We start from the raw sequence: 42,829 nt of genomic DNA, 5'->3' as shown, positions 1-42,829 counted from the left end.
CGCCAAGAGGTTCTCGACGCGTTCACTGCGTGCAACCGGTTGTCTCAGCGCGGGCCGCGTCGACGACCCTGTACGAGCCATTCTCCTCTTGCGGAAGTTGAACCAGCTCGAGAAGCCAGTCTCTTGCGAACTCTCCTTGTTCTGCTGCCGTTACAAGTTCGCCGGACGTGCGATCGTAGTCGCCTGTTGCCGGGCCGATCGTGAAACACTCGCGTAGCACCGCTGATCCACCTTGGAAGTCCCGGACGAACACCCTGCTTACCGCAGAGTCGCCCGAGCGCTCAACTACCCCGCTGGCTTGCATCTCCTCGACGGTGACAGCCACGTCGTCAAACGCTTGGAAGGCATGTGTGCGACGCAGTGCCTCCTCGTCGAGTTCGCCAGTGCTGTAGGCGGTGAACTCGTTGTTGTAGGCATCGGCGTAGGCGTCGAGGATGAGTTGTTCGAGGTCGTCGGGGATGTCGTTGTCCGGATCGGGGGTGAGCTCGGGCAGCGGCGCGTAGAGGGGCTCGTCGTCGCCGATGGGCGGCGGTGACGGATCGGCTTCCTCCTCCGCCTCCGACGGGTCCGCTTCGGGCGGTTCGCTCGGCGTCCGCTCCTCGATCGGCTCCGGCGTGGCCACCGACGCCTCGATGGTGTCGTCGCCACCACCGCTGCAGCCGACCATCATCACCGCGAGCGCGACGAGCGTCGCCGTTGTCGATCCTCGACCCACCACGGGCAACCCCCGTCCGCCGCCGTGCGATTTCGCGTCCTCTCAGGACATCGTGTACGGACCCTAATCAGACCGGGCTAGTCATGCCAGTGGTGATCCACAGGCGCCAAGAGCCGTGCGCGCAGCATCACAGGGCCGGCAGGCCGTCGATGGAGGTGCGGTTGTGACGGGCGCGGTAGCGGTCGAGCTGCTCGTCCGTCCTGCCGTCGACCCACCGCCGAAGCGTGTCGCGCTCCTCGACCAGCTCCATCCGCGGTATGGAGTAGCCGCAGGAGGTCGACACGCGATCGGCCTCCACCTCGACGATCGAGCGACTGCCCCGGATCCGAGGCAGCACCGCATCGAGGTCGGCCCATCCGGGCTCGCCTTCGAGGTGCACGCGGCCGACCCCGTGCACGCGCACGAGCGTCGCCTTCCGGTCGAAGCCGCACCAGAGCAGGACGATGCGGCCGTCGTCGCGCAGGTGGGCGATCGACTCCGCCGTCGAGCCCGTCAGGTCCCGGTACGCCAGCCGATGTGGCCCGAGGACGCGCAGGGTGTCGTACCCCTTCGGCGAGACGTTGAGGTGACCGCCGAAGGTCGGCGCCGTGCCGACGAAGAAGACCGGATGGGCCTCCAACCACGTCCGCAGCTCGTCGTCGATCCCCGCGTCCAGCATCTTGCTCATGTGCCGGCCTTCCTCGGGTCAGTCCCCTTTGCTCGACCCGCCGCCACCGGTGCGCAGCGCGGAGACGAACGCCTCCTGCGGGATCTCGACCGACCCGACGTGCTTCATGCGCTTCTTGCCCTCTTTCTGCTTCTCGAGCAACTTGCGCTTGCGGGAGACGTCGCCGCCGTAGCACTTGGCCAGCACGTCCTTGCGCTTGGCCTTGATCGTCTCGCGCGCGATCACCTTGGACCCGATGGCGGCCTGGATCGGCACGTCGAACATCTGCCTCGGGATCAGCTCTTTGAGCTTCTCGACCATCGACTTGCCGAACGGGTACGCCTCGTCGCGGTGCACGATGGAACTGAACGCGTCGACCGGTTCGCCGTTGAGGAGCACGTCGACGCGTACCAGGTTGGACACCTGGTACCCCGAGGGCTCGTAGTCCAGCGACGCGTACCCGCGGGTGATGGACTTCAGCTGGTCGAAGAAGTCGGTGATGATCGACGCGAGCGGCAGCTGGTAGCGCAGTTCGACCCGTTCCTCGGTGAGGTAGTCCATCGCCTCCATGTTGCCGCGACGCCCCTCGCACAGCTGCATGACCGGACCGACGTAGCTTGACGGCGTCAGCAACATGACGCGCACGGTCGGCTCGGCGATCGTGTCGATCATGTTCGGTTCGGGCAGGTCCTGGGGGTTGGACACCTCGACCACGACCGGCTCGCCGGTCTCGGGGTCGATCTTCTGGTCCAGCGTCACCCGGTAGCGCACCGACGGCGCGGTGGTCACCAACGGGATGTTGAACTCGCGGTCCAGCCGCTCGATCACGATCTCGAGGTGGAGCAGACCGAGGAAGCCGCAGCGGAACCCGAATCCCAGCGCAAGTGAGGTCTCCGGCTCGTACGAGAACGAGGCGTCGTTGAGGCGCAACTTGTCGAGTGCCTCGCGCAGCACCGGGAAGTCGTCGGAGTCCATCGGGTACAGCCCGGAGAACACCATCGGCAACGGTTCGCGGTAGCCGGGCAGCGGCTCGACCTCGCGTGAGGTCTTGCCCGCCTTGGTGATGGTGTCTCCGACCTTTGCCTCCGCGACGTTCTTGATGGCCGCGGACAGCACGCCGACCTCGCCGACCCCCAGCGCGTCGATGGGCGTCTCCTCGGGGGAGTTGACCGCGAGGTCGTCGATCTCGCCCTCGAAACCGGTCGCGAGCAGACGGATCTTGTCGCCAGGACGCAGTTCCCCGTCGACGACGCGGAAGTAGGCCAGCGTGCCGCGGTAGGCGTCGTAGAACGAGTCGAAGATCAACGCCCGGGTGGGCCCGTCCGGGTTGCCCTGTGGCGGCGGCACCCGGTCGACGATCGCGTCCATGACCTCGCGCACACCCTCGCCGGTCTTGGCGGAGATGCGCAGCACGTCCTCGGGCTCGCCTCCGATGATCGCGGCGATCTCGCGGGCGATCTCCTCGGGTCTGGCCGCCGGCAGGTCGATCTTGTTCATCACCGGGATGATCTCGAGGTCGGCGTCGAGCGCGAGGTACAGGTTCGCGATCGTCTGCGCCTCCATCCCCTGCGCCGCGTCGACCAGCAGCACGGCACCCTCACAGGCGTTGAGCGCCCGCGACACCTCGTAGGAGAAGTCCACGTGCCCGGGGGTGTCGATGAGGTTGAGCAGGTACTCCTCGCCGACGTCCCCGAGCGGCTTGTAGGGCAGGCGCGCCGCCTGGGCCTTGATCGTGATGCCGCGTTCCCGCTCGATGTCCATCTTGTCGAGGTACTGCGCCCGCATCTTGCGCGGGTCGACCAGCTCCGTCAGCTGCAGCATCCGGTCGGCCAGCGTCGACTTGCCGTGGTCCACGTGGGCCACGATGCAGAAATTGCGGATGCGGTCGGTCTGATAGGTCACAGGCGTCGGGCCTCGGAACAAGCGGTGGCGACAGCCGGGCGGCGCACGGCGCGGGGTACGCCGGCGGCGCACCGAAGGAACCGCGAGCTTACCGGTGCCACTTCGGCCGCCTTCTGACGGGCGTTCGGGGGTGAGTCCGACCGGACACGGGCCACGGCACCCGTTCGGTCAGCCCAGCGAAGGGTGGTGCGCACGGGCCCGCGACCCGTCGCACCATGGGATGCACATCCACCTCCGAACTCCATTCAGGAAGGGTCCGCCACCATGGGATTGCTCAAGAAGGCGTTGCTGCTCAAGGCCGGTCGCACCGCGTACAACCAGTACAACCGTCGCCGCGGTGGATCCGCGCGCCCCGCAACCGGCGCGGGCTCACGGACCGGAGGGACCGGCGGCGGTGGCGGGCTCGCCCGGCTCGCCGAGAGCTTCCTCGGCGGCGGGCGCCGTCGCCGCCGCTGAGCCACGCGCTGCCGCTCACCGACGAGCCGCCGCGACCGACGACGCCGCCCCTGACCGACGAACCGCCGCGGACCGGCGACGCCGCCCCTGTCCGGCGACGCCGCCCCTGACCGACGAGGCTGCCGCTGACGGACGGGGCGGCTTCCCAGTTGCGGCGGCGGGGGGCGCGCGGCGCATGGCAAGCTGCGGCGCCACCGCCCGGAAGGAGCCGCGTGCGCGGCCTGGTCTTTCATGGCCCCGGCGACATCCGCTTCGACGATGCGCTCCCCGACCCGGTCGTCGAGGCCCCCGACGACGTCGTCATCGAGGTGACCACCGCAGGACTGTGCGGCTCCGACCTGCATCCCTACGAGGGGCGGGAAGCTGCGCGACCGGGCGTCGTCCCCGGACACGAGGCCGTCGGCGTGGTCACGGCCACTGGACCGCAGGTCCGGGACTTCCACGTCGGGGACCGGGTCCTGGTGCCGTTCACGACCTCGTGTGGGGCCTGCTCGGCGTGTCGCCGTGGTCTGAGCGCCCGCTGCGAGCACGGAGCCCTGTTCGGGTGGGGCGACCCCGAGGACCCGGACCGCCCCGCTCTCCACGGAGGGCAGGCTGCACGGCTCCGGGTGCCACTGGCCGATGGCACGCTCGTCGCGGTTCCGGCGGCCCGCTCGGACCTCGACGCGGTGCTGCTCGCCGACAACCTCCCGACCGGCTGGGTCGCGGTCGAACGCCTGGGCGACATCCACGGACAGACGGTGGTCGTCCAGGGCCTCGGCTCGGTCGGCCTGTGCGCCGTCTGGTCGGCGTGGCAGCTCGGCGCCGCGGCGGTGCTCGGCATCGATCCGGTCGAGCACCGCCGACGACGTGCCGAACGACTCGGCGCGACGACGTGTGCTCCCGACGACGCCGCGTCGGCGACACGCGAGCTGACCCGCGAGGGCGTCGCCGGGGTCGTGGACGCCGCCGGGACGGCAGCCGCACAACGGACCGCGGCGGACCTGGTGCGTCCGGGCGGGACGGTGTCACTCATCGCGGTGCCGACCCAGGAGCACTTCGCCGTGTCGCCGGTCGCCGCCTACGACCGCAACCTGACGATCGTCGCGGGGCGCGCACCGGTGCGGTCGCTGCTCGGACGGCTGCTCGACCAACTCGACGGCGTGGCGCTGCCCACCGAGGTGGTCGTGACCCATGCCGAGGCTGACCTCGCCGACGGCCCCGCGGTCTACGCCACCTTCGCCGCACGCGAGGCGGACATGGTCAAGGCCGTTTTCAGGCCGTGATCACTCCAGGCCGCGGCTGAACGACTCGGCGACGATCTCGCTGCAGGTGGGACACATCGGGTACTTCGACGGGTCGCCGTCGGGGATCCACTTCTTGCCGCACAGCGCCGTGACCGGCTTGCCGGTGCGTCGCGAACGCTCGAGCTCGCGCTGACGGACGTAGTGGGTGAAACGGTCGTGGTCGCCGGGTTCGCCCGTCTGCGGGGACTCGCGAACCTCCGGTTCGACGACCGGTGTCTGACGTGTCGGAAGATGTGTCGGTGCCATGGCCGCAACAATACCCAGGATCAGTAGCTGCCGGCGACGTAGTCCTCGAGCTGACGCGTCTGATCACGCAGCTCCTCGAACCGCCACTTCACGATGTCGCCGATGGAGACGATCCCGACGAGACGGTTGTCCTCGCACACGGGCAGGTGACGGATGCGGCGCTCGGTCATGTCCTGCATCAACTCATCGGTCGTCGAACGCGGGGTACAGGTGTGCACGGGCGAACTCATGACGTCCTCCACGCGCAGCCGCAGAACGTCCCCCCCGACGTCCGCCATCTGCCGCACGACGTCGCGCTCGGAGACGATGCCGACGACCTCACCGGCGTCGTCGACGACCACCAGCGCGCCGATGTCGCGCTCGCCGAGCATCCTCACGACGTCGGACACCGAGGTCGCCGGCGAGGCCGTCGCCACCTCGCGGCCCTTGCGGTCCAGGATCGTGGCGATCGAGACACCCATGTCGCTCCTCCCAGCAGCGCGCTCCCGCGCCGAGTCTCGCACGGCGGCGAGCGCGAGGGAAGGCCCGCTGGCCGATCGGCGGTGTGGCGCCGGCATCGACCGTCCCCGTGCCTGTGACGCTGGCGGTGACCACACCCCGAGGAGCTGGTCGTGAGCGACGCGGACGGTAACGCCGAGTTGGAGATCACCGAGCACGAGGACGGCTGGGCCGTGACCCGCGACGGCGAGGTGCTCAGCACCCACGGCAGCCGTGCCGGCGCCGAGGCGGACCGCTTCCGGCTGGCCGAAGCCGACGCGTCCGACGCCGAGGAGGCCGACGCCGTGCTGACCGACGAGCAGGGCGCGCACCCCGACAACGCCGGCTCCTGAAGTTTTTCTGTACGCGGCAGGGGCGTGCGGGAACCGGACGCTGACGCGCGACGTCACACCGGGCAACCCGACCGAACCAAGGAACCACCGTGAGAACGTTGTTTCGCCGTGTCGCCCCAACCGCCGGCCTGCTGCTGGTGCTGACCGCGTGCGGCACCGACGCCGCCACCGAGGCCGAGGACGTCACCGCCGGGGGCGGTGCCGCCGCTGGCGCCTGCCTCGAGGGCACGGAGGACTGTGTCGACGCCGACCTCGGCGGCGGCGACCTCGAGGACCCGATGGTCGACGAGACCTTCGACCTCGACGCTGCCCGCCGTGACGCCGAGTCGCTGCTCGGCGCCACCGAGGAGGACCTCGAGATCTGGGGCGACGTGCGCATCGAGCGCAAGGGCGACGAGGAGTTCATGCTCACCATGGACCTCATGCCCGGCCGCAAGAACGTCCAGCTCGACGAGGACGCCGACGGGGTCTACCGCGTGACGCACGTCAGCCTCGAGCTCCCGGACGGCGAGACCGAGGAGTTCTCGGCCGACTGACCGCAGCCGCTCCAGGTCGGTAGGTGGCCACCGCGAACGTGCGGTGGCCACCTTCGACGTGCCACCATCCCGCCCGCTCGACGCCCGAGTCCGGCAGCGACAGGAGTGAACGATGACGTGGGATCCCCGAGGCAAGGTGGCGGTGGTGACCGGCGCCTCCAGCGGCATCGGTGACGCGACCGTGCGGCGCCTGGCCGGCGTGGGCATGGTCGTGTACGCGGCGGCCCGCCGCACCGACCGCCTCGAGGCATTGGCCGCCGAGCTCCCCGGCGTCGTGCCGCACACCGCCGACGTGACCGACCAGGACGCCGTCGACGCCTTGGCGGCACGCGTGCGTGACGAACGCGGGGTCTGCCACGCCCTCGTCAACAACGCCGGAATCGGGGGCGGGGTGTTCAACGGTCGTGACGACCTCGACGACGCCTTGCGGACCCTCGACGTCAACCTCGGCGGGGTCGTGCGCTGCATGGCCGCCTTCGCCGACCTGCTGGAGGCCGGCGCGCCCTCCCGGGTCGTCAACGTCGCCTCGGTGGCGGGCAAGCTCGGGATCGGACCTGCGGCCTATGCCGCCAGCAAGTTCGGCGTCGTCGGCTTCAGCGAGGCGCTCGCCCTTTCCTGGCGGTCGCGCGGGATCACGGTCTGCCAATTGAACCCCGGCTACATCGAGACCGAGGGGTTCACCCAGGCGCAGATCAAGCGCACCCCGCTCGGGCGCCTCGTCGGCCAGCCGGACATCGTCGCCGATGCGGTCGCCGACGTCCTCGCCAGCGGCCGGACCGAGCGCACCGTGCCGACCTTCTACCGGGCGTTCGTCACCCTGCGTCACCTGGCGCCGCCGGTGTACACCGCGATCGCACGGCGTATGGCGCGGTCGGGCGGTACGCGCGACTGACGTCGGTCGGTGGCGCGGCGCGATCGGCGAAGAACCCTGGCCGTCCGCCCGTCGAAAGTCGCTGCAGTCCGGCCGGCGAACGAGGACGATGGGGGTCGAGATCAGCGAAGGAGACCCCATGCAACTGCACGACCTTTCCGACAAGCTCGCAACCGGGCTCGACGAGATCCGTGACCGCACGGCCGACGCCGTCAGCGGCGACGGTGGCTCGGTGTTCCGTGAACTGAGCAAGCTGAGCAAGCAGCTGTCCGGGGTCGAGAAGCACCTCAGCAGCCGCATCGACGACGTCAGCGACGAGCAGACCGACCTGATCGACGACCTGATCGGCGCCAGCAACCGGACCACGTGGCCGCGACGCCTCTTCTGGCTGCTCGTGGGCGCCGCCGCCGGTTACGGCGTCGCCTACCTCACCGACCCCGACCGCGGCCAGGACCGCCGCCGTCAGCTCGGTCAGGAGCTCGGCTCGAAGGCCGAGGAGGTCAAGAGCCAGGTCGTCAGCCAGACCGAGCAGCTGCGCGAGAAGGCGGCCGAACGCGCCACCGAGATGCGCGACGACGTCTCGGCCCAGGCCACCCAGGCCATCGACACCGCCGCCCAGAAGGCGGACGAGCTGCGGGGCCAGGCGGGCCAGGTCGCGGCGCAGACCCAGGGCGCCGTCATCGAGTCGGCCAAGGACGCGATGCCCGACCGTCCGACCGAGGACCCGAAGCTGCTCGAGGACCGGATCAAGAGCCAGATCTTCGGCTACCGCGACGACGTCCAGGACGTCATCATCAAGGTGGACGGTCCCGGCCAGGTCGCCCTCAAGGGCACCGTCCCCACGCCGCAGAACGAGCGTGAACTGCTCGCGGCGGTCGCCCAGGTCGACGGCGTCGTCGACGTCCGCTCGGAGTTGACCGTCCGCAGCATCTGACCGAAGCAGCACCACTCGGCCGCCCGCATCCCGCGGGCGGCCGATCGCTGTCGTCCCACCGTTGCCGGAACCTGGTTACCGTGCCACGCCTCTCCCGCCTCGAGGCACCATGACCCGCCGCCCCGCTCTCGGCCGGGTCGAGTTCACCGCGATGCTCGCCATGTCGATGGCGCTCGCGGCGCTCGGCCTCGACCTCATGCTGCCCGCCTTCGGCGCCATCCGGGCCGACCTCGGTCTCGCGAGCGACTCCACGGCCGTCGCCGGCCTCGTGACCGCCTACATGCTCGGGCTCGCGGCCGGTCAGCTCTTCTACGGACCGCTCGCCGACCGTTACGGCCGCCGTCCGACGCTGTTCGTCGGCTTCGGCGTGTACGCCGTCGGCGCGCTGCTGTGCACCGTCGCGCCGAGCCTGGACCTGTTGCTGCTCGGCCGGTTCGTGTGGGGGCTGGGTGCCGCCGGCCCGCGTGTCGTGACGCTCGCGGTCGTGCGCGACATGTTCGAGGGCGAGCAGATGGCCCGCGCCATGTCGTTCATCATGGCCGTGTTCATCATCGTTCCGGTGGTGGCACCGACGCTGGGCGCCGCCGTCGTCACCGTCACGACCTGGCGGGTCCTGTTTGTGCTGTGCCTGGTCGCCGCCGCCGCCATGGGCGTGTGGGCCCGGCGGCTGCCGGAGACGCTGCCCGTGGAGTCGCGGCTCGAACTGCGTCTCGGTCGGGTCGCCCGCGCGGCCCGCCTCGTGGTCACCCACCGCCAGACCCTCGGCTACACGCTGGCGCTGACGTCGCTGTACGGCGTGTTCACGTCCTACATCGCCAGTTCCGAGATCATCTTCGGTGAGACGTTCGGTCGCCCCGAGGCCTTCCCGGTCATCTTCGGAGGGATCGCCGCATCCATGGGTCTGGCCATGCTGGGCAACACCCGACTGGTCCGTCGCTTCGGAACCCGCCGCACGGCGCATGCGGTGCTGCTGGGCTACGTCGTCGTGGCCGGCGTGCTCCTCGCCGTCGCCCTCGCGACCGCCGGCCGACCGCCGCTCGCGGTGTTCCTGCCCCTGCTCGCCAGCATCCTGGTGGGTCACGGGTTGCTGATCCCCAACTTCAACACGATCGCGATGGCGCCGATGGCCGCGCGCGCGGGGACGGCGGCCTCGGTGATCGGTGCCATCCAGCTCGCCGTCGGCGCGACGTTGGGGGCCGTGCTCGATCGGCTCTTCGACGGCACGATCCTGCCGATCTCGTTCGGGTTCCTCGGCTACGGCATCGTTGCCCTCCTCATCGTGCTGGCGACCGAGCGCGGCACCCTGTTCCGGCCCCTGGTCGATCCGGTCACGAGGCCAACGCCCGGACGTCCGCAACAGGCCTGAGCCGCTGCGGCGGTCGCGCATGGTTGGCTGCCGCATCTTCGTGCGATGGGACGACCCAGGTGTGCGGGCGGGTGCGCTTCGACCGACGTGACCTGGTCACGACCGGTCTGCTCGTCGTGCTCCTCTCCGCGGCCTATCTCGCCACGGCGAATCGGGGACCGGCGTTCGTCAACGACACCCGCGCCGCCACCGTCGCCGCGTGGTCGGTGGGAACGCGCGGCACCGCGGCGTTGCCGGAGACGTGGCCAGCGAGCCGCAACTACTGGGGAATCGAGGGACGCCACGGCCACGTCTACGTCAACCGCTTCCCCGGCGTCGCCTACTGGGCGGCACCGGCCTATGCCGTCGCCGACGCCGTGTCCGCGAAGCCGCCGCCCGCCCACCCCTTCCTGGTCGATCCGCGACCCGCTGCGGTGACGGCGTCAGTGACGGCCGCACTGGCCGCCGGTCTGCTCCACCTCCTCCTCCGCACCGAGGCGGGCAGGTCCACGTCGATCGCCGGTGCGCTCGTCTTCGCGCTCGGCACGTCGTTGTGGTCGACCGCCGCCGACAGCATGTGGCCCCACGGTCCGACGTGTCTCGCGCTGACCGCCCTGCTGCTCGGCTGGCGACGCGGCTGGGCGCCACTGGCCGCCGCCGGTGCCGTGGTCGCCGTTCTGGTCAGACCACACCTCGTCGTCGCCGTCGTCGTCGTGGCCGCGTACGCATGGTGGCGCGAGGATCGACGCGACGCGGTCTGGATCGCGGCCGCAGCAGCAGTCGGACTCGCGCTGATGACCGCCTACACGGCCTGGGCGTTCGGAACGGTGCTGCCGGTCGCCGGCTACGACACCACCGCGCACCTGCGGGGCCTGATCCGTCACTCACCGTGGCAGACGGTCCGCGACCTCGGCCTGGCGTTCGTGTCGCCACACCGCGGCATCTTCGTGTTCTCCCCCGTCGTGGTGCCCGCGCTCGTGGCGGTCACGGTCGCGTGGCGGCGGCTGCCACGCTGGACGCTGGCCGCGGCGACCGCCGGACTGGCCTATCTCGTCGTCCAGGTCCGGGCGGTCGGCTACCAGGGCGGCACGGACTTCTTCGCCTACCGGATCTCGCTCGAGCCGCTGCTGCTGAGCGTGCCCGCGATGGCGCTGGCCGTGCAGGACGCGGTGGAACGCCGTCGCTGGCTGGTCGGCGTCGTCGCCGTCACGGCCGTGGCGTCCGTCGCCGTGCATGCGTACGGCGCCGTCGACGGCGGTGTGTCGCCCGACACCGTCGCGCGCTGGCAACAGATCGATGCCACGGTGCGACGCGACTTCGACGACCGCCGGCTCGGCGACGTGGACCTCCGCATGCCGGCGGGATGACCCGGGTCACCGCCCCAGTGGGTACCCCGGTGAGGTGGTCGCGAAACAGATGGCATCGACCCCGTGGACGCCGGAGAGCTCGGCCAGCCGGTCCGGGTCCGGCGTGAACAGCCCGACGGTGACGCGGTTGATGTTCGGCCGCAGCCCCGTCGAGAGCAGTTGGCCAGATGCCGGCTCCTGGCCGCCCGTGGCGCGCAGTTCCGCCTCGAGACGTCCCAGCAGCCCGAGCAGCTCGGTCCAGGTGTGGTGCACCTGCGCGACGGCGAACCCGGGGTGGAAGCGCTCGTGCAGCACGGTCGCCCACGCATCGGTGTCCCCGGCGAAGCCGACGACGAAGGTGTCGAGGTGGGCGTCGTACCACAGGCCCGCATACCCGTCCGCCGCCTCGCCGGTGCCCCACTCCTCGAGGTCCAGCATCCAGGCCGTCGGATCACCCGGCTCCTGGCGCAGGTGGTGCTCCACGCCGTCGACGCCGTCGATGTCGTCGACGGGGGCAGCGGTCGTCGGTGGGCCCGCGATGCCGGCCGGCGCCTCCACCGGCGGCGGAGGCACGTCCTCGCACCACGGGGCGATGTCGGGGTCGTCCGCGGTGTCCGGGCGCTCGTAGGCGTCGGCCTCCGGGACCCACCCGGGCGGCTCGCGCGTCTCGTGGGCGGGAGCGTGCTCGAGGACGACGCAGACGCGCTCGGGCCCGAACCGTTCGGCGAGGTCGGCGACGTGCTCGTCCGTGGGCTCGTAGAGGCCGATGGCCACCCGGTTGCGCGGCAGGTCGAGGTCTGCCCACCGCACCGTGCCCGGCTCCGGACGCAGCCCCGCCTCGCCGCCCAGGTCGTCGAACGGCTCGGCGGACGAGTTGCCGGTCCGTCGGCTGCGGTCCACCTCCGCGGCGACGTCGTGGTGGACCTGCTCGAGCTCCTGCAACGTGTTCGTGGCACGGGCGACGGCCAGACCGGACGCGAACCGGTGCCGGATGATGTCGGCGTTGGCGGCCACGTCCGCGGTGAAAGCGACGACGTGGACCCGGTGTTCGGCGTCCAGCCAGGTCCCCGCGTACTGCTCGGGCACCTCCTCGCTGCCCCAACGTCGCAGTTCCGTCTCGCTCCCGGGCGCATCGACGGCATCGCCGGAGGTGGCGATGTCGGCGTGCCAGCGCGCGTTGCTGCCGGTCGGCTCGACCCCTTCGGCGAGGCTGACCTCCAGCGGCGCGACCCGGTGGCACTCGAGCGGGGAGTCGGCGACCCCGACCTGGCCGAACGCGTCCACGTCGGCGCGGGTGTCATGGCTGCGTGACTCGATGGTGGGCGACACCGGCCCGCCGCAGGCCACGGTCACCGCCGCAAGCCCGACGACGCCCGACCGTACGAGGTGCCGCATCGCTCCCCCTCCCCCGGCCGGAGAGCCTAACGGGTCGCGGATCAGGGCAGGGCCATGCCCTTGCGGAACGGCACCAGAATGCGCTCCTCGACGAAGCCGTTGTTGGTGTAGACCTTGCGCGCGGCCGCGTTGCCGACGCGCACCGTGAGGTCGGTGACCTCGCAGCCGAGGATGTCGCGCAGTTCGTGACAGGCGGCCGCGACCAACGCCGAGCCCAGGCCGCGGCCCTGGACCTCGGGAGCGACACCGAGGAAGTCGAGGTAGCCGGCTCCGTCCTCTTGGCGCTCGACCGCCGCGTAGCCGACCGCACGACCTTCCTGGATCACCACGAGCAGGCGGCGATCCCCGCCCGCCACCAGCTTGTGGCCGGGCGTGTGGGTGTTGGCGAACAGCGCGTCGTGCAGGGCCGCGACGTCGTTCCGCTGCTGCTCGGTCAGCTCCTCACCGGCCACCGTCGCGACCGTTCGGGGCGGCAGTCCCCCGGTGAGCGAGCGGCCGAGCACCGCGGACGCCTCCTCGGCGTGGAAGCCGTTGCGCGCGGCGAAGTCGGACAACCACGCATGCCGTTCGTCGCCACAGGTCTCCTCCTGTGTGACCTCGTCCGGCAATCGTTCGCGTCCGTGGGCCAGGAGGGCGTCGGACACCGCGGTCGCATCCGCGTCCGGCGCGACGAACGGGCCGTGCCACCAGCATCGTGGCGGGTCGGTGTCCCACTCCGCGGCGAGTGCCCCGACGATGCGGGAGCCATCGCGGGCGACCGACAGTCCGGCCGTGCCCAGCGGTTCGAGCCCCTGCAACTGCAAGCGGATCGGTTCCGCGTCCAGTCCGAGGTAGCCGATGTGATGGGTCGGGTCGGCCTGCTGCGCCGCCATGAACTCGGCAACGGCCGCGACGTCGTCGGGATCGGATTCGAGGTGCAGCACGGCAGGCGTCCTTCGCGCGGGAGAGCCTGCGGACACTAGCTCGTGACCGCGTCCCTACGCTGACCGGGGAGCCGACGAGGAGACCGACGTGCGCGTGGTGGTGACGGCCGACACCCACCTGCGGCGGGACTGGCCGAACCGGCGGCTGCCGCGTGCGGCGGAGTCCTGGTTCTCGCGGGCCGACGTCATCCTGCACGCGGGCGACATCACCCAGGCGGAGCACCTCGAACAGTTGGCCCGGTTCGCCCCCGTCCACGCCGTGCTCGGCAACAACGACCGGGAACTCGTCGGACAGCTGCCAGAGACCCTGGAGCTCACGCTCGGTGGTGTCGACGTCGCCATGATCCACGACAGCGGTCCGTCGCGTGGCCGGGCACGGCGTCTCCACGAACGGTTCCCGCAGGCCCACCTCGTCGTCTTCGGTCACAGTCACATCCCCGTCGACGAGGTCGGCGTGGACGGCCAGCGGCTGTTCAACCCGGGCTCACCGACCGAACGGCGACGTATGCCGCACCGCACCGTCGGCGTGCTCGAACTCGACGATGGCGCCATCCGCCACGCCAGCATCGAGGTGGTGGACGAGTGAGCCGGGCGCGGCCGGTTCGACGACGCCGGCCCGACCCGACAGACTGCGCACATGACCCCCAGACGAACCGTCGCCGTCGTGCAGGCCGAGCTGGAAGCCGTACGCCGCCACCTGCACGAGGCGCCGCCGCACCACGGCAGCGGGACGCGCGCCGCGCTCGAGGAGCGTCAGCGACGGCTGGAGCGCGAGCTCGCCTCGTTGCGAACCGCGCAAGGGCGTCGGGCCTAGCGGGTCAGCCGCCGTGCGCCGTCGGCAGGCACAGCAGAAAGGTGCTGCCCTCGCCGGGTTCGCTCTCGACGGTCAGGGTGCCGCCGTGGGCCTCGGCCAGCACCCGGCTGATGTAGAGACCGAGGCCGGCGCCCGGGGCCGACGAACCGCGTTCGAACTTGTCGAAGATGCGGTCGACCTCGTCGGCCGCGATGCCGGGGCCGTGGTCGACGACGCGGATCTCGATGGTGCCGTCCTCGCGGTCGCGCAGCACGATGGAGGGCGCTTCGCCCGCGTACTTGAAGGCGTTGGTGACGAGGTTCGCCAGGATCTGCTCGACGCGCGTGGGGTCGGCCGCCACCGGCGACAGCTCGGCCGGGCCGGTCACGGCGATCGTCCCGTCGTCGGCGAACAGCTCGACGACGCGCTTGACCACCGCCCGCACGTCCAGCGGGGCCACCTCGAGCACCAGGCCGCGGTCGGCCTCGAGCCGTGCCAGATCGAGGAACTGGCTCACGAACCGTTGCAGCCGCTCGATGGCGTGCTCCATCAGCGGCAGGGTGGCGGCGACGTCCTCGTCGGATCGCGAGGTCCGCAGCACGGTGACGGCGCCCAGCAGCACCGCCATGGGCGTCTGCATGTCGTGGCTGAGGTAGGCCAGGAACTCCTGCTTGGCGTCCATCGCAGCAACCCGTCGGAGGGCCTCCTCCCGCTCGCGCTGGCGGTACTCGAGGTCGTCGAGCAGCACGTTGACGGCGTTGCCGATGACGCCGAGCGGGTCGTCCAGCGCACTCGGGTCGACGTCGACCCGTACGTCGGTGTCACCGAGGCAGGCCAGGGAGATGACGTCGAGCAGTTCTTCGAGGTCGGGGATCTTCATCAGCCGTTCCGCTGGTCGGCCAGGTACCGACGCGCCTCGTCCTCGCGCTCGAAGACCTGTCCGCGAACCCCCGTGCCCTTGATGAACATCAGCACGATCAGCTGGATCCGGTGGTTGGCGTTGAACCATGCCAGCGTCGAGACGTCGCGATGCGCCCGGAAGTGCTCGCCCCACGTCGCGCGCCAGGAGGCGTCGACGTCGACCATCTCGGAGCAGTCCACGAGCAGGCTGTAGGGCGCCGGTGGCTCGCCCACCCACGCGCGCAGCTGACCGACCAGCGCCTCGGCCTCGGCCCGGCCACCCTCACCGCGTTCGGTGAAGCGCAGCGCCGCGGCGCGTGTCTCCGCCTCCCATTCGAGGGCGACCGGTCCCACCTCGACCACCTGAACGGCCACGTGCCTCCCGGTCTCCGGCGCACGCACGCGGTGGCCGCTCGGCGCGCGAGCGTAGCTCGTCCGCCCCGGGGTGAGCCGCCGGCCCGCGGCGCCCGAAGTTCCCGAATCGGACCAAATGCGCGATCTGCGTTCGAGCACTTCGTCCGAGGAGTGGTCCGGCCGACCTCTCCTTCATCATCCCGCGCGCCCGGCCCCCGCCGGTGCGCCCAACCCGCCGCCGACCTTCGGGGAAGCATGCGTCGCACACGCCGCCGACACGTCCTGTTCCTGCTCACCGCCGTCACGGGAGCGACCCTCGCACCGGTCGCGCCGTCGTTCGCCACCGAGGTGGCACCGCCCGAAACCGTGATCGAGACGTTGGCGGACCTGCCCGAGCGCGCGGTGGCGGGTGGCGAGGCGGGCACGCCGGTCGTGGAGACCGAGACGCCCTTCTCCATGATCGGCTTCACGCTGCCGGCCGGCGCCGACGAGGTGACGGTGCGGACGCGGGGTCTCGACGGCGGCTGGAGCGACTGGGAGGTGCTCGACCGCGAGGTCATCGGCCTCGACGGGCCCGATCCCGACACCGACGAGGCCAGGGAGGCGGCCACGGACGCATCCGAGCCACTGTGGGTCGGCGACGCCGACGCCTTCCAGGTCCGTGTCGACGGCGAGATCAGTGACCTCGCCGCCACGCTGATCGACACCGAGGGCCTGTCCGAGGGCACCGTCGCGAAGGTCGTCCGCCACCTGCGTCCGCGCGCCGTACCGGTGGTCGCCGAGGCGTCCAACCGCCCGGCCATCATCTCGCGGGCCCAGTGGGGCGCGAACGAGTCCCTGCGTCGCGGGAGTGCCAGCTACGCCACGCCGCGCTTCGCCGTCATCCACCACACGGCCGGTTCGAACAGCTACACCAAGGCCCAGTCCGCCTCGGTCGTGCGCGGGATCTACAGCTACCACACCCAGACCCAGCGGTGGAGCGACATCGGCTACAACATCCTCGTCGACCGCTACGGCCAGATCTTCGAGGGACGCGCCGGCGGTCTCGAGCGCGGCGTCGTCGGGGCCCACGCGGCCAACTTCAACAGTGGCTCCTTCGGCGTGTCCGTGATGGGCAACTTCGAGGTCGCCGACATCCCGGCGGTCGCGGTCGAGTCCGTCGCCAGGGTCGTGGCGTGGAAGTACGACGTGCACGGCATCGACGCCCGCGCCAGCCGCACCATCTCCCACGGCGGTCGGACGCTCAACGTCCTGACCGCCCACCGCAACGTGGGCTCGACCGCCTGCCCGGGCCGGTACTTCTACGCCAAGATGGGTGCCCTGCGCAGCCGCGTGGCGGCCCTGGCGACCGGCGCCACGCCGGCAGCTCCCGCGCCGGCGCCGACCACGCCACCGACGCGGTTCGCCGACGTCCCGCTGACCCACGGGCACTACGCCCCGATCGAGCAGATCGCCACGCGGCAGATCACGAGCGGCTGTGGGTCACGCTTGTACTGCCCGGCGGAGACGGTGACCCGGGCGCAGATGGCCAGCTTCATCTACCGGGCGTTCGACCTGCCCGCCGCCGACGGACACCGCTTCCGCGACCTCGACGGCAAGGCACACCAGGAGGCGATCGCCGCGGTCGCGAAGGCCGGTATCGCCAACGGCTGCTCCCGCGACCGCTTCTGTCCCGATCGTCCGGTGAGCCGGGGCGAGATGGCATCGTTCCTGCAGCGGGCACTCGACCTGCCGCTGCGCCAGTCGCCGTTCGTCGACACCGGGCACAGCGTCCACGACCGCGCCATCGGCGCCATCGCCGCGGCCGGCATCGCGAACGGGGTCAGTGACCGCCGCTTCGAGCCGGCCACCGAGGTGCATCGCGCCGGGATGGCGCTGTTCCTGTCGCGGGCCCTCGAGGAGTGAGGCGATCTCGGTGACCGAACGGGCGGGCTGGGGTGCGGTGCCGACCCGTCCGGGACGCGACGCTCGTGGTCAACCGATCCCGAGGTACCCCACGTGACCCAGCAGGCGACCTTCCGACCTTCCGCAGCCGTCGACGGCCCTCCCGGCTACCGCGAACGGGCGGGCCAGCTCGTCACGGTCGTCGAGGAGATCAAGGCGGACCAGGACCCGGACGCCGACGCCGACGACGTCGCGACGCTCTTCCGCGTGCGGTTCGAGGACGGGATCGAGACCGAGGCGTTCGAGGACGAACTCGAGCTCGACCTGACGGCCTTCGACGAGGCCGAGGCACCCTCGAACTGACGTCAGCGCCCGAGCGGCCCCTGGCTGAGTCCGGCCAGCTCGGCCGGGTCGACCGGCTTCGCGAAGCGGTAGCCCTGGCCGACGCTGCAGCCCATACGGACCAGCTGTTCCCACTGCTCCTCGGTCTCGATGCCCTCGGCGACGACCGTGAGCCCCAGGGTGCGGGCCAGTTCGACGACGGCGCGCGGGACGGCCTGGCTGCGTTCGTCGACCGTCAGGCCCGCGATGAACGACCGGTCGATCTTGAGCAGGTCGACGGCGAACTCGCTCAGGTAGGCGAGCGACGAGTAGCCGGTTCCGAAGTCGTCGATGGCGATGCGCACCCCGAGGCGCTTGAGCTCGCGGACCACGTCCCAGCTGCGCGGACTCATCAGCGCCTGCTCGGTGACCTCGATCACCAGCTGGTTCGGAGGTAGGCCGGTGCCGACCAGGGCCGCCTCGACCTCACCGACCAGCCGTGGTGCGAGCTGCAGGGGCGAGACGTTGATGGACACCGACAGCGCGCGCCCGCCGAGCTTGCGGTTGTGGGCGAGCCACTCGGTCGACTGCCGCAGGACCCACAACCCGATCGGGACGATCGCGCCGGTCTCCTCGGCCAGCGGGACGAACGCGTCCGGCGGGATCAGGCCGGCGTCGGGGTGTCGCCAACGCAGGAGTGCCTCCACGCCCACCATCTCGGCGCTGCCGAGGTCGACGAGGGGCTGGTACTGCAGGAACAGCTCGCCGCGTTCGAGTGCCCCGCCGAGCGCGCTCCGCAACTCCAGGCGCCGCAGCGCATCGCGGTGCAGATGCGGCTCGTAGGTCGCCACGCAGGCCTTCCCCAGCCCCTTCGCCCGGTACATCGCGAGGTCGGCGTTTCGGAGCACCGCCCCCGTCGTGCCGGCATCGGCGAGGTAGGCCACCCCGATGCTGGCGGACGCCGAGACCTGGCGTCCGCGGAGCTGATGCGGGCGCTCCAATGCCGCGCGGAGCCGCTCGGCCACCTCGAGGGCCTCGGACGGTCTCGTGAGATCCTCGAGCAGCACGGCGAACTCGTCGCCGCCGAGTCGCCCGGCAAGATCGCCGGGGCGGACGCAGCCCTGGATACGGCCCGCGACCGAACAGATCAGGTCGTCGCCCGCGGCGTGGCCGAGACTGTCGTTGACCGTCTTGAAGTCGTCGAGGTCGATGAAGAGCACCGCTCCCGACCCGGCGGTGTCACCGCCACGCATGCGCGCGTCGACCCGGTCGCAGAACAACTCGCGGTTGGCCAGCAACGTCAGCGGGTCGTGGTAGGCGAGGCGTTCGAGCCGCGACTCGAGCTGCTTCTCCCGCGTGGCCTCCACGAGCACGCCCCGCAGCACCTGTTCGCCGTACGCGTTGGTCTCGATCCGCGACTCGTCCCGGACCCAGATCTCGCGGCCGTCGACGCGGCGCATGCGGTAGTGCAGCGTCGACACCTCACCGGCGACGCTGCGGGCGGCGTCGAAACGGTCGGGTCCGAAGGCGACGTCACGGTCTTCGGGCGAGATCTGCTGCCGCCACAGTTCGGGGCAGGCCAGCCACTTCTCGGGGCTGATGCCGAGCAGGTGCTCGATCTGCGGGCTGACGTAGGTCGCCGGGCGACGCGGGTCCAGGCCGGTCTCGTAGACGACGGCGGGGACCTGCTCGACGAGGGTCCGGAAGGTGTGCTCGGCGTGTTCGAGCTGTGCCTGCAGCTCACGTTGCTCGGTCACGTTCTCGACCATGCCGATCGCGAGGTCCGGCTGGCCGTCGGGGTCGCGGAGCAGCGAAACGGTCAAGCGCCCCCAGATCGTGCGCCCGTCGCGGTGGAAGAACCGCTTGTCCATCTCGAACCGGTCGAGGTGGCCGCCCGCCATGCGCTCGAACAGCTCGAGATTGCGTTGGACGTCCTCGGGGTGGGTGAACTGCTCGAAGTGGACGGAGGCGAACTCCTCGGCGCTGTAACCGAGCATCTCGCGGAGCGCGTTGTTGGTCAGGATCGTGCGACCCTCGAAGTCCACCAGGCCGATGCCAACGGGCGCGAGCTGGAAGATCGTGCGCAGCTGCGCGTCGATGGCCCGGCTGCGCGCTTCGGCGACCGTGGGGGGCGACGCGGCCGGGTAGCTCGGAGGCTGTGCGGCCGCGACCCCCAGTTGGGGTGGTGGGGACATCTCGTCGTCGCTCCCGACCGACCTTGACGGCGAGCCGACGGCGCCGGCCCCGGGCACCCGTCGGCGGCAGCGCGGCCGACTTCAGCGGTGACGGCGCCGGACGTCGCCGAATTCGGCCACGAACCGCTCCTCGCTGCCCTCGTCGCCGATCAGGACGAGGTCGCCGTGCGCGGGCAGCGGCGCCTCGGGGTCCGGGTTCGGATCGAGATGGTCGCCCTGCGCGATCGCCACGACGTGACACCCACTCCGCGCGCCGATCTCGCACTGCGACAGCGACTGCCCCCGCACCTTCCTCGGCATGGGCACCCGGAACATCTCGAGTCCCTCGGCGACGACCAGCCGCCGGTTGCGTCCCATGGCGTTCCACAGTGCGGTGGCACCGATGCTGGCGTACGACAGCACCGCATCGGCGCCCGCGCGGTGGAGGGTCGAGACGTTGCGGTCGCGGGTGGCGCGCGCGATCAACTGCACGTCGGGACGGAGCCGTCGCAGATAGAGCGTCAGGTAGACGTTGACGTCGTCTTCGTGCGTGGTGACCAGGACGGCGGCGGCATCGGTGACGCCCGCCTCCTCCAGCACCTCGAGCGCGGCGGCGTCACCTTCGACGCTGGTGAACTCGGGACGGATGCGCTCGGGACGCTTCTCCACGATGGTCGCATCCACGCCCGTCTCGGCCAGTGCGCGCGCCGCCGCCCGCCCGACCCTCCCGCCGCCGAGGATCAGCACCGGACGACGTTGGACCGGCGTCGCCTGCTGGGACTGGTCCACGCCGAACGCGCGGTCGTAGGCCGCCAGCTGCTCCTCCGAGCCGGCCAGGATCAGCACGGTCCGTTCGGTCAGGCGACTGTCCGCGGCTGCGGCGGCGAACCGTCCGTCCTCCCAGATCCCGACCACGTTGACGTGCACCCGCTGACGCAGTTCGGCCTCGCGCACGGTGCGGCCGACCAGTTCGGTCCCCCGCACGCTCGCCTCGGCGATCCGCAGGTTGCCGAACTCGCCGATCACGTGTGCCCGCGCGTCGGTACCCACGACGCGCCGCGCCATGGCCCGGCCCAGCACCTCCGCCAGCTCCACCACCTCGTGGCAGCCGGCGAGTTCGAGCACGTCCACGGAGGCGGCCCGGCTCGCCAGGGCCGCGATGGGGACGTCCTCGTCGATCTCGCGCACGGTGAAGGCGACGTTGGTGTTGGCCTCGTCACCCATGGTCAGCGCGACCAGCGCCGCCCGATCGACCCGGGCGTGCCGGTAGGTCTCGGGTTCGTCGCGCGCACCGACCATCACCCGGTACCCGCGGTCGAACAGGCGCAACGCCTCGTCCGCCTCCTCGACGAGCAGCAGGTAGGGGACGCCCGCCGCCTTCGCGCGTTCGATCAGCGCGTCGCTGATCGGGTCGACACCGGAGAGGACGACGTGGCCGTCGATCCCGTCGGGGGCGCGGCGCGGCGCGCGCGCCGAGTCGCGTTCCCGCATCCAGGGGGTGAACACGAACTGGATGAACAGAAACGGCAGCAGCACCAGGATGAACACCGAGCCGGTCAGCAGCACGACGACCGAGAACAATCGTCCGAGGTCGGACTCGAAGACGATGTCGCCGAAACCGAGGGTCGACATGGTCACGAACGTCCAGTACAGCGAGGTCACCCAGCTGAACCGTCGTCCCTCGAGCGCCATGAGCTCGTGGAACAGCACCGCGTACACGCCGACCATGACGAAGAACCCGAGCACGAGCAGGACGGCGAACCGGACGTTCCAGCGGCGCAACGGCGCCGCCATGGTCGCGAACAGCAGCCCCAACGACTTCAGCACCGTGGTCTTTCGGTCCAACGTCCGGCTTCGAACCGCCGACTGACTAGGGACTTCGTCCAGCCCGGCCCCACGCGGCCGGACCCTACCGTCGAGCACGCGACAGGCGACCGCTTCCGGACGGACGGTGCGCCGGAATCGACGGACGAGGCGCGCGAGCGCGCCGGAAGGACCATCGGCATGAAGGCACTCACGTGGCAGGGCAAGCGGGACGTGCGCGTCGAGGAGGTGCCCGATCCGACGATCCAGGAACCGACCGATGCGATCATCCGCGTGACGTCGTCGGGGATCTGCGGCTCGGACCTCCACCTCTACGAGGTCCTCTCCCCCTTCCTCGATGCCGGTGACGTCCTCGGCCACGAGCCGATGGGCATCGTCGAGGCCGTCGGCAGCGAGGTGACCGCGATCGCGCCGGGCGACCGCATCGTGGTGCCGTTCCAGATCTCGTGCGGGCACTGCTTCATGTGCGGTCAGGGACTGCAGACCCAGTGCGAGACGACGCAGGTGCGCGAGCAGGGCATGGGCGCGCCGCTGTTCGGCTACACCAAGCTCTATGGGCAGGTCCCGGGTGGGCAGGCCGAGTACCTGCGCGTACCGCAGGCGCAGTACACCCACATCAAGGTGCCCGACGGCCCCTCCGACGACCGGTTCGTCTACCTCTCGGACGTCGCGCCGACGGCCTACCAGGCCGTCGCGTATGCCGACGTGCCCAAGGGCGGCACGCTGGTCGTGCTCGGGCTGGGCCCGATCGGCGACATGGCCAGCCGCATCGCGATGTTGCAGGACGTGCGTGTCATCGGCGTCGACCTCGTCCCCGAGCGCCTCGAGCGCATGCGGGCGCTCGGCGTCGAGGCGATCAGCCTGTCCGAGCACGACGACGTGGTCGAGGCCGTGCGTGAACTCACCGGCGGGCGCGGTCCGGACGCCGTCATCGACGCGGTCGGCATGGAGGCCCACGGCTCGCCGACCGGCAAGCTGGCGCAGACGATGTCCTCGCTGATGCCCGACGCCCTGGCCGCACCGATGATGCGCAAGGCCGGCGTGGACCGCCTCGAGGCGTTCTACCTCGCGATCGACATGGTGCGACGCGGTGGCACGATCTCGCTGATCGGCGTGTACGGCGGTCAGGCGGATCCCCTGCCGATGCTGACCATGTTCGACAAGCAGATCCAGCTGCGGATGGGCCAGGCCAACGTCAAGCGGTGGGTCGACGACCTCCTGCCGTTGGTGCTCGACGACGGCGACCCGCTGGGGACCGAGACGTTCGCGACCCACCACATGCCGCTGTCCGAGGCCGCACACGGGTACGAGATCTTCCAGAAGAAGGACGACGGCGCCATCAAGATCGTGCTCAAGCCGTAGCGCTCGCCGGTCGCGAAATCCGCCCGCGAACCGGACCACATCGGTCCGCGATTCGTGCCAGGCTGCCGGGATGGAAACCGCGACCCGACTGCTGCGTCTGTTGGCCCTGCTGCACACGCGGCCGAGCTGGACGGCACCCGAACTGGCCGACCGGCTCGGCGTCACGACCAGGACCGTGCGGCGCGACATCGCGCGCCTGCGGCGGCTGGACCATCCCGTGCAGGCCTCACCAGGTCCGCATGGCGGCTACCAGCTCGGCCGCGGCCCCGAGCTGCCTCCGCTGGTCCTCGACGACCACGAGGCACTCGCGGCGGTCGTCGGCCTGCGCTTCGCCACGGCGGGCACCGGTGTCGGGCTCGCCGAAGCCGCGCTGTCGGCGCTGACCAAGCTGGAGCGCGTCCTGCCCGAGCACCTGGCGGAACGCCTGCAGGACGTGCAGGCGGCGACGGTGTCGGTGGGGTTCGGCGCCGGGGTGTCCACCGACCCCGACCACCTGCTCGTCCTCGCCCAGGCGTGCCGGCGCCGGGAACGTCTGCGGCTGATGTACTGCGATCGCGAGGGCAACCGCAGCCTGCGCCACCTCGAACCGCTGCGACTGGTCCACGCGCACTGGCGCTGGTACCTCGTCGCCTTCGACCTCGACCGTGACGCGTGGCGGACGTTCCGCGTCGACCGGGCCTCGGCGCCTCTGGCGACCGGGGTGCGCAGCCACGACCGCGAGCTGCCCGATCCCGTCGAACTGGTCCGTTCCGCGGTCACGGTCTCCCCCTACGAGATCCAGGCGACGGTCCGGCTGCATCTGCCGCTCGCCGAGGCCGAACAGACGCAGGCGGTGCGTTTCGGGGTGCTCGAGGCCGACGGCGACACGACCCTGCTGAGGGCCGGGGCGAGCGACGCCGGCTGGCTGGTGCGCTTCCTCGTCGGGCTGCCGTGCCGCGTCGAGGTGCTGGATCCGACGTCGGTGCGCGATGCCTTCCGCGCGCACGTCGAACGGCTGGTCGGAGCCGTCCCGGCCTGAGCGCCGGTGCGTCACGGCTCTGCGACACCGGCGTGGCTACGGGTCCGAACGTGCGGCGCAGGTGGCGCAGCGCCGCACGGCGGGCCGTGCCAGCAGTCGCTCCCGCGGGATCGAGGTGCCACAGTCCAGGCACTGTCCGTAGTCGCCGGCGCGCAGCCGGGTCCTCGCGTCCTCGAGTTCGGCGAGCCGTGCGGTCGCCGCCGCGAGCAACGCCGCGACCTGCTGTCGCTCGAAGGCGATGGTGGCGCCCTCGGGGTCGTGCTCGTCGTCCGGGCTGTCCGCGGTGGCGTCCCGGAGGGTGGCGAGGTCGCGCTCGAGGGCGTGGATGCGTGAGCGGGTGCGGTCGGCCTCGAAATCCAGCGCCGAGGCGACCGCAGCGGCGTCGGGACGCTCGATCGCGCTCACGGCTCCCTCCCCGGCCGGCGCGACGTCCGGCACCGCCCCGAGCCTACGTCACTCGGTGGCGATGGCGGCCAGGACGTTCAGCCGGGCGGCCCGCCGTGCGGGGCGCAGGGCGGCCACGGCGCCGACCAGCGCGCCGAGCGCGACCACCAGTGCGAGTTGGCCGAGCGGTGCGGCGAAGACCCCGAAGCCCTCGTCCACGGCGATGGCACGCACGAGGACCCAGCCGAGGAAGGTGCCGAGCAGCAGCCCGGTCGCCGTACCGAACAGGGCCACGATGACCGACTCCCAGCGCACCATGGCGCGCAGTTGGCGCCGCGTCTGGCCCAGGGCACGCAGCAGACCGATCTCGCGGGTGCGCTCGTACACCGCCAGCGACAGGGTGTTGGTGATGCCCATCAGCGCGATCAGGATCGCCAGGGCGAGCAGCACGTAGACGATGGCCAGCAGCCGGTCCACGTCGCCGACGGCGCGATCCGTGAAGGCGTCACGGTCGAGCACGGTGGGCGAGCCGTGGCCCGCGGCGACGGCCTCGACCGCTGCCTGGCCGTCGGCCGGCGCGACGCCGTCGGTCAGCTCGACGAGGGCCATGACGTAGCCGAGCTGGACGGCGTGCGGGGCGTAGGCCTCCATCGGCACGATGCGGGTGCCGACGGCGTCCGCTGCCTTCGACACGAAGACCGCCCCGACCTCCAACTCGAGCACCGTGCCGTCGACGAGCGCGATCTCGACCGTGTCTCCCAGGTCGACGCCGTCCTCGTCCACGTGCGACTGCGAGACCGCGATGCCGTCGGCCGGCAGGTCGTAGATCGAACCCGCGACCGTCTCGAGGTCGAGCATGCCCTCGAGTGCGGCCGGGTCGACGACCGAGAAGACGCTCTGCTCGCCGTCGATGATCCCGACTCCGAGCGCGAGGCCCAGCGCCCGCTCGACCTCAGGCGTCTCCCGCAGCTCGTCGACCAGGCCGGTGCTCAACCCGGCGCCGCTGAAGCCGGCCGACTGCACCACGAGGTCGCCACCGAAGCCGCCGCTGATGGCATCGTCGATCGTCGCCTTCACGGATCCGGCCACCACCGTGAAAAGGGTCACGACGCCGACCCCGACCATCAGCGCGGAGGCCGTGCTCGCGGTGCGACGGGGGTTGCGGACGGCGTTGCGGCGCGCGAGTGCGCCGGTCACGCCCCGCAGACGCTGGACGGGCACGGCGACCACGGCCGTCATGGGACGTGCGGTGACCGGGCCGAGCAGGAACACCCCGACGGAGACCGCCACCGCGCCGACCGCTGCCCGGCGCAGGGCGCCGGCCTCGGCGCTCAGCGCCAGGGTGACGAAGACCGCACCGACGGCGACGAACACCACGCCGGTGGCCAACCGGGTCCGGGACTGGTCGCTGCGGTCGACGGCGACCTCCCGCAGGGCCGCGAGCGGCGCCACCCGTGAGGCGCGGACGGCCGGCAGGAGGCTGGCCAGCACCGTCACCCCGACGCCGGCGGCGAAGGCGCTGACGACGGCACGCGCGCCGATGACGATCGCGGCGCCCTCGACCGGCAGCCCGAAGCTGCCGAGCGCGCCGAGCAGACCGGCAGCCAGCGCGATCCCGACGCCGAGCCCGAGCGCCGAGGCGATCACGCCGGTCAGCAGGGCTTCGATCAGGACCCCCCGCAGGACCTGGCGACGCGAGGCGCCAAGCGCCCGCAGGAGCGCGGACTCGCGCAGGCGCTGCGCCACGGTGATCGCGAAGGTGTTGTAGATGCTGAAGGTCGCCACCAGCAACGCGATCGCGGCGAACACCAGCAGGAAGGCCTCGAAGAAGTCGAGGAAATCCCGTCCCAGGTCGTCCAGGGCCTCCTCGGTGTAGACCGTGCCGGTCACCGCCTCGGCACCGGGGGGCAGCACCTCGGCGACGCGGGCGGCCAGGGCGTCCTCCGAGGTCCCGGAAGCCGCGGCCAGCAGGATGCGGGTGACACGGTCGTCGCGCCCGAGCAGCAGTCGCTGGGCCTCGCCGGTCGTGAACGCCGTGATGGTCACACCGGCACCACTGCCGCCCTTGGGCAGCAGCAGGCCGACCACCTCGACCGCGACCGGTTCGGGCGTCCGCACGATCGTGGTGTCGCCGACGTGCAGGTCCCCGGCCCGGGCGGTGTCCTCGTCGAGCACCACCTCGCCGGGGCCTGCCGGCGCCCGGCCGGCGGTCAGGTCGTACGGCGCCAGCACCGGATCCTCGATCCAGTTGACACCCAGCGTCGGTGGGCCCTCGCCGCCGATCGAGGTGCCGTCCGTCCCGACCACCTGCGCGAGCGCCTCGACCTCGACCGCGACGTTGGCGACCCCGTCGATCACGTCGAGGTCGTCCAGGACCGCGGCGTCGACCAGGGGGCGTTGGGACGCGACCTCGCCCGTCGTCTCCGAACTGCCTCGGACCACCACGTCGATGCCGGCGTTGACGTCGGTGAAGACGCTTCGGAAGCTGCCGCGCAGTGTGTCGCTGAGTACCAGCGTCCCCACGAGGAACGCGGTACCGAGCACGACGGCGAGCACCGTGCCGAACAGGCGCCGGCGGTGCTGCCAGGCGCCGGTCAGGGTGATCCGCAACATGTCGTCAGCCCTCGAGGTGCTTCATACGGTCGAGCACCTTCTCGGCATCGGGGTCCGCGAGGCGGTCCACGAGCCGACCGTCGACGAGGAAGAGGACCTCGTCGGCGTAGCCGGCCGCCGTGGGGTCGTGAGTGACCATCACGACCGTCTGCCCGAATTCGTCGGCGGCGCGCCGCAGGAACCCCAGCACCTCGGCGCCTGAGCGTGAGTCGAGGTTGCCCGTCGGTTCGTCGGCGAAGACCACGTCGGGCCGGCTGACGAGCGCGCGTGCGACGGCGACCCGCTGCTGTTGGCCGCCGGAGAGTTCGGACGGTCGGTGGCCGAGACGGTCACCGAGCCCGACCACGTCGACCACCGTGGCCAGCCACGCCGGGTCCGGTTCCGCACCGACGAGGGCCAGCGGCAGGGTGATGTTCTCCCGGGCGGTCAGCGTCGGCAACAGGTTGAAGGCCTGGAACACGAACCCGATGCGCTCACGGCGCAGGACCGTCAGTTGCTGGTCGCTGAGCCCCCCGAGCGCCACCTCGCCGATCCAGGCCTCGCCCGAGGTGAGCGGGTCGAGGCCGGCCAGGCAGTGCATCAGGGTCGACTTGCCCGAACCCGAGGGCCCCATGATGGCGGTGTAGGCGCCGGCGGGGATGTCGACGCTGACCCCGTCGAGCGCCCGGACGGCGGTGTCACCGCGTCCGTAGACCTTCACGGCGTCGATGGCGCGGGCCGCCGCCCGGGTGGGCGGCGTCGCGGCGCCGACGGCAGCAGCGGATGCGGAGGAAGGCGTGTGCGGGGTGTCCATGGCCAGGACGGTACGCGGCGACGTCGTCGGCAGGCATCGGGTACTCCCCTGAGGTGACCCCGACGACCGGCGGCCGTGCCGGGGTCGCGCGGCGGCGGCTCGTCGACGCGGCGCGGGCGCAACGTGGCGGACGCGCTGCGTGATCCGGACCAGCACGCCGACCCTGTGAGTTGGACGCGCGACCCTGCACCACGCGTCGTCAAGAGGACAGGGGCAGTCCGCGAACCGGTCTACGTTCGCCGGGTCGGACGCCTGCTGAGGGGCGATCGCGTCGGCACCGATGAGTTGTCGCGCCGGCGTGCGTCAGTTCCGGCGAGCGCAAGCGAGGAGAGCACGTCACATGGACGAAGTCATCCGGGCCCACGGTCTGGTCAAGCGCTACAAGGACGTCACGGCCCTGGCCGGGCTCGACCTCGTCGTCCCGCAGGGAACGGTGTTGGGCCTGCTCGGCCCCAACGGCGCCGGCAAGACCACGGCGGTGCGCATCCTGACGACGCTGCTCGTGCCCGACGAGGGCAAGGTGGAGGTCGCCGGGTTCGACGCGCTGCGCAACCCCGAGGCCGTCCGACGCCGCATCGGCCTGTCCGGCCAGTACGCCGCCGTCGACGAGCAGCTCACCGGCTTCGAGAACCTCGACATGATCGGACGCCTGTACCGGCTCGGCCGGGCACCGTCGCGCCGGCGTGCCCGCGACCTGCTCGACCGCTTCGACCTCGCCGACGCCGGTGACCGGCCGGTGAAGACCTACTCGGGCGGCATGCGCCGACGGCTGGACCTCGCCGGCGCGCTGGTCGCCGAGCCGGCGGTGCTGTTCCTCGACGAGCCGACGACCGGCCTCGACCCGCGCAGCCGATCGGAGATGTGGCAGATCCTGCGTGAGCTGGTGGAACGGGGCACCACGCTGCTGCTGACGACCCAGTACCTCGAGGAGGCCGACCTGCTCGCCGACGACATCGTCGTCATCGACCGCGGCCAGGCCATCGCCCAGGGAACCGCCGACCAACTCAAGGCGCAGGTCGGTGGCGAGCGCGTCGAGGTCGTCGTGACCGACCCCGGCGATCTCACGACCGCCCGCGAGGTTCTGCGATCGATCGCGATGGGCGACGTGCAGGTCGAATCCCACACCAGGTCGTTGACCGCACCCGTTCGGCACGGCGCGGACGACCTGATGGCGACGTTGCGGGAATTCGACGCCCGCGGCATCCGTATCAGCGACGTGGGTCTGCGTCGCCCGACACTCGACGACGTGTTCCTGACGCTGACCGGCCACGTCGCCGAGCCCGCTCCGCAGCCCGACGACGACCGGCCCGGCGACGACCGACCGGACGACGATGCCGCGGCCGCTGCGGCGGCGAGTCCGCTGCTGGTTCCGGGAACGACGGCCGACACGACCGCGGAGAACGCACGATGAGCAGCCTCGCCTACGCCTTCGCCGACGGCGCCGTCGTCGCCAAGCGCAACCTGATCAAGATCAAGCGGGTCCCCGAGGTCCTGATCTTCGTCCTCATCTCCCCGATCATGTTCGTGCTGCTGTTCTCCTACGTCTTCGGGGCCTCGATCGAGATCCCGGGGATGAACTACCGCGAATACCTGATCGCGGGCATCTTCGCGCAGACGGTCGTGTTCGGTGCCACGTTCACCGGCGCCGGCCTGGCCGAGGACATGCAGAAGGGCATCATCGACCGGTTCCGGTCGCTGCCGATGTCGCGGTCCGCCGTGCTGGTGGGCCGAACCGCCAGCGACATCGTCTACAACGTGCTGTCGATCGCGATCATGTCCCTGACGGGCCTGCTGGTCGGCTGGCGGATCCGTGGTTCGGCGCTCGACGCGATCGCCGGCTACCTGCTGTTGCTGCTGTTCGCCTACGCGTTCTCGTGGGTGATGGGATTCGTCGGCCTGCTCGTACCCAGTGTCGAGGTCATCAACAACGCCTCGTTCCTGGTCATCATGCCGCTGACGTTCATCTCCAACGCGTTCATCGACACCCGTGGACTTCCGACGCCGTTGCGCGTCTTCGCCGACTGGAACCCGGTCTCGGCCGTCACCCAGGCGTCGCGCGAGCTGTTCGGCAACACCGGCACCCTGCCGATCTCCGAGGCGTGGTCGATGCAGAACCCGGTCCGCTACACCCTGCTGTGGATCGGCATCATCCTGATGATCTTCGTCCCACTCAGCGTGCGCCAGTACAAGCTGTCGACCACCAAGTAGGCGCCCACCGCATCGGTCCCGCCACCCCGGTGCTGCCAACGGCTCCGAGCTCAGCCCAGCAGGGCGAGCGCAGGGTTGTGCGCCAGCGGAACCTGCTCGTCGACGGGAGGCGGCGCCGGAGGCGTGCCGTCACCGAACGGCGACCCGCCGAGCGCGGCCCGGTCGTGCGGGTCCGCCCAGTTGGTCGGGTCGGGTCCCGACGGCACGATGCCGGTCGGATTGATGTCGAGGTGCACCTCGTAGTAGTGCCGCTTGATGTGGTCGAAGTCGATCGTGTCGCCGAAGCCGGGGGTCTGGAACAGGTCACGGGCGTAGTCCCACAGGACCGGCATCTCGCTCAACTTGGCGCGGTTGCACTTGAAGTGCCCGTGGTAGACCGCGTCGAACCGCACCAGGGTGGTGAACAGGCGCACGTCGGCCTCGGTGATCGTGTCGCCCACCAGGTAGCGCTGCGTGGCGAGACGCTCGGTCAGCCAGTCGAGACGCGCGAACAGCTGCTCGTAGGCCTCCTCGTACGATGCCTGCGTGCCGGCGAAGCCGGCCCGGTACACCCCGTTGTTGACGTCGTGGTAGACCAGATCGGCCACTTCGTCGATCTCGTCACGCAGGTGTTCGGGGTACAGCACGGGGGCGCCGGGACGGTGGAAGGCGCGCCACTCGGTGGACAGGTCGAGCGTGATGCGGCCGAAGTCGTTGGTCACCACCGCGCCCGAGGGGATGTCGACCATCGCCGGAACCGTGATACCGCGCTCGTAGCCGGGGACGGCCGCCTCGAAGGCATCCTTCAATCGCGGGATGCCGAGCACCGGGTCGACACCGCCCGGGTCGAGGTCGAAGGTCCAGCTGTCGGCGTCGTGGGTCGGACCGGCGACCCCCATCGACAACGCGTCCTCGAGTCCCAGCAGACGGCGGACGATGATCGCCCGGTTCGCCCAGGGACAGGCCCGGCTGACCACCAGCCGGTACCGGCCGTCCTCGACCGGCCATCCCTCGCGGCCGTCGGCGGTGATGCGCGCCGACAGGTAGCGGGTGTCGCGCTCGAAGCGCTCTTCGACGTACGTGCCCTGTTTGGTGGTGTGATCGCTCATGTGCACGACGCTACTGCCGCACGGCGCGGATCGCGCCTAGCGTCTCCGGCCGATCGTCACCCCGCTCCCGCGCCATCGAGGACCGTCCCATGACCGATGCGACCCCCACGCCCCAGGGTGTGCAGTTTCCTGCCACCAGCGGCGGTCGCCGTACGAGCGAGACCGGACGCCGCGTGTTCGCCGCAGCGGCGAGTGCGGTCGACCGCGACCTCGCCGGGCGGATCCGGGACGCCGACGCGTGGCACGAGCGCTACGCCGACCTGCTGTGCGAGCTGACCCGGGCGGAACTTCAACGACCGGGCGATGATCCCGAGGCCGCCCCCCGGGCCGGGCTCGACGCGGTGCACGCCTCGTTCACCTTCCACCGTGGCGACACCGAACGGTCCCTCGCGGACGCGCTCACCATGCCGGCCGAACTGGAACTGCAGACCACGACCGTGCGCGGCCGGGGCCAGCCAGCGCGGGAACTGGAGATCCCCTACGCCGGGCGGCTGTTGCGTGGCGACGACCTCCGCCACCAGCTGCGCGCGTGGGTGACCGCCGGGACGATCGAGCCGTCGGCGGCCGCGTCCGTGGAGCTCGTGGCCGCCAATCCGGACTGGCTCGACCTGTCCGACCTGCGTGTCGTGGTGCTCGGCGCCGCATCGGAGATGGGGCCGCTCGGTCACCTGCTGCGCTGGGGCGCCACCGTGGTGCCCGTCGACCTGCCACGGCCACGCCTGTGGGAACGGATCCTCGGTGCGGTCCGTGAAGGCACCGGCGAGGCGCAGCTGCCCGTGCGGCACCGGGTCGATCCCGACGACCACGCTGCACTGGCGGTCGTGGCCGGCGCCGACCTCGCGACGGAGGTCCCGGAGCTGGCAGCCTGGCTGTCAGGCCAGGAGCACCTCGACGTGGTCGGGACCTATGTCTACGCCGACGGCGCCGACAACGTGCGGGTGTCGCTGGCGGCCGACGTCCTCGCGACGGAGCTGACCCGGCGCCATCCCGACACCACGCTCGCCGGGCTGCTCACACCGACCGACGTCTATGCCGCGCCCGTCCCGGCGGTCGAGGCGGCCGTGGGACGCCTCACCAGCGGTGGGCTGGCCAGCCGCACCGCCAACCGGGTGTCGCGCGGTCGCGGCTTCCGGCCCCAGTACGAGGATCTCGTGCGGACCCCCGACGGCGAGGAGTTCGGCCTGGCCGACGGCCAGGTGCCACAGCAGGGGCCCAACTACGCGCTGGCCAAGCGGCTGGCCCGGTGGCGCTTCCGTGTGGCCCGCGCCGACGGCATCGCGGTGTCCGCCAACGTGGCTCCCGCCACCAGCACGCGCTCGGTCACCAGCAACCGCCTGCTGGCCGCCGCCTACGCCGGCGCGCACCACTTCGGCGTCGAGGTGTTCGCGCCGGAGACGAGCACCGCGCTGATGGCGGCAATGCTCGTGCGAGACCTGCGTGACCCCCTGGCACCCGGGCGTCCCGAGGTCACGCTGGGGCATCCGCTGGGGCTGTTCGCCGACGCTGCCGCGCACGGTGGACTGTGGCGCCTGCCGTGGGCGCCACGCTCGGTCCTACCGCTCGCGGCGGTGCTCGGCCTGCCCCGCACGTTGCGGACCGGCTGAGCGGCGCCGGCTCAGATCGCCTCGGTCCGCCGCGGCAGCAGCAGTCGCGCCGCCACGAAGGTGATGAGCGTGATGATCCCGAGCGCGATGAACAGGCTCGGATGCGTCGGCCGCTGGAGCAGCATCAGGTCCTGCAGTCCGAGGAAGCCGTGCGTCGCCGGCAACGCGTAGGACAGCCAGCGCATCGGGAACATGATCCGGTCCAGCGGCATGAACAGGCCGGAGAAGAAGATCGTGGCCAGCAGCACCAGCATCGACAGCTGCACGGCCTGCGAATCGCTGGACGAGAGGGCGGCGATCAGGTAACCGATGCCGATCGAGGCGATCAGGGTCATCGCCAGCAGTCCGACGAACGTGAACCAGTGCACGGGCAGCGGCACACCGAAGACCGCGACGATCAACGCCGTCAGTCCCGCGGCGGCCACGGCGCCCAGCAGCAGGAAGGCGAGGGACTTGCCGGCCAGACGCTCCCCCATCGTGGCCGGGGACACCCGCAGGACCTCGAGGGTGCCGGCCCGGCGCTCGCGTACGAGTGCCAGCGCGGCGAACGTGAGCCCGAGGTGCTGCAGCATCAGCGAGAGCACGCCCGGTGCGAAGTACCGGTCGAGGGTGATGCTGACCGGCGCCTCGGACTGGATCTCCACGGCGAAGGGACGGACCGCGACCGCGGGATCGATGCTCTGCACCTGGGCCACCGCCTCGTCGAGTTCGGCCAGCATGGAGCTGGCCTGGTCGAGCTGGCCGACGCCGTCGATCTCGGCCAACTGCTCGAGCTGGCTCGCCGCCGAGCGCATCGTGGTGGGCAGGTCCTCGGGACCACCCAGCATGGTGACGAGGTTGAGCACCCCACCGCCGGACTCGAGGAGGTCGGCGAGCTGCCCGATCTGGGGGGCCAGATCGCGGGCCGTCCGTTGCGCGGCCTCGATGTCGCCGTCGTCGACGTTCGCACGGAGCTCGTCGAGTTGCTCCCGGGCGAGCCGGATCTCCTCGTCGACGTCGGCGGTCCGACCCTGGATGACGACCAGCACCTCTTCGAGCACCTGGTCGTTGATCTGCGACACCGCGATGTCCGACGCGACCGCGATCTGCTCGTACGAGACCGGGTCGAGGCTGCGGTGGTGGATCTCGATCACCGCGCGCTCGTCGGCTTCGAGCGCCGACACGGCGTCCTCGGGCAGCACGATCACGAGGTCGACCTCACCGTCCTGCAGGTCGGCCAGCGCCTGTTCACGGTCGGGGCTGGTGCCCTGGTAGTCCAGGCTGGCCGGTTGCTCGGTCCGGATGAACTCGTCGACCTGTGTCGTCAGCTCGTCCTCGGCGCCGACGACGAGCGTCCCGAGCGGCGGCAGCTGGGCGTCGTAGCCGATCCCGAACAGGAACAGCACCAGGAACGGCCCCACGATGAGCAGCAGGAGCAGCTTCGGCTGACGCATCGTGGCAACGGTCTCGCCGCGCGCGAACGCGGCGACCCGGACGGGGCTACGCATGGTTGTCGCCTTCGATTCCGGCGCGGTAGCGCTCGAGCAGCGTCACGAACACGTCGTCGAACGTGACGTCGTCGGGTGGATCGTCGCCGTAGGCGGCGTCACGCAGCCCCTCGGGACTGTTGACCACGACCACCCGCCCGTCGACGAGGAACGCCACGAGGTCGCAGTCGGCGGCTTCCTCGACGTACTGGGTGGTGACGAAGATCGTCGTTCCGCGGTCGCGCAACTTCTCGAGACGGTCCCAGATCCTGCGGCGCAGCAGGGGGTCGACGCCGGCGGTCGGTTCGTCGAGGACCAACAGCTCGGGGCGGTGCACGAGCGCGGCCGCCAGCCCGAGCCGACGCTGTTCACCGCCCGACGCACGGGAGAGGCGCACCTTCTGGCGGTCCTCGAGGTCGAGGAACTCGAGCGTCTCGGTGATGCGCTGGCGCGCCGCCCGCGACTTCTTGCCCGGGAGGAGGCGCGACCGCGGTGGAAGCCCGTACAGCGAGGCCATCAGGTGCAGGTTGTGACGCATCGACAGCTCGGGATAGAACGCCGTCGTCTGCGGCAGGTAGCCGATTCTGCGACGTGCCGCCGAGTCGAAGCGCTGCGGGTCGGCGCCGAGCACCCTGACGTCACCCTTGTCGGGGTCGTCCATGCCGAGCAGCAACTTGACGAAGGTGGACTTGCCCGAGCCGCTGGGGCCGATCAGCCCGAAGATCGTCCCCTCGGGAACGATCATCGACAGCCCTTGGACCCCGCGGTCCCCGGGGAAGGTCCGCCAGACGTCCTCGGCGACGACGACGGCCGAGCGGTCGGCCGACAGTCCCTGCGTCTGCGACATCGCATCGGTGCCCATGTGACCCTCCGTCCCGTCGTGGCCGGGTTCCTGCTCCAGCCGGTCTGGAGCCTAGGGATGGCGCAGACGGTGCCCCTACCGCCCAATGGCCGCCCCGGGCCCCCGCGGCGGCGGCCGTCACTCCGCCGTGAGCAGACCGTGTTCGACGACGTGGGCGAGGCTGAGGGTGCGGTAGCCGCCGGCGTCGAAGAGCACCACGACCTTGTCCTCCTCGTGACGGGTGACGGTCCCGCTCCCCCACTTGCCGTGACGCACGCGCGACTCGATCGGGAACGGCGCGTCGTCGTCGACCGGCTCGGCGGCACCCTCGCTGCAGCGGTCGCAATGCCCGCACGAGCCGTCGAGACGCTCGCCGTAGTAGTTGAGCAGGAAGCGTCCCCGACAACCCGTCGTCTCGGCGTAGTTGCGCATCATCTCGAGTCGCGACTCCTCGTACCGCTGTTGGACCTGGTCGCGTCGGAGGGCGACGTCGACGGCCTGGCGCGGCGGTGGCGCGTCCTCGAGGTGTTCGACCCGGCCGTCGTGGTGGAGGACGAGGAGTCCGGCCTCCTCCAGCCGGGTGAGTCCGACGACCAGTTCCGTTCGTGACAGGCCGAGGCGTTCCTGGAGGTCCACGCCGTCGACGTAGCCCTCGGCGGCGGCCACACCGACGGCGAGGGTCTCGAGCGTGTCGCCATCGACCCCACCCGACGCGACGAAGAATCGCCGCAGGCCGAGATCCGCCTCGCGGAAGAACAGGACGGCGCGGGCCGGCTCGCCGTCACGACCCGCGCGCCCGACCTCCTGGTAGTAGCCGTCGAGCGATTCAGGGATGTGGGCATGGTGGACGAACCGCACGTTGGGCTTGTCGATACCCATCCCGAAGGCCGGGGTCGCCACCATCACGTCGAGGTCGTCGTCGAGGAAGGCCCGGTGGCTCGCGTCGCGCTCGTCCTTGTCCATGCCGCCGTGGTAGTGGTGGGCGCGGAGGCCGGCGACCCGCAGATCCTCGGCGTAACGTTCCGCCTCACGCCGCGTCGCGACGTACAGGATCCCGGGCGGCGTGGACGTCAGGATCTCCTCGACCACGGCGCGGCGCTGGACGTCCTCGTCGTGGACCCGACGGACCTCGAGGTGGATGTTGGGACGGTCGAAGCCACGGACGACGACCTGCGGGTCTCGCAGGCCGAGACGCTCGACGATCTCCTGGCGGACGGGTGGGGCGGCCGTGGCCGTCAGGGCCAGCACGGTGGGGTGGTCGAGTTCGGCGATCGCGCTCGCCAGCCGCAGGTAGTCGGGGCGGAAGTCGTGCCCCCATTCGCTGACGCAGTGGGCCTCGTCGACCACGAACAGCCGGATGCCGACGTCCCGCAGTCGGGCCACGGTCTCGGGGTTGGCCAGCTGCTCCGGTGCGAGGAACACGAACTCGACCGCGCCGTCGGCGACCCGGTCGAACAGCTCGCGGCGCTCCCTGCTGCTCAGGGTCGAATTCAGCGCCACCGCGGCCCCGAGACGCTCGTGCGCGGCGATTCCGTGGACCTGGTCGGCCTGCAGCGCGATGAGCGGCGAGACGACCAACGTGGGTCCGTCGATCAACTCCCCTGCGAGCTGGTAGATCGCCGACTTCCCCGAGCCGGTCGGCAACACCACCAGCGTGTCGCGACCACCGAGCACGGCCTGGACGGCTTCCTTCTGCCCCGGCCGCAGCTGGTCGTGGTCGAGCAGGTCGCGGGCCTTCAGCCTGATGACCCCTGTCCGGGTCGGATCCTGCTCGGCTGGGCGGTCGTGCACCACGGGAGGCCTCCTCGCCCGCCCGGGTGGCGGCCGGCGGGGAGACGGTGCCCGCCCGACCGCGCCCGCGTCGCGCCCTCCCCCCAGCGAACGGCGATCGGCCACGACGTACAACCGACCGCCGCAGGGCTAGCGTGGGCGGTGCAAGTCACCGCACCGAGGTGGCGAGGAGGCGCGAGAGTGAACCGTCGAGCCAGTCTGCCGGGCGTCGATGCCCTGTTCGGGACGTCCGACCCGGGTGGTCGCCGTCAGGCCGAGGAGGCCGGGTCCGCTCCGTCGCGCCCGGGCCTGCAGGCGCTGGTGCCCGAGAGTGCCACCCTGCGCGCGGTCCGCGAGCGTCTGCCAGCCGACACGGTGGTACCCGATCCGACCGTCACCGCACTGCTGCGCTGGCTGGTCACGACCGCTCGGGCCAGGACCGTCGTCGAGGTAGGCGCCGCCGGTGGCGTCTCCGGTGTTGCCCTGCTGGAGGCACTGCCCGACCGCGCCGTCCTGACCTCCATCGAGCCCGACGGGCACGCGCACGGACTCGCCGTCGACGCCTTCCGCGAAGCGGGCGCCGGTTCCCGGGTGCGCTCCATCCACGGGGAGCCCGAGACCGTGCTGCCGCGACTCACCGACGGCGGCTACGACCTGGTCGTCTGGCAGACCCCCATCACCGAGGCCGCGGACGCACTGGGCCACGTCAGGCGGCTGCTGCGCCAGGGCGGCGTCCTCGTCGCACGTGGGCTGGTCACCGGCGGCGGCGGGCGAGCCCAGGCCGAGACCTTCGTCGCGGAACTGCTCGACGGCGAGGACTTCAGCGTCGCCGTGCTGCCCCTCGACGGGGGCATCGTGCTGGCGACGCACACCACGGACTGACACCCGCGGCCGTGCCGGTCTCCGGGCCAACGCGCGGCGGGCGGAGCGCGGCGGGCGGACGTGCGAGACGCCACTGGGGCTTCAGCCGTCGCGGTCGTCGCGGCCTCGCAGGCGGTCGTCGAGGCGGCGCAGGAAGTCAGGATCGTCGTCGGGGCCGCGGGGGGCGGCTGGTCGAGACGGCGGATACGGACGCCCACGGCCCGCCGGGTGCGGGCCCGGCGGGGTGCGGTGCGGTGGCGGCCCGCCGCGGACCGGGCGGGTGGGTCCGCCTCCGGGTGCCGCGCCGGCGCGGACGGGCCGTCCCGCCAGGAGCCACACGAGTCCCCCGAGGCCCCAGACCAGCACGACCAGCAGGACCCAGGCGAGCTTGGGAAGGTTGCGAACCTCGTGCTCGTCGCTCAGCACCACGTCGAGCAGGCAGTAGAACGTGAACGCGAACAGCAGCAGCGTTCCGGCTCCGTACAGCATGTCCGCCTCCTCCGGGCCCGACGACGATGGTACGCCGCCGGCCGTGGCTTCGGGCGCCCATGCGCCACCGCGATCCGACGGCGTGGTGCCCGGGTGGCGCCGGGTCAGTCCGCCGACAACGCGACGATGTCTTCGGGCGCGATCTCGGGAGCGGGGCCTGGCTCGACGGTCGTCAGCGTCGTCAAGGTGACGAACCCGTCGAGGCACAGGGCCGTGTCGGTGTCGGGATCCAGGCCGGAACTGCGATCGGTCACCTCCAGCGACAACGCCTCGCCGGTCAGGTCCGCGGACGCCAGGTGGAAGTACCCGAACCGGTCCAGTTTCGCCCACCTGGCCCCGCGAAGTCGGTCGTACGGCAGCCCGGGAACGTTGACGTTGAGGACCGTGGCCGGTGGCTGTCGGAGCATCCAGTCCGTCACCGCGACGGCGACCTCGACGGCGGTCGGCCATGGACGCTCGTCGACGTGGTCCACGTCGAGGCTGATCGCGAGTCCGCTGCCACCGAAGGTCGCCGCCGTCAGTGCACCGCCGACGGTGCCGGAGTGCAGCACCGAGTGGCCCGTGTTCATCCCCGCGTTCACCCCGGACACCACCAGTTGCGGTGCCGGGCCGAAGGCGCCGAGCGACGCGGCCATGACCGCCAGGCCCGGCGGGCCGTCGAGCGCATAGCCCTCGACACCGTCGACGTCCGAGCGCCGGATGCCGACCCCGGCATCGGGGTCGTAGCGTCCGATCCCGGTCCCGGTGCCGCTCAGGTCGCTGGCGGGTGCGGCCACCAGCACGTCACCGAACCTCTCCGCGAGGGCGACCGCCAGCAGGCGCAGACCCGGGGACCCGATGCCGTCGTCGTTGGTGACCAGGATGCGACCCGGCCGGCGTTCCACCACGGTCGCGTCGACGTCCCCGTCGTCGTCGTGGTCCAGTCGCTGGGGCAGGTGCCCGCTCATGCATCCTCCGGTATTCGTTCGATCTCGACATGCACCAGCAGTTCGTCGATGAGGCCGGGGCTGGCGCCACCGCTGCCGCGGCGGGTGATGTTGGCGGCACCGGCCGCCCACGCCCGCGACAGCATGGGCTCGGCATCGAGCCCGGACGCGACACCAGCCGCGAAGGCGGCCGTCATGGAGTCACCCGAGCCCTGGGAATCGACCTTCTCGAGCTCCGGGCCGCTGACGCGGAAGGTCCCGTTCGGAAAGCACGCCAGCACCGGTCGGTCCGAGCGCGACAGCACCACGGCCTTCGCGCCCCGTTGCTGGAGGTCGTGCGCCGCGGCCAGGGCCCCCTCCTCGGTGCGGTCGCCCTTCTCGATCAGGCCATCGGCGACGAGGTCCCCGTCGCTGACCTTGAGCAGTTCCATCGTCCCGGCGTCGAGGAACGCCTGCAGTTCCGCGTCGTGGAAGTCCCCGACCACCTTCACCTCGTAGCGGGCGAGGTCGCGGGCCAGCCGTCCGTAGAACGACTCGGGCAGGGACCGCTCCGGGAACTGCCCGGTGACGACACAAACCCCTGCGGCCAGGGCCGTCTCCAGCGTGCGGTTGTACAGCTCGTCGACCTCGTGACGCGTGAGGACCGGGGGCCGCGTACGCGCGAGTCGCTGCCGCTCGTCGCTGTCGCGCCGATCGCTGACCTCGACCGGCGACGCGGCCGAGGTGATCACCTCCCGCAGTTCGATGCCCCAGTCCGCGGTCAGCCCCTGGAATGCCCGTCCGCTCTCACCCCCCACGGGGGCGCACACGATCGGCTCGGCGCCGAGCTGTCGCAGCATCCGGGCGATCCAGATGCCCTGCCCACCGGCATGGAGGTGGACGTCGTCGTCGCCCAGCGCGTCCTGCTCGATGGTCACCGTGACCCACACCGACGGTGCGAACACCGCGATCGTCGCTGCCATGACGTCCGTCGCTCCCGGGCGGGCGCCGGCCGCCCCGGCGCGCGAGGGTCATGCTGGCGCGCCGGGGGCGGCGAAGGTGCGGGGAGGCGCGTCCGTGCAGCGGGGGCCGTCGCCCGGGGCGACGGTCGATGACCGGGCGAAGCCGGTGGGCGAGACCCCGACGGATGCACCTTGGCTAGATGATCGGCTTGCCACCCGTGACCGGCACGTTGGCGCCCGACATGTAGCTCGCCTCGTCGGACGCCAGCAGCACGTAGGCGGGCGCGACCTCGGCCGGCTGCCCCACGCGGCCCAGCGGCGTGTCGGAGCCGAAGCCCTCCACCATCTCCTCGGGGAGGGTCGCCGGGATCAGCGGCGTCCAGATCGGTCCGGGCGCGACACAGTTGACCCGGATGCCCCGTGGTCCGAGCATCTTGGCGAGGTTGCCGGTGAAGCTCAGGATGGCCGCCTTCGTCGCCGCGTAGGGCAGCAGGTGTGGCGACGGCTGGTCCTCCTGGATGGACGCGGTGTTGATGATCGATCCGCCGGCCTGCATCAGCGGCACCGCGGCCTTGCACAGGTGGAACATGGCCGTGATGTTGACCTGGAAGGTGCGGTCCCACTCGTCGTCGGGGATGTCGACGATGTCCTCGCGCGACATCTGGAACGCGGCGTTGTTGACCAGGACGTCGATGCGGCCGAACGACTCCTTCGCCCGCTCGATCACGGCCCGGCAGTGGGCCGGATCGGCGAGGTCACCGGGCACCAGGACCGCCTGCTGACCCGCCTCCTCGACGAGACGCGCCGTTTCCTTGGCGTCGTCGTCCTCCTCGAGGTAGCTGATCAGCACGTCGGCGCCCTCGCGGGCGAAGGCGAGGGCGACGGCCCGCCCGATCCCGCTGTCCGCGCCGGTGACGACCGCCTTCTTCCCGGCCAGGCGCTCGGCGCCCCGGTAGCTGCGTTCGCCGTGGTCGGCCGGTGGCTGCAGCTGGTCCTCGCGGCCGGGGTAGGGCTGGCTCTGGGCTGGGGGGTTGCTCATCGGTGTTCGCCTTCGGTCGTGGGGGCGATCCGCAGCGTGACTCCACGGTGGTGCATTGCGCGCAGGCGCCACCGTCCCCGTCACACCGACCGTGCGGGACTCGACTGGACACCGGCGGTTGAGGCTCGACGGAGGGCGCGGCGCGCACGGGCAGGTGGCGGTCATCGATGGAGCTGTTGGTGGGTCGTACGCTGCCTGGTGCGGAGGGGAGTACCCCGACTCGACGGCATCGTCATCACGGCCCGGTCCACGGGCTCGGTGCCACGGCCCTGATGGGTGGGAGAGACCTCCGGTGAACGTCCGGTTCGGACGTGCTCCGGAGAACCTAGATGACCGCTCCAGATCCAGATCCCACCGCCCCACCAGCCACGGTTGCCGTCGAGCTGCCCGGGCCCCCGCACACGGTCGGTCCGGCCGCCCTCGCTGCCGCGCTCGCGGTCGACGTCGATGCCGGCCTCACCCGCGACGAGGCGGCGACACGACTCGAGCGGTACGGCCGCAACGAGATCGCCGAACCGCCACGCCGGTCGCGGCTGTCGCTGTTCGTGGCCCAGTTCAAGAGCCTGTTGATCGCGATCCTCGTCGTCGCTGCCGGGCTGGCCGCGGCCGTCGGCGATTTGAAGGACGCGGTCGTGATCGGTGTCGTGCTGGTGCTCAACGCGTCGTTGGGCTACCTGCAGGAAGCGAAGGCCGAGCGGGCGGTGGACGCGCTGCGGCGCATGCTCACGACCCGTGCCCGGGTGCGCCGCAGCGGCCGGCTGGAGGACGTCGACGGGGCCGAGCTGGTGCCCGGAGACGTGGTGCTGCTCGAGGCCGGGGACCGGGTGCCTGCCGACGGGCGCTTGCTGGGTGCCACGACGCTCGCCGTGGACGAGTCGTCGCTGACAGGTGAGTCCACGGCGGTCGACAAACAGGTCGAGGCCGGCGACCTCACGGCGGGCGCGCCGATCGCCGATCGGTACACGATGGTGTGGATGAACGCGACGGTCGTCCGCGGCCGTGGCGTGTTGTTGGTGACGGCCACCGGCATGGACACCGAGATCGGGTCCGTGGCCCGCATGTTGTCCGAGGCGGAAACCCGCCCCACCCCGTTGCAGCGCCAGATCGACGCCCTCGGCCGTCGCCTCGCGCTGGTCGCCGGCCTGGCCGTGACGGTCGTCTTCGGTGTGGCGCTGCTGCAGGGCGACACGTTCGCCCGGGCGGCACTCGACGCCATCGCATTGGCGGTCGCTGCCATCCCCGAGGGCTTACCCGCCGTGGTGACCCTCACCCTGGCCGTAGGCACCGCCGGGATGGCGCGACGCAACGCGATCGTCAAGCGGCTGCCGTCGGTGGAGACGCTGGGCGCCACCGACACGATCTGCACCGACAAGACCGGCACGCTGACCCGCAACGAGATGACGGTCCGCGCCTTCTGGCACGCCGGCCGGCGACACGACGTCACCGGCGACGGCTACCACGCCGGCGGCGCGGTTCGGCCGGCACCGGGGAGGTTGGGCGCCGCACCGGCCGCGATGACGCTGTGCAACGACGCCGACGTCGTCGACGGGGTCCTGGTCGGCGACCCGACCGAGGGAGCGCTGCTGGTGCTGGCGGCCAAGCTCGGCGCCGACGTCCGCCAGCTGCGTCGACGGCCGCGACGGGACGAGTTGCCGTTCGATGCGGCGACCAAGCTGATGGCCACCGCCCACGACGGCCTCGCCGGCGGGACCGACCTGTACGTCAAGGGCGCCCCGGACGTGGTC

The 42,829-nt window shown here is 71.4% G+C and carries 41 protein-coding genes (1 of these 41 running past the window's edge); 19 read left to right on the top strand and 22 right to left on the bottom strand.

Translation table 11 applies throughout. The features are described from left to right. Positions 1-22: 22 nt before the first annotated feature. From ACERMF_RS15645 to lepA, 3 genes are all read right to left on the bottom strand, one after another. Positions 23-724, bottom strand: a complete 702-nt coding sequence (locus ACERMF_RS15645; RefSeq protein ID WP_373670072.1) for a hypothetical protein — start codon at positions 722-724, stop codon at positions 23-25. Between the two features lie 118 nt (positions 725-842). After that, positions 843-1,382: a pyridoxamine 5'-phosphate oxidase family protein gene (locus ACERMF_RS15640; RefSeq protein ID WP_373670071.1), complete on the bottom strand. Its 540-nt coding sequence runs from the start codon at positions 1,380-1,382 to the stop codon at positions 843-845. Positions 1,383-1,400: 18 nt separating this feature from the next. Next, on the bottom strand, positions 1,401-3,284 hold the full coding sequence (gene lepA, locus ACERMF_RS15635; protein ID WP_373670070.1) for a translation elongation factor 4: 1,884 nt from the start codon (positions 3,282-3,284) through the stop codon (positions 1,401-1,403). A 243-nt stretch (positions 3,285-3,527) separates the two neighbouring features. Here lepA and ACERMF_RS15630 point away from each other — a divergent pair, with 243 nt between their 5' ends. Further along, positions 3,528-3,719, top strand: coding sequence for a hypothetical protein (locus ACERMF_RS15630; RefSeq protein ID WP_373670069.1), 192 nt, complete (start codon positions 3,528-3,530; stop codon positions 3,717-3,719). A gap of 212 nt (positions 3,720-3,931) precedes the next feature. Further along, positions 3,932-4,984: an alcohol dehydrogenase catalytic domain-containing protein gene (locus tag ACERMF_RS15625; RefSeq protein ID WP_373670068.1), complete on the top strand. Its 1,053-nt coding sequence runs from the start codon at positions 3,932-3,934 to the stop codon at positions 4,982-4,984. On the opposite strand, the gene ACERMF_RS15620 is transcribed toward ACERMF_RS15625, so the two are convergent. Together ACERMF_RS15620 and ACERMF_RS15615 are read right to left on the bottom strand one after the other, a co-directional pair. Then, positions 4,985-5,251, bottom strand: coding sequence for a DUF3039 domain-containing protein (locus ACERMF_RS15620; RefSeq protein WP_373670067.1), 267 nt, complete (start codon positions 5,249-5,251; stop codon positions 4,985-4,987). A 20-nt stretch (positions 5,252-5,271) separates the two neighbouring features. Beyond that, positions 5,272-5,712: a CBS domain-containing protein gene (locus tag ACERMF_RS15615; protein ID WP_373670065.1), complete on the bottom strand. Its 441-nt coding sequence runs from the start codon at positions 5,710-5,712 to the stop codon at positions 5,272-5,274. Between the two features lie 150 nt (positions 5,713-5,862). Between ACERMF_RS15615 and ACERMF_RS15610 the strand changes: the two genes are divergently transcribed. From ACERMF_RS15610 to ACERMF_RS15585, 6 genes are all read left to right on the top strand, one after another. Then, positions 5,863-6,081, top strand: a complete 219-nt coding sequence (locus ACERMF_RS15610; protein ID WP_373670064.1) for a hypothetical protein — start codon at positions 5,863-5,865, stop codon at positions 6,079-6,081. An 89-nt stretch (positions 6,082-6,170) separates the two neighbouring features. Next, positions 6,171-6,617 (top strand): hypothetical protein, encoded by a 447-nt coding sequence (locus ACERMF_RS15605; protein ID WP_373670062.1) that lies wholly within the window; start codon positions 6,171-6,173, stop codon positions 6,615-6,617. A gap of 112 nt (positions 6,618-6,729) precedes the next feature. Next, positions 6,730-7,509 carry an SDR family NAD(P)-dependent oxidoreductase gene (locus ACERMF_RS15600; protein WP_373670061.1) on the top strand — a complete coding sequence of 260 codons (780 nt, stop codon included), beginning with the start codon at positions 6,730-6,732 and terminating at the stop codon, positions 7,507-7,509. A gap of 118 nt (positions 7,510-7,627) precedes the next feature. Beyond that, positions 7,628-8,422, top strand: coding sequence for a YtxH domain-containing protein (locus tag ACERMF_RS15595; protein ID WP_373670060.1), 795 nt, complete (start codon positions 7,628-7,630; stop codon positions 8,420-8,422). A 109-nt stretch (positions 8,423-8,531) separates the two neighbouring features. Beyond that, a complete protein-coding gene (locus ACERMF_RS15590; protein WP_373670059.1) occupies positions 8,532-9,788 on the top strand; it encodes a multidrug effflux MFS transporter in 1,257 nt (418 codons plus the stop codon). 71 nt (positions 9,789-9,859) lie between these two features. After that, the gene (locus ACERMF_RS15585) at positions 9,860-11,134 is read left to right on the top strand and encodes a hypothetical protein (RefSeq protein WP_373670058.1); all 1,275 of its coding nucleotides are present in this window, start codon (positions 9,860-9,862) and stop codon (positions 11,132-11,134) included. Positions 11,135-11,140: 6 nt separating this feature from the next. Here the strand turns inward: ACERMF_RS15585 and ACERMF_RS15580 are convergent, their stop codons facing one another. Together ACERMF_RS15580 and ACERMF_RS15575 are read right to left on the bottom strand one after the other, a co-directional pair. Beyond that, positions 11,141-12,508 carry a hypothetical protein gene (locus ACERMF_RS15580; protein ID WP_373670057.1) on the bottom strand — a complete coding sequence of 456 codons (1,368 nt, stop codon included), beginning with the start codon at positions 12,506-12,508 and terminating at the stop codon, positions 11,141-11,143. Between the two features lie 41 nt (positions 12,509-12,549). Continuing rightward, positions 12,550-13,431 carry a GNAT family N-acetyltransferase gene (locus ACERMF_RS15575; RefSeq protein ID WP_373670056.1) on the bottom strand — a complete coding sequence of 294 codons (882 nt, stop codon included), beginning with the start codon at positions 13,429-13,431 and terminating at the stop codon, positions 12,550-12,552. 88 nt (positions 13,432-13,519) lie between these two features. Between ACERMF_RS15575 and ACERMF_RS15570 the strand changes: the two genes are divergently transcribed. After that, complete coding sequence (locus ACERMF_RS15570; RefSeq protein WP_373670055.1) at positions 13,520-14,017, top strand: metallophosphoesterase family protein; 498 nt, start codon at positions 13,520-13,522, stop codon at positions 14,015-14,017. Positions 14,018-14,068: 51 nt separating this feature from the next. Next, the gene (locus tag ACERMF_RS15565) at positions 14,069-14,245 is read left to right on the top strand and encodes a hypothetical protein (protein WP_373670054.1); all 177 of its coding nucleotides are present in this window, start codon (positions 14,069-14,071) and stop codon (positions 14,243-14,245) included. A gap of 4 nt (positions 14,246-14,249) precedes the next feature. Here the strand turns inward: ACERMF_RS15565 and ACERMF_RS15560 are convergent, their stop codons facing one another. Then, complete coding sequence (locus ACERMF_RS15560; protein WP_373670053.1) at positions 14,250-15,104, bottom strand: sensor histidine kinase; 855 nt, start codon at positions 15,102-15,104, stop codon at positions 14,250-14,252. Then, on the bottom strand, positions 15,104-15,499 hold the full coding sequence (locus ACERMF_RS15555) for an STAS/SEC14 domain-containing protein (protein ID WP_373670052.1): 396 nt from the start codon (positions 15,497-15,499) through the stop codon (positions 15,104-15,106). The genes ACERMF_RS15560 and ACERMF_RS15555 overlap by 1 nt, the downstream gene beginning before the upstream one ends. A 234-nt stretch (positions 15,500-15,733) precedes the next feature. On the opposite strand from ACERMF_RS15555, the gene ACERMF_RS15550 reads away from it, so the two are divergent. Both ACERMF_RS15550 and ACERMF_RS15545 read left to right on the top strand, forming a co-directional pair. Next, positions 15,734-17,383: an N-acetylmuramoyl-L-alanine amidase gene (locus ACERMF_RS15550; RefSeq protein WP_373670051.1), complete on the top strand. Its 1,650-nt coding sequence runs from the start codon at positions 15,734-15,736 to the stop codon at positions 17,381-17,383. 93 nt (positions 17,384-17,476) lie between these two features. Continuing rightward, positions 17,477-17,725, top strand: a complete 249-nt coding sequence (locus ACERMF_RS15545) for a hypothetical protein (protein ID WP_373670050.1) — start codon at positions 17,477-17,479, stop codon at positions 17,723-17,725. 2 nt (positions 17,726-17,727) lie between these two features. On the opposite strand, the gene ACERMF_RS15540 is transcribed toward ACERMF_RS15545, so the two are convergent. Both ACERMF_RS15540 and ACERMF_RS15535 read right to left on the bottom strand, forming a co-directional pair. Beyond that, positions 17,728-19,878: a putative bifunctional diguanylate cyclase/phosphodiesterase gene (locus ACERMF_RS15540; RefSeq protein WP_373670049.1), complete on the bottom strand. Its 2,151-nt coding sequence runs from the start codon at positions 19,876-19,878 to the stop codon at positions 17,728-17,730. Positions 19,879-19,959: 81 nt separating this feature from the next. Next, positions 19,960-21,684 carry a TrkA family potassium uptake protein gene (locus ACERMF_RS15535; RefSeq protein ID WP_373670047.1) on the bottom strand — a complete coding sequence of 575 codons (1,725 nt, stop codon included), beginning with the start codon at positions 21,682-21,684 and terminating at the stop codon, positions 19,960-19,962. A gap of 177 nt (positions 21,685-21,861) precedes the next feature. Between ACERMF_RS15535 and ACERMF_RS15530 the strand changes: the two genes are divergently transcribed. Together ACERMF_RS15530 and ACERMF_RS15525 are read left to right on the top strand one after the other, a co-directional pair. Beyond that, positions 21,862-23,043, top strand: coding sequence for a zinc-dependent alcohol dehydrogenase (locus tag ACERMF_RS15530; protein ID WP_373670046.1), 1,182 nt, complete (start codon positions 21,862-21,864; stop codon positions 23,041-23,043). 70 nt (positions 23,044-23,113) lie between these two features. Further along, on the top strand, positions 23,114-24,061 hold the full coding sequence (locus ACERMF_RS15525) for a helix-turn-helix transcriptional regulator (RefSeq protein ID WP_373670045.1): 948 nt from the start codon (positions 23,114-23,116) through the stop codon (positions 24,059-24,061). A gap of 36 nt (positions 24,062-24,097) precedes the next feature. Here the strand turns inward: ACERMF_RS15525 and ACERMF_RS15520 are convergent, their stop codons facing one another. The 3 genes from ACERMF_RS15520 to ACERMF_RS15510 are packed head-to-tail and all read right to left on the bottom strand — an operon-like array spanning position 24,098 to position 27,851. Beyond that, entirely contained in the window at positions 24,098-24,466 is a 369-nt protein-coding gene (locus ACERMF_RS15520; RefSeq protein WP_373670044.1) for a TraR/DksA family transcriptional regulator, read from the bottom strand. Positions 24,467-24,514: 48 nt separating this feature from the next. Further along, positions 24,515-27,058 (bottom strand): ABC transporter permease, encoded by a 2,544-nt coding sequence (locus ACERMF_RS15515; RefSeq protein ID WP_373670043.1) that lies wholly within the window; start codon positions 27,056-27,058, stop codon positions 24,515-24,517. A 4-nt stretch (positions 27,059-27,062) separates the two neighbouring features. Continuing rightward, the gene (locus tag ACERMF_RS15510) at positions 27,063-27,851 is read right to left on the bottom strand and encodes an ABC transporter ATP-binding protein (RefSeq protein WP_373670042.1); all 789 of its coding nucleotides are present in this window, start codon (positions 27,849-27,851) and stop codon (positions 27,063-27,065) included. 340 nt (positions 27,852-28,191) lie between these two features. Here ACERMF_RS15510 and ACERMF_RS15505 point away from each other — a divergent pair, with 340 nt between their 5' ends. Together ACERMF_RS15505 and ACERMF_RS15500 are read left to right on the top strand one after the other, a co-directional pair. Next, complete coding sequence (locus ACERMF_RS15505; protein ID WP_373670040.1) at positions 28,192-29,262, top strand: ATP-binding cassette domain-containing protein; 1,071 nt, start codon at positions 28,192-28,194, stop codon at positions 29,260-29,262. After that, positions 29,259-30,059: an ABC transporter permease gene (locus tag ACERMF_RS15500; RefSeq protein ID WP_373670039.1), complete on the top strand. Its 801-nt coding sequence runs from the start codon at positions 29,259-29,261 to the stop codon at positions 30,057-30,059. Before ACERMF_RS15505 ends, ACERMF_RS15500 begins: the two co-directional genes overlap by 4 nt. 50 nt (positions 30,060-30,109) lie before the next feature. Here the strand turns inward: ACERMF_RS15500 and ACERMF_RS15495 are convergent, their stop codons facing one another. Further along, positions 30,110-31,147: a glutathione S-transferase family protein gene (locus ACERMF_RS15495; protein WP_373670037.1), complete on the bottom strand. Its 1,038-nt coding sequence runs from the start codon at positions 31,145-31,147 to the stop codon at positions 30,110-30,112. Between the two features lie 89 nt (positions 31,148-31,236). Between ACERMF_RS15495 and ACERMF_RS15490 the strand changes: the two genes are divergently transcribed. Further along, a complete protein-coding gene (locus ACERMF_RS15490; RefSeq protein WP_373670035.1) occupies positions 31,237-32,751 on the top strand; it encodes a hypothetical protein in 1,515 nt (504 codons plus the stop codon). A gap of 11 nt (positions 32,752-32,762) precedes the next feature. Here the strand turns inward: ACERMF_RS15490 and ACERMF_RS15485 are convergent, their stop codons facing one another. The 3 genes from ACERMF_RS15485 to ACERMF_RS15475 all read right to left on the bottom strand — a co-directional run bounded on the left by ACERMF_RS15485 (position 32,763) and on the right by ACERMF_RS15475 (position 36,849). Then, positions 32,763-34,238: an ABC transporter permease gene (locus ACERMF_RS15485; RefSeq protein ID WP_373670034.1), complete on the bottom strand. Its 1,476-nt coding sequence runs from the start codon at positions 34,236-34,238 to the stop codon at positions 32,763-32,765. Next, positions 34,231-35,079, bottom strand: coding sequence for an ABC transporter ATP-binding protein (locus tag ACERMF_RS15480; protein ID WP_373670033.1), 849 nt, complete (start codon positions 35,077-35,079; stop codon positions 34,231-34,233). The genes ACERMF_RS15485 and ACERMF_RS15480 overlap by 8 nt, the downstream gene beginning before the upstream one ends. A gap of 117 nt (positions 35,080-35,196) precedes the next feature. Then, positions 35,197-36,849 carry an ATP-dependent DNA helicase RecQ gene (locus ACERMF_RS15475; RefSeq protein ID WP_373670032.1) on the bottom strand — a complete coding sequence of 551 codons (1,653 nt, stop codon included), beginning with the start codon at positions 36,847-36,849 and terminating at the stop codon, positions 35,197-35,199. A 180-nt stretch (positions 36,850-37,029) separates the two neighbouring features. Here ACERMF_RS15475 and ACERMF_RS15470 point away from each other — a divergent pair, with 180 nt between their 5' ends. Next, complete coding sequence (locus tag ACERMF_RS15470; RefSeq protein ID WP_373670030.1) at positions 37,030-37,710, top strand: O-methyltransferase; 681 nt, start codon at positions 37,030-37,032, stop codon at positions 37,708-37,710. An 81-nt stretch (positions 37,711-37,791) separates the two neighbouring features. On the opposite strand, the gene ACERMF_RS15465 is transcribed toward ACERMF_RS15470, so the two are convergent. The 4 genes from ACERMF_RS15465 to ACERMF_RS15450 all read right to left on the bottom strand — a co-directional run bounded on the left by ACERMF_RS15465 (position 37,792) and on the right by ACERMF_RS15450 (position 41,084). Next, positions 37,792-38,178, bottom strand: a complete 387-nt coding sequence (locus ACERMF_RS15465) for a PLDc N-terminal domain-containing protein (RefSeq protein WP_373670029.1) — start codon at positions 38,176-38,178, stop codon at positions 37,792-37,794. 104 nt (positions 38,179-38,282) lie between these two features. Then, positions 38,283-39,125 carry a 5'/3'-nucleotidase SurE gene (gene surE / locus ACERMF_RS15460; RefSeq protein WP_373670027.1) on the bottom strand — a complete coding sequence of 281 codons (843 nt, stop codon included), beginning with the start codon at positions 39,123-39,125 and terminating at the stop codon, positions 38,283-38,285. Further along, positions 39,122-40,066: a 1-phosphofructokinase family hexose kinase gene (locus tag ACERMF_RS15455; RefSeq protein ID WP_373670026.1), complete on the bottom strand. Its 945-nt coding sequence runs from the start codon at positions 40,064-40,066 to the stop codon at positions 39,122-39,124. Before ACERMF_RS15455 ends, surE begins: the two co-directional genes overlap by 4 nt. Before the next feature lie 175 nt (positions 40,067-40,241). Beyond that, the gene (locus ACERMF_RS15450) at positions 40,242-41,084 is read right to left on the bottom strand and encodes an SDR family oxidoreductase (RefSeq protein ID WP_373670025.1); all 843 of its coding nucleotides are present in this window, start codon (positions 41,082-41,084) and stop codon (positions 40,242-40,244) included. Positions 41,085-41,413: 329 nt separating this feature from the next. On the opposite strand from ACERMF_RS15450, the gene ACERMF_RS15445 reads away from it, so the two are divergent. Continuing rightward, positions 41,414-42,829, top strand: partial view of a cation-translocating P-type ATPase gene (locus ACERMF_RS15445; protein WP_373670024.1) — the 5' portion only. 1,314 nt of this gene lie beyond the right edge of the window; the window shows 1,416 of its 2,730 coding nt (coding positions 1-1,416); the start codon lies at positions 41,414-41,416; its stop codon lies off the right edge, out of view.

The sequence above is a fragment of the Egicoccus sp. AB-alg6-2 genome (genome assembly GCF_041821025.1).
Classification (GTDB): domain Bacteria; phylum Actinomycetota; class Nitriliruptoria; order Nitriliruptorales; family Nitriliruptoraceae; genus Egicoccus.
This window is presented reverse-complemented; position numbering and strand designations above follow the sequence as displayed.

Coding starts and splice junctions, on each gene's coding strand:
- ACERMF_RS15600 (WP_373670061.1), top strand. CDS start 6,730: ATGACGTGGGATCCCCGAGGCAAGGTGGCGGTGGTGACCGGCGCCTCC.
- ACERMF_RS15590 (WP_373670059.1), top strand. CDS start 8,532: ATGACCCGCCGCCCCGCTCTCGGCCGGGTCGAGTTCACCGCGATGCTC.
- ACERMF_RS15485 (WP_373670034.1), bottom strand. CDS start 34,238: ATGCGTAGCCCCGTCCGGGTCGCCGCGTTCGCGCGCGGCGAGACCGTT.
- ACERMF_RS15490 (WP_373670035.1), top strand. CDS start 31,237: ATGACCGATGCGACCCCCACGCCCCAGGGTGTGCAGTTTCCTGCCACC.
- ACERMF_RS15455 (WP_373670026.1), bottom strand. CDS start 40,066: ATGGCAGCGACGATCGCGGTGTTCGCACCGTCGGTGTGGGTCACGGTG.
- ACERMF_RS15505 (WP_373670040.1), top strand. CDS start 28,192: ATGGACGAAGTCATCCGGGCCCACGGTCTGGTCAAGCGCTACAAGGAC.
- ACERMF_RS15510 (WP_373670042.1), bottom strand. CDS start 27,851: ATGGACACCCCGCACACGCCTTCCTCCGCATCCGCTGCTGCCGTCGGC.
- ACERMF_RS15530 (WP_373670046.1), top strand. CDS start 21,862: ATGAAGGCACTCACGTGGCAGGGCAAGCGGGACGTGCGCGTCGAGGAG.
- ACERMF_RS15630 (WP_373670069.1), top strand. CDS start 3,528: ATGGGATTGCTCAAGAAGGCGTTGCTGCTCAAGGCCGGTCGCACCGCG.
- ACERMF_RS15565 (WP_373670054.1), top strand. CDS start 14,069: ATGACCCCCAGACGAACCGTCGCCGTCGTGCAGGCCGAGCTGGAAGCC.
- ACERMF_RS15540 (WP_373670049.1), bottom strand. CDS start 19,878: ATGTCCCCACCACCCCAACTGGGGGTCGCGGCCGCACAGCCTCCGAGC.
- surE (WP_373670027.1), bottom strand. CDS start 39,125: ATGAGCGGGCACCTGCCCCAGCGACTGGACCACGACGACGACGGGGAC.
- ACERMF_RS15465 (WP_373670029.1), bottom strand. CDS start 38,178: ATGCTGTACGGAGCCGGAACGCTGCTGCTGTTCGCGTTCACGTTCTAC.
- ACERMF_RS15525 (WP_373670045.1), top strand. CDS start 23,114: ATGGAAACCGCGACCCGACTGCTGCGTCTGTTGGCCCTGCTGCACACG.
- ACERMF_RS15550 (WP_373670051.1), top strand. CDS start 15,734: ATGCGTCGCACACGCCGCCGACACGTCCTGTTCCTGCTCACCGCCGTC.
- ACERMF_RS15580 (WP_373670057.1), bottom strand. CDS start 12,508: ATGCGGCACCTCGTACGGTCGGGCGTCGTCGGGCTTGCGGCGGTGACC.
- ACERMF_RS15560 (WP_373670053.1), bottom strand. CDS start 15,104: ATGAAGATCCCCGACCTCGAAGAACTGCTCGACGTCATCTCCCTGGCC.
- ACERMF_RS15450 (WP_373670025.1), bottom strand. CDS start 41,084: ATGAGCAACCCCCCAGCCCAGAGCCAGCCCTACCCCGGCCGCGAGGAC.
- ACERMF_RS15620 (WP_373670067.1), bottom strand. CDS start 5,251: ATGGCACCGACACATCTTCCGACACGTCAGACACCGGTCGTCGAACCG.
- ACERMF_RS15495 (WP_373670037.1), bottom strand. CDS start 31,147: ATGAGCGATCACACCACCAAACAGGGCACGTACGTCGAAGAGCGCTTC.
- ACERMF_RS15480 (WP_373670033.1), bottom strand. CDS start 35,079: ATGGGCACCGATGCGATGTCGCAGACGCAGGGACTGTCGGCCGACCGC.
- ACERMF_RS15500 (WP_373670039.1), top strand. CDS start 29,259: ATGAGCAGCCTCGCCTACGCCTTCGCCGACGGCGCCGTCGTCGCCAAG.
- ACERMF_RS15615 (WP_373670065.1), bottom strand. CDS start 5,712: ATGGGTGTCTCGATCGCCACGATCCTGGACCGCAAGGGCCGCGAGGTG.
- ACERMF_RS15515 (WP_373670043.1), bottom strand. CDS start 27,058: ATGTTGCGGATCACCCTGACCGGCGCCTGGCAGCACCGCCGGCGCCTG.
- ACERMF_RS15595 (WP_373670060.1), top strand. CDS start 7,628: ATGCAACTGCACGACCTTTCCGACAAGCTCGCAACCGGGCTCGACGAG.
- ACERMF_RS15640 (WP_373670071.1), bottom strand. CDS start 1,382: ATGAGCAAGATGCTGGACGCGGGGATCGACGACGAGCTGCGGACGTGG.